Source organism: Micromonospora sp. RP3T (assembly GCF_003027925.1).
In the GTDB taxonomy this organism is placed as follows: Bacteria; Actinomycetota; Actinomycetes; order Mycobacteriales; family Micromonosporaceae; genus Micromonospora.
This window is the reverse complement of record NZ_PYPS01000009.1, coordinates 1-57314: the sequence shown is the minus strand read 5'-3', so window position 1 is coordinate 57314 and position 57314 is coordinate 1. Positions and strand designations below refer to the sequence as shown.

General features: G+C 73.2%; 54 protein-coding genes (1 of these 54 running past the window's edge). 30 read left to right on the top strand and 24 right to left on the bottom strand.

Translation table 11 applies throughout. The features are described 5' to 3' along the window. Together C8054_RS09850 and C8054_RS09845 are read left to right on the top strand one after the other, a co-directional pair. Positions 1–95 carry the 3' end of an ATP-binding protein gene (locus C8054_RS09850; RefSeq protein ID WP_107156453.1) on the top strand. It extends 355 nt beyond the left edge of the window, so only the last 95 of its 450 coding nucleotides appear in the window; its start codon lies off the left edge, out of view; it ends in the stop codon at positions 93–95. Positions 96–143: 48 nt separating this feature from the next. Continuing rightward, entirely contained in the window at positions 144–1028 is an 885-nt protein-coding gene (locus C8054_RS09845; RefSeq protein ID WP_107156452.1) for a DUF5926 family protein, read from the top strand. Positions 1029–1101: 73 nt separating this feature from the next. On the opposite strand, the gene C8054_RS09840 is transcribed toward C8054_RS09845, so the two are convergent. Continuing rightward, positions 1102–2316, bottom strand: a complete 1215-nt coding sequence (locus C8054_RS09840; protein ID WP_107156451.1) for an arginine deiminase — start codon at positions 2314–2316, stop codon at positions 1102–1104. A gap of 162 nt (positions 2317–2478) precedes the next feature. Between C8054_RS09840 and C8054_RS09835 the strand changes: the two genes are divergently transcribed. From C8054_RS09835 to pheA, 4 genes are all read left to right on the top strand, one after another. Further along, positions 2479–3213: a hypothetical protein gene (locus C8054_RS09835; RefSeq protein WP_107156450.1), complete on the top strand. Its 735-nt coding sequence runs from the start codon at positions 2479–2481 to the stop codon at positions 3211–3213. A gap of 231 nt (positions 3214–3444) precedes the next feature. Next, positions 3445–3900: a hypothetical protein gene (locus tag C8054_RS09830; protein WP_107156449.1), complete on the top strand. Its 456-nt coding sequence runs from the start codon at positions 3445–3447 to the stop codon at positions 3898–3900. Positions 3901–3930: 30 nt separating this feature from the next. Next, a complete protein-coding gene (locus C8054_RS09825; protein ID WP_107156448.1) occupies positions 3931–4452 on the top strand; it encodes a hypothetical protein in 522 nt (173 codons plus the stop codon). Between the two features lie 10 nt (positions 4453–4462). Then, positions 4463–5419 carry a prephenate dehydratase gene (pheA, locus tag C8054_RS09820; protein WP_107156447.1) on the top strand — a complete coding sequence of 319 codons (957 nt, stop codon included), beginning with the start codon at positions 4463–4465 and terminating at the stop codon, positions 5417–5419. A gap of 44 nt (positions 5420–5463) precedes the next feature. Here pheA and C8054_RS09815 read toward each other — a convergent pair whose 3' ends face one another. The 3 genes from C8054_RS09815 to C8054_RS09805 all read right to left on the bottom strand — a co-directional run bounded on the left by C8054_RS09815 (position 5464) and on the right by C8054_RS09805 (position 7139). Then, complete coding sequence (locus tag C8054_RS09815; RefSeq protein ID WP_107156446.1) at positions 5464–6186, bottom strand: AIM24 family protein; 723 nt, start codon at positions 6184–6186, stop codon at positions 5464–5466. 95 nt (positions 6187–6281) lie between these two features. Further along, a complete protein-coding gene (locus tag C8054_RS09810) occupies positions 6282–6626 on the bottom strand; it encodes a metallopeptidase family protein (RefSeq protein ID WP_199199675.1) in 345 nt (114 codons plus the stop codon). An 84-nt stretch (positions 6627–6710) separates the two neighbouring features. Then, positions 6711–7139 carry an OsmC family protein gene (locus C8054_RS09805; RefSeq protein WP_107156445.1) on the bottom strand — a complete coding sequence of 143 codons (429 nt, stop codon included), beginning with the start codon at positions 7137–7139 and terminating at the stop codon, positions 6711–6713. 126 nt (positions 7140–7265) lie between these two features. On the opposite strand from C8054_RS09805, the gene C8054_RS09800 reads away from it, so the two are divergent. The 3 genes from C8054_RS09800 (at position 7266) to C8054_RS09790 (ending at position 9859) form a co-directional block, all read left to right on the top strand. Further along, positions 7266–8000 carry a hypothetical protein gene (locus tag C8054_RS09800; RefSeq protein WP_107156444.1) on the top strand — a complete coding sequence of 245 codons (735 nt, stop codon included), beginning with the start codon at positions 7266–7268 and terminating at the stop codon, positions 7998–8000. Between the two features lie 225 nt (positions 8001–8225). Next, positions 8226–9047 (top strand): HAD family hydrolase, encoded by an 822-nt coding sequence (locus tag C8054_RS09795; RefSeq protein WP_107156443.1) that lies wholly within the window; start codon positions 8226–8228, stop codon positions 9045–9047. After that, entirely contained in the window at positions 9047–9859 is an 813-nt protein-coding gene (locus C8054_RS09790) for an HAD family hydrolase (protein ID WP_107156442.1), read from the top strand. Before C8054_RS09795 ends, C8054_RS09790 begins: the two co-directional genes overlap by 1 nt. Positions 9860–9896: 37 nt before the next feature. Here C8054_RS09790 and C8054_RS09785 read toward each other — a convergent pair whose 3' ends face one another. Further along, positions 9897–10487: a bacterial proteasome activator family protein gene (locus C8054_RS09785; RefSeq protein WP_107156441.1), complete on the bottom strand. Its 591-nt coding sequence runs from the start codon at positions 10485–10487 to the stop codon at positions 9897–9899. A gap of 56 nt (positions 10488–10543) precedes the next feature. Between C8054_RS09785 and C8054_RS09780 the strand changes: the two genes are divergently transcribed. Both C8054_RS09780 and C8054_RS09775 read left to right on the top strand, forming a co-directional pair. Continuing rightward, positions 10544–11371, top strand: coding sequence for a S9 family peptidase (locus C8054_RS09780; protein ID WP_107156440.1), 828 nt, complete (start codon positions 10544–10546; stop codon positions 11369–11371). Between the two features lie 48 nt (positions 11372–11419). Beyond that, complete coding sequence (locus tag C8054_RS09775; protein WP_107156439.1) at positions 11420–12640, top strand: ABC transporter substrate-binding protein; 1221 nt, start codon at positions 11420–11422, stop codon at positions 12638–12640. Positions 12641–12712: 72 nt separating this feature from the next. On the opposite strand, the gene ddaH is transcribed toward C8054_RS09775, so the two are convergent. Continuing rightward, entirely contained in the window at positions 12713–13546 is an 834-nt protein-coding gene (gene ddaH, locus C8054_RS09770; protein WP_199199664.1) for a dimethylargininase, read from the bottom strand. Positions 13547–13605: 59 nt separating this feature from the next. Here ddaH and C8054_RS09765 point away from each other — a divergent pair, with 59 nt between their 5' ends. Then, positions 13606–14064: an Lrp/AsnC family transcriptional regulator gene (locus tag C8054_RS09765; RefSeq protein WP_107156437.1), complete on the top strand. Its 459-nt coding sequence runs from the start codon at positions 13606–13608 to the stop codon at positions 14062–14064. A 22-nt stretch (positions 14065–14086) separates the two neighbouring features. On the opposite strand, the gene C8054_RS09760 is transcribed toward C8054_RS09765, so the two are convergent. The 3 genes from C8054_RS09760 to C8054_RS09750 all read right to left on the bottom strand — a co-directional run bounded on the left by C8054_RS09760 (position 14087) and on the right by C8054_RS09750 (position 16117). Beyond that, complete coding sequence (locus tag C8054_RS09760) at positions 14087–15184, bottom strand: hypothetical protein (RefSeq protein ID WP_107156436.1); 1098 nt, start codon at positions 15182–15184, stop codon at positions 14087–14089. A gap of 79 nt (positions 15185–15263) precedes the next feature. After that, positions 15264–15521, bottom strand: coding sequence for a DUF6457 domain-containing protein (locus C8054_RS09755; RefSeq protein WP_107156556.1), 258 nt, complete (start codon positions 15519–15521; stop codon positions 15264–15266). After that, complete coding sequence (locus C8054_RS09750; protein WP_107156435.1) at positions 15518–16117, bottom strand: molybdenum cofactor guanylyltransferase; 600 nt, start codon at positions 16115–16117, stop codon at positions 15518–15520. Before C8054_RS09750 ends, C8054_RS09755 begins: the two co-directional genes overlap by 4 nt. A 100-nt stretch (positions 16118–16217) precedes the next feature. On the opposite strand from C8054_RS09750, the gene fdhD reads away from it, so the two are divergent. Further along, positions 16218–17072, top strand: a complete 855-nt coding sequence (gene fdhD / locus C8054_RS09745) for a formate dehydrogenase accessory sulfurtransferase FdhD (RefSeq protein ID WP_107156434.1) — start codon at positions 16218–16220, stop codon at positions 17070–17072. 121 nt (positions 17073–17193) lie between these two features. Here fdhD and C8054_RS09740 read toward each other — a convergent pair whose 3' ends face one another. Continuing rightward, positions 17194–18300 (bottom strand): DUF4192 domain-containing protein, encoded by a 1107-nt coding sequence (locus C8054_RS09740; RefSeq protein ID WP_107156433.1) that lies wholly within the window; start codon positions 18298–18300, stop codon positions 17194–17196. Between the two features lie 161 nt (positions 18301–18461). Between C8054_RS09740 and C8054_RS09735 the strand changes: the two genes are divergently transcribed. From C8054_RS09735 to C8054_RS09715, 5 genes are all read left to right on the top strand, one after another. Next, positions 18462–19376 (top strand): fructosamine kinase family protein, encoded by a 915-nt coding sequence (locus C8054_RS09735; protein ID WP_107156432.1) that lies wholly within the window; start codon positions 18462–18464, stop codon positions 19374–19376. Then, on the top strand, positions 19373–20389 hold the full coding sequence (gene moaA, locus C8054_RS09730; protein ID WP_107156431.1) for a GTP 3',8-cyclase MoaA: 1017 nt from the start codon (positions 19373–19375) through the stop codon (positions 20387–20389). Before C8054_RS09735 ends, moaA begins: the two co-directional genes overlap by 4 nt. A gap of 2 nt (positions 20390–20391) precedes the next feature. Next, positions 20392–20637, top strand: a complete 246-nt coding sequence (locus C8054_RS09725; protein WP_107156430.1) for a MoaD/ThiS family protein — start codon at positions 20392–20394, stop codon at positions 20635–20637. An 11-nt stretch (positions 20638–20648) separates the two neighbouring features. Beyond that, positions 20649–22010, top strand: coding sequence for a metallophosphoesterase (locus C8054_RS09720; protein ID WP_107156429.1), 1362 nt, complete (start codon positions 20649–20651; stop codon positions 22008–22010). Positions 22011–22104: 94 nt separating this feature from the next. Then, on the top strand, positions 22105–25287 hold the full coding sequence (locus C8054_RS09715; protein WP_107156428.1) for a UvrD-helicase domain-containing protein: 3183 nt from the start codon (positions 22105–22107) through the stop codon (positions 25285–25287). A 136-nt stretch (positions 25288–25423) separates the two neighbouring features. Here C8054_RS09715 and C8054_RS09710 read toward each other — a convergent pair whose 3' ends face one another. Then, positions 25424–26143, bottom strand: coding sequence for an A24 family peptidase (locus tag C8054_RS09710; protein ID WP_233219560.1), 720 nt, complete (start codon positions 26141–26143; stop codon positions 25424–25426). An 11-nt stretch (positions 26144–26154) separates the two neighbouring features. Further along, a complete protein-coding gene (locus C8054_RS09705; protein WP_107156427.1) occupies positions 26155–27198 on the bottom strand; it encodes an EamA family transporter in 1044 nt (347 codons plus the stop codon). Positions 27199–27282: 84 nt separating this feature from the next. On the opposite strand from C8054_RS09705, the gene C8054_RS09700 reads away from it, so the two are divergent. After that, positions 27283–28200, top strand: coding sequence for a flagellar basal body protein FliL (locus tag C8054_RS09700; RefSeq protein ID WP_107156426.1), 918 nt, complete (start codon positions 27283–27285; stop codon positions 28198–28200). A 130-nt stretch (positions 28201–28330) separates the two neighbouring features. Next, the gene (locus tag C8054_RS09695; protein WP_107156425.1) at positions 28331–29566 is read left to right on the top strand and encodes an ATP-binding protein; all 1236 of its coding nucleotides are present in this window, start codon (positions 28331–28333) and stop codon (positions 29564–29566) included. Positions 29567–29581: 15 nt separating this feature from the next. On the opposite strand, the gene C8054_RS09690 is transcribed toward C8054_RS09695, so the two are convergent. Then, on the bottom strand, positions 29582–30127 hold the full coding sequence (locus tag C8054_RS09690) for a GNAT family N-acetyltransferase (RefSeq protein ID WP_107156424.1): 546 nt from the start codon (positions 30125–30127) through the stop codon (positions 29582–29584). A 125-nt stretch (positions 30128–30252) separates the two neighbouring features. On the opposite strand from C8054_RS09690, the gene C8054_RS09685 reads away from it, so the two are divergent. Together C8054_RS09685 and C8054_RS09680 are read left to right on the top strand one after the other, a co-directional pair. Beyond that, a complete protein-coding gene (locus tag C8054_RS09685; protein WP_107156423.1) occupies positions 30253–30798 on the top strand; it encodes a DoxX family protein in 546 nt (181 codons plus the stop codon). A 203-nt stretch (positions 30799–31001) separates the two neighbouring features. Beyond that, positions 31002–32438: a glycosyltransferase 87 family protein gene (locus tag C8054_RS09680; RefSeq protein ID WP_107156422.1), complete on the top strand. Its 1437-nt coding sequence runs from the start codon at positions 31002–31004 to the stop codon at positions 32436–32438. 9 nt (positions 32439–32447) lie between these two features. Here C8054_RS09680 and C8054_RS09675 read toward each other — a convergent pair whose 3' ends face one another. From C8054_RS09675 to moaC, 4 genes are read right to left on the bottom strand one after another with little or no spacing between them, the layout of a single operon-like run. After that, positions 32448–32879 carry a molybdenum cofactor biosynthesis protein MoaE gene (locus tag C8054_RS09675; protein ID WP_107156421.1) on the bottom strand — a complete coding sequence of 144 codons (432 nt, stop codon included), beginning with the start codon at positions 32877–32879 and terminating at the stop codon, positions 32448–32450. 56 nt (positions 32880–32935) lie between these two features. Continuing rightward, entirely contained in the window at positions 32936–34192 is a 1257-nt protein-coding gene (locus C8054_RS09670; RefSeq protein ID WP_107156420.1) for a molybdopterin molybdotransferase MoeA, read from the bottom strand. 37 nt (positions 34193–34229) lie between these two features. Then, positions 34230–34700 carry a molybdenum cofactor biosynthesis protein B gene (locus tag C8054_RS09665; RefSeq protein WP_107156419.1) on the bottom strand — a complete coding sequence of 157 codons (471 nt, stop codon included), beginning with the start codon at positions 34698–34700 and terminating at the stop codon, positions 34230–34232. Next, entirely contained in the window at positions 34697–35188 is a 492-nt protein-coding gene (moaC, locus tag C8054_RS09660) for a cyclic pyranopterin monophosphate synthase MoaC (protein WP_107156418.1), read from the bottom strand. Before moaC ends, C8054_RS09665 begins: the two co-directional genes overlap by 4 nt. An 877-nt stretch (positions 35189–36065) precedes the next feature. Here moaC and C8054_RS09655 point away from each other — a divergent pair. The 5 genes from C8054_RS09655 (at position 36066) to C8054_RS33195 (ending at position 41759) form a co-directional block, all read left to right on the top strand. Next, a complete protein-coding gene (locus tag C8054_RS09655; RefSeq protein ID WP_107156554.1) occupies positions 36066–38531 on the top strand; it encodes a bifunctional diguanylate cyclase/phosphodiesterase in 2466 nt (821 codons plus the stop codon). A gap of 53 nt (positions 38532–38584) precedes the next feature. Further along, positions 38585–39940, top strand: coding sequence for a glycosyltransferase 87 family protein (locus tag C8054_RS09650; protein WP_107156417.1), 1356 nt, complete (start codon positions 38585–38587; stop codon positions 39938–39940). Then, positions 39937–40569 (top strand): phosphoribosyltransferase, encoded by a 633-nt coding sequence (locus tag C8054_RS09645; RefSeq protein ID WP_107156416.1) that lies wholly within the window; start codon positions 39937–39939, stop codon positions 40567–40569. The genes C8054_RS09650 and C8054_RS09645 overlap by 4 nt, the downstream gene beginning before the upstream one ends. Positions 40570–40592: 23 nt before the next feature. Then, complete coding sequence (locus C8054_RS09640) at positions 40593–40982, top strand: zf-TFIIB domain-containing protein (protein ID WP_107156415.1); 390 nt, start codon at positions 40593–40595, stop codon at positions 40980–40982. A 93-nt stretch (positions 40983–41075) separates the two neighbouring features. After that, a complete protein-coding gene (locus C8054_RS33195; RefSeq protein ID WP_107156414.1) occupies positions 41076–41759 on the top strand; it encodes a maleylpyruvate isomerase N-terminal domain-containing protein in 684 nt (227 codons plus the stop codon). 6 nt (positions 41760–41765) lie between these two features. Here the strand turns inward: C8054_RS33195 and C8054_RS09630 are convergent, their stop codons facing one another. Continuing rightward, positions 41766–45764 (bottom strand): replicative DNA helicase, encoded by a 3999-nt coding sequence (locus C8054_RS09630; RefSeq protein ID WP_306766808.1) that lies wholly within the window; start codon positions 45762–45764, stop codon positions 41766–41768. A gap of 492 nt (positions 45765–46256) precedes the next feature. Here C8054_RS09630 and C8054_RS09625 point away from each other — a divergent pair, with 492 nt between their 5' ends. After that, on the top strand, positions 46257–47765 hold the full coding sequence (locus tag C8054_RS09625; protein WP_107156412.1) for a hypothetical protein: 1509 nt from the start codon (positions 46257–46259) through the stop codon (positions 47763–47765). Between the two features lie 100 nt (positions 47766–47865). Here the strand turns inward: C8054_RS09625 and rplI are convergent, their stop codons facing one another. The 4 genes from rplI to rpsF form a co-directional block, all read right to left on the bottom strand. Next, the gene (rplI, locus tag C8054_RS09620; protein ID WP_107156411.1) at positions 47866–48312 is read right to left on the bottom strand and encodes a 50S ribosomal protein L9; all 447 of its coding nucleotides are present in this window, start codon (positions 48310–48312) and stop codon (positions 47866–47868) included. A 14-nt stretch (positions 48313–48326) separates the two neighbouring features. Next, positions 48327–48566 carry a 30S ribosomal protein S18 gene (gene rpsR, locus C8054_RS09615; protein WP_007073789.1) on the bottom strand — a complete coding sequence of 80 codons (240 nt, stop codon included), beginning with the start codon at positions 48564–48566 and terminating at the stop codon, positions 48327–48329. A gap of 41 nt (positions 48567–48607) precedes the next feature. Continuing rightward, positions 48608–49144: a single-stranded DNA-binding protein gene (locus tag C8054_RS09610; protein WP_175441301.1), complete on the bottom strand. Its 537-nt coding sequence runs from the start codon at positions 49142–49144 to the stop codon at positions 48608–48610. Between the two features lie 80 nt (positions 49145–49224). Beyond that, on the bottom strand, positions 49225–49515 hold the full coding sequence (gene rpsF / locus C8054_RS09605; RefSeq protein ID WP_088643630.1) for a 30S ribosomal protein S6: 291 nt from the start codon (positions 49513–49515) through the stop codon (positions 49225–49227). Positions 49516–50157: 642 nt separating this feature from the next. On the opposite strand from rpsF, the gene C8054_RS09600 reads away from it, so the two are divergent. Continuing rightward, complete coding sequence (locus C8054_RS09600; protein WP_107156410.1) at positions 50158–50940, top strand: deoxyribonuclease IV; 783 nt, start codon at positions 50158–50160, stop codon at positions 50938–50940. Beyond that, positions 50937–53117, top strand: coding sequence for a hypothetical protein (locus C8054_RS09595; protein ID WP_107156409.1), 2181 nt, complete (start codon positions 50937–50939; stop codon positions 53115–53117). The genes C8054_RS09600 and C8054_RS09595 overlap by 4 nt, the downstream gene beginning before the upstream one ends. A gap of 16 nt (positions 53118–53133) precedes the next feature. On the opposite strand, the gene C8054_RS09590 is transcribed toward C8054_RS09595, so the two are convergent. Together C8054_RS09590 and C8054_RS09585 are read right to left on the bottom strand one after the other, a co-directional pair. After that, complete coding sequence (locus tag C8054_RS09590; RefSeq protein WP_107156408.1) at positions 53134–54699, bottom strand: glycosyltransferase family 87 protein; 1566 nt, start codon at positions 54697–54699, stop codon at positions 53134–53136. Positions 54700–54821: 122 nt separating this feature from the next. Next, a partial coding sequence (locus C8054_RS09585) for a transglycosylase domain-containing protein (protein WP_107156407.1) occupies positions 54822–57314 on the bottom strand: 2493 nt, incomplete at its 5' end.

The window sequence follows — 57314 nt, the reverse complement described above, 5'->3', positions numbered from 1 at the left end:
GCTGGGGTGTCGAGCGGGACGGCCTGGGCCAGAGCGTGTGGGCGGAGTTCGACCCGACCGGGTCGCACCGGACGGACCTGGTCGCCGCCGGCTGAGCGGGTCCGACCCACGGGCGTTCGTTCCGGCATCTAGGCTGTCTGGCCGTGAGCAAGCGTCGAAAGAGCCAACGGGCCACCGAAGCCACCCCGAAGCGGGAGAAGGTGCGCGACATCTTCGTACCCCGACCGTTCGAGGGCCTGGTCGACGAGCCGGAGTGGATCGCCCTGCGGGAGCTGGTGCCGGCCGCGTCCGCGCCGCTGCGGTTGACCCCCGAGCTGGTCGAGGAGTACGGCGACCGGCCGGTCGTCCTGGCCACCGTGCTGCCGATGGCCGCCCCGGCGGTAGCCAAGGCGGACGGCCGGGTCCTGATCGGCCTCCAGCGGCACCAGCAGTCCGGCGACGTCTCCCGGGACCTGGCCGACGCGCTGCTCTGCGCGCTGCGGACCGAGCCGGGCGGCCAGGTGAGCGTGCCGCCGCTGCCCGGGCCCGGCCCCCGCCTCCAGGACATCCTGGTGGACGGGCCGCTGGAGATCAGCATGCACGACGGGTTCGAGTTCTGGCTCGACCCGGGCGCCACCGACGACCCGACCGTGCAGGCGTCCTTGGAGCGGGCCAACGCGGCGGTCTACCCGACCGTCAAGCTGGACGCGGCCCGGGCGGCGTACTGGTGCCAGGTGCCGGAGAAGGCCCACGTGCGCTGGGTGCTGCCGGACGACGAGGACGCGGCGCTGGACGCCCTGTCCCGGCTGGGCGCGACCGGCACGCTGACGCTCGGCGACGACACGAAGTTCGCCGGCATGTTCCGGGCGCACGGCCGCCTGGCACCGGTCTGGGACCTGCCGGAGGACACCCCGGCCGCCGCGTGGGAGGGCCCGGTCGCCGAGTTCGCCAAGCGCTACGCCGAGGCGCTGGCCGAGCGGGAGCCGCTGGACGCCGCTGGACGCCGGGCCCGGCAGGGCCTGCTCGGTCGCCAGCTCACCCTCCGCTGACCGCCCCCGGTGCAAGGAGGGGCCCCTGCTTAACACGCACGTGTGAGAAGGGGCCCCTTCTCTACCGCAGGCGTTAAGCGGGGGCCCCGCCTTTCTCGCGGACCAGGGGGCAGGACATGCAGCGGGGGCCGCCTCGGCCGGAGCCCAGTTCGGAGCCGGCGATGGCGATCACCTCGATGCCGGCGCGCTCCAGTTGCGCGTTGGTCTCCACGTTGCGTTCGTAGCCCACGCACAGGCGTGGCGCGAGCGCGAGCGTGTTGTTGCCGTCGTCCCACTGCTCCCGTTCGGCGGTCACCGGGTCGAGGCCGGTGTCGATCACCCGGAGCTGGTCGAGGTCCATCGCGTCGGCGGCGGCCCGCAGGAACGGCGCCGGGCCGTCGACCCGTGGCTCGCCGTCCGCGCCGGCGACGACGGTGTACGCGGACAGCTCACTGGCGATGTTCGGGTACATCAGCACGGCGTCCACGTCGACCATGGTGCAGACCGTGTCCAGGTGCATGGTGGCGCGTTCCTGGGCGATCGGCACCACCAGGATGGTGTGCGCCAGCCCGGCGGCGAAGACCTGCCGGGCCAGCCGCTCCGCGCCGGCCGGGGTGGTGCGCTCGCCCACGCCGACGGCGAGCACGCCCGGGGCGAGCAGCAGCACGTCGCCGCCCTCCAGGTGCTCCAGCCCGGGGTGGTAGACCAACTCGGTGCCGACGAAGCGCGGGTGGTGGCGGTAGATCGCGTCGGTGATCGTGGTCTCCCGTCGCCGGGCCGGCATGGCCAGGCTGGTCACGCCCACCCGGTCGCCGATCCAGAAGGACGAGTCGCGGGTGAAGAGCAGGTTGGGCAGCGGGTCGATGACGAAGTCGTGCCGGTCCATCAGCGTCCAGACCAGACCGCCGGGTCGTTCCGCGCCGATCCGCAGTTCCTCGTGGGCGAGCCCGGCCATGAACACGTCGGCGAGCGCCGCCGGGTCGAGGTAGGCCAGGTGGTCGGCGACCCGGGCGCGCAGCGTGTCGCCGAGTCGGGGGGACCGCAGCACCTGCTCGGTCAGCTCGGCCCGGGCGTCCGCCACGGCGAGCGTCTCGGTCAACAGGTCAGCCAGGTAGAGCACCTCCACGCCGCGCGAGCGCAGCGCCGCCGCGAACGCGTCGTGCTCCTCCTGCGCCCGTCCCACCCATGGGATAGCGTCGAAGAGGAGGGAGTCGTTGTTGCGTGGGGTGAGGCGGGCGAGTTCCGGCCCCGGGCGGTGCAGCAGTACCGTGCCGAGTCGAGCCACTTCGCTGTCCACGTAGTGCGTCACCCCCGCAGCCTAGGGCAGGCTTCCGCACCATCCGGAAAAGAAGTGTGAATGAATATGGCATTCATCCGCACTCACTCCGGCGGTCCAACTTGCCGAACCCCCGGGTGTGCAACGTAGGGTAGTGGAGACATAACTTCGAGAGACCTTTTGCCGGAGGTCGCGATGACTGTCTTTCCCGCTCGCCGGGCCGTGCCGAGCCGGGCTTTGCCGCCTCCCGCGGCACATCCCCGGGTCGATACCGCCTCGGCGCTCGAGCCGGCTCGACCGACTCCTCTGGAGTGGGCCCGCCGCCGCCGTGCCGAGCGGGGTGCCCGCCGGCTGGAGGCCGCCGGCGCCCGCGCCCTGGGGCAGCTCGACCACCTCGGGCCCGCCTGGCACGTCATCGAGTGGCCCCGGACGGACCCGGCCGACGCGCTGTTCGACCAGGGCGATTCCGACCGGGCCGGGTTCCTCGCGATCGGGCCGAGCGGCCTCTTCGCGGTAACCGTCGCCGACCACGGCCGGGCCCGGGTGCTGGTCGCCGGCGACGTCGTGCAGATCAACGGCAAGCGTCCGCCCTATGTGGCCGAAGCCCGCCGGGATGCCAAGCGGGCCAGCAAGGCGCTCTCCGACGCGGTCGGGCTGCCGATCCCGGTGACGCCGGTGCTGACGTTCGTCGGTTCCGGCGTGATCAGCGTCTACGGCCTCCCGAAGGACTGCCTCATGGCCACCCACCGGGAGCTGGACCGGCTGCTCGTGGCCGCCGGCAACCGGATCAGCCCGGCCACCGCCGAGAAATTGTCGCGGGTCGCTCAGGCGCCCTCGACGTGGCTGAACGGCACGTACCGTCCATCCGCCGACTACCGGTGGTATGACGAGGGCCGAACGGCCGCTGACAAGCGGGCCGCCCGCCGGTAACGTCTCCGGCGACGCCACGCGGTCCGCGGCACCGCCCCGACCGGTTCGTCGGTCCGCGTCGTCGCCGGCCGCCCACCCCCCGGGGCTCCCGCCGCACCGACGCATGTCCCCGGCATCCGAGCCACCCCGGCCCCACGGGCGGCACCGGCGGCCGGAGAGCGCAGCGCGGCCGGAAGGTCGCCGTGCCGACCGGCTAGCGTGGACGGACCGTCGGTGTACATAGGAGGCGCGGTGGCCCACGTCGAGCTCTCACTCTCGGAAGTGTTCACGTCCCCGGCGGAGGCATGCACCGAGCAGGAGTCCGACAACTTCGCGCAGTGGTGCGGGACGGTCTCCCGGGCCGCCGAGCCATGTCTGTTGATCGATGTCGACACGACCGTGGTGGCGATCTCCTCCTCCGGCTGCGACCTGCTCTGCCTGGGCGCCCCGGCGGACGTGGTCGGCCGGCCGCTGCTCGAAGGCGGCCTGCGCCTGGTCGACTTCACCGCCAGCCCGAGTGAGCTGACCGAGCAGGAGACCGACAAGATCCCGCCGCTGCTCGCGCTGCTCTCCGGCCGGCTCGCCCGTGGCCTGCTCCGGGTCCAGGGGCCCGGCTCCGACGCCGGGACGACAGTGGACGCCATCTCCACGCCGGTGCTCACCGGCGCCGCGGTGGCCGGCTCGCTCACGTTCTTCTCCGTGCTCTGACCGCTCGCCCGAGGTCGAGGACCATCCCCCGTGCCCGCTACCCCGTCCGCCCGTCGGCATGCCCCGGTGACGTTGCTCGCGCTGCTCGCGCTGACCGCCTGCGGCACGCCGCCCGAACTGCGTGACCCGCCGCCCAGCCCGACCGGCGCTCCCCGCGCTTCGGCGTCGGCCACGCCCACGCCGAGCGCGACCCCGATCGTGCCGGCCGTCCCGTCCCTGCCGGCACGCACTCCACCGGCCCCCGATCCGGTCGCCGTGCCCTGCCGGGGCACGCCGTCCGGCGAGCGGATCGTGGCGATGCTACGCGGCTCCGCCGGGGTGCTGCCCCGAAACGTCCGGATCACCGTACGGACCGGGCCGCTGTGCGCGGAGGGCTGGCAGTACACCGTGCTGGCGGTCCCCGGGCACGAGGAACTCCAGGTGGTCACGCGCGGCCGGTCCGGCACACCCAGGCTGGTGACCGCCGGGACGGACGTGTGCGGCGTCGAGGTACGCGCCACCGCGCCCACGGGCATCCGCACCCTGGCCTGCGACAGTCCCCCGGGTGCGTAGGCTGGTCGCCATGCCCGGAACACCGCCGACCCGCTTCGTCTACCTCGGTCCCGAGGGCACCTTCGCCGAACAGGCGCTGCGCACCGTGCCCGCCGCCGAACGGGGGAGCCGCACGCCGGCCCGTAGCGTGGGCGAGGCGTTGGACGCCGTACGGGCCGGGGAGGCGGATGCCGCCCTGGTGCCGCTGGAGAACTCCATCGGCGGCGCGGTCGGGGTGACACTGGACGAGTTGGCCGAGGGCGACCCGTTGGTGATCACCCGGGAGGTGGTGCTGCCGGTCGAGTTCGTGCTCGCCGGCCGGCCCGGGGTGACGCCGGCCGGGGTGCGCAGCGTGGCGGCCCATCCGCAGGCGTCCACCCAGTGCCGGGGCTGGCTCCGGGACCATCTGCCCGACGCCACCGTGGTCGACGTGCTCTCCAACGGCGCCGCCGCGGCCGGCGCGGCGACCGGCGAGTACGACGCCGCGATCTGCGCCCCGATCGGCGCCGCCCGGCACCGGCTCACCGTGCTCGCCGACAAGATCGCCGACCATCCCGACGCGGTGACCCGGTTCGCGCTGCTGTCCCGCCCCGGGACGCCCCCGCCACCGACCGGTGACGACCTCACCTCACTGGCGGTCTACATCGCGCACGACCGGGTGGGCGCGCTGCTGTCAGTGCTCATGGAGCTGGCCGTCCGCGGCGTGAACCTGACCCGCATCGAGTCCCGCCCGACCGGTGAGGCGCTGGGACGCTACGTGTTCTTCCTGGACTGCACCGGGCACGTCGCTGACGTCCGCCTCGGCGAGGCGTTGCAGGGGCTGCACCGGGTCTGCGCCGGCGTGCGCTTCCTCGGGTCGTACCCCCGGCACCGCTGGAGCACGGCGGCGGGCGACCGGCCGACGCCCGCGCCGGCCGGTCTCTCCGACGCCGACTACGCCGACGCGGCGGCCTGGCTGGCCCGGCTGCGCGCCGGCGAGCTGAGCTGACCGGGCCGGGTGCGCCCCCCAGGGTCGCACCCGGCCCGGAGACTTCACTGCAACAGGCCGCCGAGCAGGCCACCCTGCTGCTGCTGGGCGCCGCTGCCGGCCACCGGCGGCTCCTCCGACGGCTGGACCACGACGAAGCCGTGACCGGCGAAGCTCATCGTGAACGCCTCGCCGGTGCTGCGGCCGAGCAGCGTGCCCAGGCCGAGCTGCTCGGCCCGGTGGTAGCCGGTCTGGAGGCTGGCCGACCAGCAGACCGCCGCCTGCGGGTCGACGTACGTCGGCGCGTCGACGTTCAGCACCACCGGGGTGCCCTTGGTGGTGATGGCGATCCGGCCGTGCCCGGTGAAGACGCAGTTGAACAGGCCGGCCGAGGAGGCCATGCCCATGCCGCTGACCATCTTGATGTCGTACTGGAGGCTGGAGTCGAACGCCAGCACGCTGGAGCCGTTGATGGAGAGCGCGTCGCCCGGCTCCAGGTCGATGATGTGCACGTCCTTGGCGGCCTCGGCGAGGAAGACGTCGCCGCGTCCGGAGAGCTTCATCAGTGGGACGCCCTCGCCGGTGAGCCGCTGCTTGATGAACTTGCCGATGCCGCCGGAGCCGAGCGCCTGGAACTGCACCTGGCCCTGGTACGCGACCATCGACCCGACCCGGGCCATCGCCTCGCCGTTCAGCTCGATCTTGAGCATCTTGGAGTTCTGCAGCCGCATGCCCGGCTGCTGGGACTCCTTCTCCAGGTTCTCCGCGGAGAACAGCTCGCTGCGCATCGGGTTTCCTCCTGCATCGGGATGTGCCTGATCCGCAGGTTAGGGGACGGGCGCAACCGCGGGGATCGGCCGAGCGGGGGTCGGGCGGGACCCGGTCAGCCCCAGCCGAGGGCGTGCAGGCGCTCGTCGTCGATGCCGAAGTGGTGGGCGATCTCGTGCACCACTGTCACCGCGACCTCGTCGACGACGTCGTCGTCGGTGTCGCAGATCGCCAGGATCGGGTTCCGGTAGATCAGGATGCGGTCCGGCAGCACGCCGGAGTAGTCCCAGCCGCGCGCGGTGAGCGCGTGCCCCTCGTAGAGCCCGAGCAGGTTCTCACCGGGCGGCGGGTCGTCCTCCACCAGGATGACCACGTTGCTCATCAGCCCGAGCAGTTCCTCGGGCACCTCGTCGAGCGCCTCACCGACCAGTTCCTCGAACCGGTCCCGGCTCATTTCCACGGCCACGCGGCCGGTCACTCCCTCACGGTCGGCACGCGGCACGGCGAGGACGCCCGCGAGGGCGCCCCCACCGCGTCGGACGGGTCAGGCCAGGCGGGCGGTCAGGGTGATCTCGGCGCCCGGGGAGAGCAGCCGGGAGATCGGGCAACCCTCCTTGGCGGCCTCGGCCAGCTTGGTGAAGCCGGCCTCGTCGAGGCCCGGAGCCTGGCCGACGGTCTCCAGGTCGATGCGGGTCACGGTCATGCCGGCGTCGGTCTTGTCGAAGTGCACCTTGGCGGTGGTCTCCACCGACGTGTCGGTGACGCCCGCGTCGGCGAGCTGCTTGGAGAGCGCCATCGAGAAGCAGCTCGCGTGCGCGGCGCCGATCAGCTCCTCGGGGTTCGTGCCCTCACCCTCCTCGAACCGGGACTTGAAGGAGTAGTTGCCGGACAGGCCGCCCTTGCCGGTGCGGACGGTGCCGGACCCCTCGGCGAGGTTGCCCTGCCAGCGAGCGGAAGCGGTACGGATAGGCATGGCACCGACGCTAACCGAAAGCGGGCCGTCCCGCACCGCCTGTCCTGCTCACCTCGCGGTCCGGGTGACCGGGGGCCGGCTGTGCCATGATTCGACGCAGACCCGCGTACCGGAGAAGGGTGGCCGATGTCGCAGGATCCCCCGGTTCCCAGGCAGGACAACCGCGCCGACGGCACCACGGTGGTGGAGTGGGGCGACGTCGACACCGGGGCGGTTCCGTCCGGCCGGTTCGGTCGGGCGCTGGCCGGTCTGGGCCGGGACCATCGCCTGCCGCCGGTGCTCGCCGGGCTCGGCGCGGTCGCCGCGCTCGCCTCGCTGATCGGCGAGTGGCTGGTGATCACGGTGCCCGACGAACGGGAGGACGGGAACACGACGTTCCGGCTGCCCAGTGGCGTCGCCGAGATCGGCGGCTTCGGGGCGGCGTACCTCGTGGGGCTGCTCGGGCTGGCGGTCGCGGTGGCGCTGGCGCTGCGCGGCGCCCCGACGGTGCGGCAGCACGCCCGGATCGCCGGGCTGGGCCTGGCGGCGACGCTGCTCGGCGTGCTGGTCGCGACCGCTTCCTCGCTCCAGCCGCTCGCCCGGCGCATCCTCTTCTTCCCGGTGGAACGGGACATCCAGGTGGAGCACGGGCGCGGCCTGGTCACCGCGTTCCTCGCGGTGGCGTTGCTGGCGGTCGCGCTGCATCTGGCCGGGCGGGCCACCGACCGGGCGGGCGTCGAGGCGGCGTCGGACGACGAGACGCCGGACGACCGGCCGTTCCGGCGACGTCGCCGGGCCCGGGACGACGAGGCGCCGCCGGCGCCCGCCGACCTCACGGTGGAGCCGACCGTGCCGTTCGCCGGCCCCGAACGCTCCCGCTGAGCGGGCCCAGCCGGTCCGCCGGTCTCGGCGCCGCCACCGGCCCGCCGGCCGGCCGATCCGTCGGTGCGGCGGCCACCGGATCGCCCCCGTGGATTCGCGGTGGATTCGCCGGAACGCCATGGTCGCCCCCTGTCGCGCGAGATACGGTTGCTGCCCGCCGTTCGACGGTCCCGGCACGAGAACCGGGCCGGCCGGCGTGACGGCGGCGGGGCCGAAGGAGGAGCCATGACCCGCCCGGGCCTGCCCAAGTTGATCGCCACCGACCTCGACGGCACGCTCGTCCGCAGCGACGACACCGTCTCCGCGTACACCCACGGGGTGCTGGACCGGGTGCGGGCCGCCGGGATCCCGGTGGTCGGCGCCACCGGACGTGGGCCCCGGCTGGCCGAGCTGAGCCGCAACGACATCCGCGCCGCCGACTTCCTGGTGATGGCCGGCGGCGGGTGGGTGGTCGACCAGAGCGACCCGGCCGGCCCGCTGGTGCTGCGCGACGAGCGCCTCCGGGGCGAGGTGCTCGCCCGGCTGATCGCCGACCTGGAGGCCGCGGTCGGCCCGCTCACCGTGATGGTGGAGGCGTCCGGCGAGGACGACACGCCGCTGTGGGGCGACTACCACCCGAGCTGGCCCTACCCGGACCGGTTCGAGGCGCGCAGCCGGGCGGAGTGCCTCTCCTGCGACGTGGTCAAGGCGTTCGCGCGGACCGAGGACCACCACGTCGACGAACTGCTGGCGGTGGCCCGCCGGATCGTGCCGGCGGAGGTCGCCTCGCTCACCCAGGCCGGGCTCGGCTTCGTCGAGATCTGCCCGCCCGGGGTGGACAAGGCCTCCGGGCTGAGCGTGGTCGCCGAGCGGCTCGGAGTGGACCCGGCGGACGTGCTGGTCTTCGGCGACCAGCCCAACGACCTGCCGATGTTCGGCTGGGCCGGCTGGGCCCGGGTGGCGGTGGCGAACGCCCACCCGGAGGTGCGCGCCGCCGCGGACGAGGTGACCCTGCGCAACGACGACGACGGCGTCGCGGTCTACCTGGACCGACTACTCTCCCGGTGATGGGAGAGCCACCTCGCCTCGTCGCGAGCGACATCGACGGCACGCTGCTCACCGACGACCGGACGCTCAGCCCGCGTACCGCGCGGGTGCTGGCCCGGATCGCCGCCGCGGGCACGCCTGTCGTGCTGGTCACCGGCCGTCCGATCCGCTGGCTCAAACTCGTGTACGACCAGCTCGCCGCGCCGCTGCCGGCCATCTGCGCCAACGGCGCGGTGGTGTACGACCCGGCCGCCGACGAGGTGCTGCGCGCCGACCCGCTCGCCCCGGAGCTGCTCGCCGAGGTGGCCCGGCGGTTGCGCGCCGAGGTGCCCGGGGTGAGCTTCGCGGTGGAGATCGTGGACAGCCGGCAGATGCGGCACGAGTCGCACTACCCGCTGCGCTGGGACGCCGACGCGGACGCGATCCGCGCCGTCGAGTCGCCGGAGGAGCTGCTCGCCGCGCCGGCGGTGAAGCTGCTGGTCCGGGCCGGGGAGCAGGACCCGGACGTGTTCGTCCGGGTGGTCGCCGGTGCGCTCGAAGGGCTGGCCGAGGCGACGCACTCGTCGTACAGCGGCCTGATCGAGGTCTCCGCCGCCGGGGTGACCAAGGCGGCCGGCCTGGCCTGGTACGCGGCCCGGCTGGGCATCGACGAGCGGGACGTGCTGGCGTTCGGCGACATGCCGAACGACGTGCCGATGCTGGCCTGGGCCGGTCGGGCGGTGGCGGTGGCGAACGCCCACCCGGCGGTCCGGGAGATCGCGGACGAGGTGACCGGCGCGAACACCGAGGACGGCGTGGCCGCGTACCTGGAGAAGGTCTTCGGGGTGGACTGACCGGCCGGGGCGCGTCAGGCGCCCCGGCCGGTGTCGGTCAGAGGTACTGGCCGGGCGCGTGGCCCTCGGCGCCGCCGGGTATGCCGGGCATGCCCGGGACCATCCCGCCGGGGCCGCTGGGCAGCGCCTGCCGGCCGGAGCGCATCTGCTCCAGCTGGACGCGGGCGGCCATCTGCTGGGCGACCAGCGCGGCCTGGATGCCGTGGAACAGGCCCTCCAGCCAGCCGACGAGCTGGGCGTGGGCGATGCGCAGCTCGCCCTCGCTGGGCGCCTGCTGCTCGGTGAACGGCAGCGAGATCCGCTCCAGCTCCTCACGGAGTTCGGGGGCGAGGCCCTCCTTCAGCTCGACGATCGAGCGTTCGTGGATCTCGCGCATCCGGTGCCGGCTGGCGTCGTCGAGCGGGGCGGCCTTCACCTCCTCCAGCAGCTGTTTGATCATGCTGCCGATCCGCATCACCTTGGCCGGCTGCTCGACCAGGCGGGTCGGGTCCTCGCCCTTGCCCTCCTCGGTCTGCACCGTGCCGACCGGTCGACCGTCCGGGCCGACCACCACCACGGTGCCGGGGATGCCGTCGTTGGCCTGTTCGTCGTCGTGTCCACCGGAGTGTGCTTCGGTCATGGCACCCATCTTTACCCACCCCGGCCACGCGCACGCGCCCGGACCGGGCAGGCTACCGTCCCGGCATGACCGGCGACCCGCGTGAGGTGCTGACCCGGCCGGCCCCGCCGCCGGATGCCACCGTCGCCTACGGCGACCATCCGGACCAGTGCGCCGACCTGCGCGGCCCGGCCGGTGAGGGGCCCGCCCGGCCACTGGTGGTCGTGGTGCACGGCGGCTTCTGGCGGGCCGAGTACGACCGGACCCACACCGGCCCGATGGCGGCGGCGCTGGCCGCGCTCGGTCATCCGGTGGCCCAGCTCGAATACCGCCGGACCGGTCGGCCGGACAGCGGCTGGCCGGATCCGCTCACCGACGTGCTCGCCGGCGTCGCCGCGCTGCCGGGGCTGGCCGCCGCCGCGTGGCCCGGCCGGGTGGCACCGGTGCCGCCGATCCTGGTCGGCCACTCCGCCGGTGGGCATCTGGCGTTGTACGTGGCGGCCCACGCCCCGGACACGACCGGCGGGGTGCTCGCGTTGGCCCCGGTCGCGGACCTCGCCGAGGCGTACCGGCTGGATCTGGACTCCGGGGCGGTGGCGGCGCTGATCGGCGGCGGCCCGGCCGACGTGCCGGAGCGGTACGCCACCACGGATCCATCGGCATTGGTGCCGATTCAGCCACGCACAGTAGTCATACACGGGGTTCTCGACCGGCAGGTTCCGGTGTCGATGAGCCGCTCGTGGGTGGCCGCCGACCGGGCCGCCGGCGGCTCCGCCACGCTCATTGAGCTGTCAGAATGCGAGCATTTCGGGCTTATCGCCCCCGATTCGGCGGCGTGGCCGCGGGTGGTGACGGCGTTGCGGTCCCTGCTCGGTGATCCACCCGGCATTGACGCAGCGTCGTCGACCAGGTAGAACGCCGGAGGGGTGTGCACGATGGCCGCCCCCGCGGGAAGGAAGTCGGTGGCACAGATGAACCGCAGGCGGGCCCTGCAACTGCTGGCCGCACTGGGCACCACCGGGCTCGCCGCGGGCTGCGGCCCCGGCGACGACGGCACGGACCAGGCCGCCCCGGGCAGCCCGGTCAAGATCGGGCTGATCGTGCCCGGCAGCGGCCCGAACAAGGTCATCGGGGACGAGATCGCCAACGGCTTCCAACTCTTCCTCGCCACGCACGGGCAGCAGCTCGGCGGGCACCCGGTCACCGTGGTGCCGGCCGAGGAGGGCGACAGCGTCGCGACCGGCAAGGCCGCCGTCGACCGGCTGCTCAAGGAGGGCGTGCTGGCGCTCACCGGCGTGGTCAACCCGGCCGTCATGACCGGCATCCGGGACACCGTGGAGGACGCCCGGGTGCCGCTGATCGGCTCCAACGCCTCCCCGGCCACGCTCCAGGGCGTCGTCTTCATCTGGCGCACCTCGTACGTGCTGGACGAGCCGGGCGTGGCACTCGGCGAGTACCTGCGGCAGAACCTGGACCCGTCGAGCCGGATCGCCATCTTCGGCACCCAGGGCGCCGGCAGCCGGGACGTCGTCAACGGGCTGCGCCGCGGCTACGAGCAGGGCCGCCGGCTCACCGAGGACCCGATCTACACGCCCGACTACGCCAACCCCAGCAAGGGCGCGTACGCCGGGCCGATCCGCAAGGCGCTGGGGCGCCGGCCGGACGCGGTCTTCTGCCACTACACCGGCGCGCAGGCGGTGCAGTTCGTCAAGCAGCTCTACGACGAGGGCTACCGGGGGCCGATCTACGCGCCCGGGTTCCTCACCGAGGGCACCGTCCTCGACCAGCTCGACGACGGCGAGAAGGGCCGGGACCGGGCGCTGATCGAGAAGTACGGCATCGAGACCGCGCTGAACTACTCGGCCGACCTGAACAACACCGCGAACCGGGTGTTCGCCTCGGCGTACCGCAAGACGTTCAACACGTCCCCGACCACGTACGCGATGGCCTCGTACGACGCCGCGCTGGTGCTGGACAAGGCGATCCGGCTGACCGGCGGGAACGTGTCCCCGCAGCAGGTCAACCTCGCCCTCGGCACGATCGGCCAGGTCGACAGCCCGCGCGGTCCCTGGCAGTTCAACCAGCCGCGTACCCCGCAGCAGAAGTGGTACCTGCGCAAGGTGCAGCTCGACGGCCGGATGCTCTCCAACGTGGTGATCAACGAACTGGCCACGCTCGGCTGACGCGACGACGAGGGCGGCCTCCCCGGGAGGAGACCGCCCTCGCGCGTGTCCGGCTCGGTACCGCGGCTCGGCTCAGTGCCGCAGCTCGGCGATGCAGCACTTCACGCTGCCGCCGCCCTTCTTCAGCTCGGCCAGTTCCACCGGCACGGGGTGGTAGCCGGCCGCCTTCAGCTTGCCGGCCAGCCGGGTGGCGTCGCTGTTCAACACCACGTTGAGCCCGTCGCTGACCAGGTTCAGGCCGAACGCCAATGCGTCCTCGTCGTCCGCGACGACCGCGTCCGGGAACAGCTGGGTCAGCACCTTCTGGCTGGCGGCGGAGAACGCGCCCGGGTAGTAGACGACGTTCCCGTCGTCGATCGAGGCGAGCGCCACGTCGAGGTGGTAGAAGCGCGGGTCGACCAGGCGCAGCGAGATCACCGGCCGACCGAGCGCCTCCTGCGCCTCGGCGTGCGCGGCCAGCTCGGTACGGAAGCCGTGGCCGGCCAGGACCAGGCCGCCGTGCGCGTCCGGCAGGTACGCGAAGTCGCCCTCGCCCTCGTTGGTCTCGCTCGGCGCGATGAAGTGCCAGCCCTGCGCCTCGTAGAACGCCCGGTGGGCGGCGGCCTCGGCGGCCCGCTGCTCGTGCTTGAACCGGGCGCCGTAGACGGTGCCGTCCACCACGAACGCCCCGTTCGCGGCGAAGACCATGTCCGGCAGGCCGACGCCGGGGGTGAGCAGGTGCACGTCGTGGCCGAGCCCGACCAGCGTCTCGCGCAGCCGGTCCCACTGCTTGACCGCCAGGTCGGCGTCGACCGGCGTGGCCGGGTCCATCCACGGGTTGATCGCGTACTCGACCGCGAAGTGCTCCGGCGAGCACATGAGATATGTCCGCTTTCGCGAGACTCGCTGCTGGTTCACGGTCACCAAGAGTAGGTAGGCTGGAACTTTGGTAACAGCCACAACCATTGCTTCCCGGAGGCGGAACGTTGCAGATAGACGCGGTTGACCAACGAATCATTGCGTTGCTCGTGGCGGACGCCCGCGCCTCGTACGCCGACATCGGCGCCCGGGTGTCACTCTCCGCCCCCGCGGTCAAGCGACGGGTCGACCGGCTGCGCGCGACCGGCGTGATCCGCGGCTTCACCGCGGTCGTCGACCCGGCCGCCGTGGGATGGACCACCGAGGCGTTCGTCGAGCTGTTCTGCGCCGGCCGGACCACACCCGCGCAGATCGGCGTCGCCGCCCGCCGGCACCCCGAGGTGGTCGGCGCCTACACCGTCTCCGGCGAGGCGGACGCGCTGGTGCACCTGCGCGCCGCCGACATCGCCCACCTGGAGGAGGCACTGGAACGGCTGCGCGCCGAGTCGTTCGTCACCTCGTCCCGCAGCACCATCGTGCTGTCCCGCCTCGTCGAGTCCCCCGGCGTCGGCCCCTCCACGAGTTGACGCCGGTGCCGCTCCGGACCGGTCAGAGGTACATGCCGGTGCGGTGCTCCTGCGGTCGGGCCGGCTTGTCACCCTCACCGAAGAAGCGCTTGCCGCCGAACTCGCCGTGCAGCCGGTCGTCCAACTCGTCGGCGAGACCGGTCATCACCTGCACGGCCAGCATCAGGTGAGTGGCCTGGAAGTTGCGGCCGAAGACCGGGATGGACGCCCAGACCGTGTCGTCGGCGCAGTAGAGCCGGCCGATCGGCATCCGGTTGGTCAGCTCGGAGAGCTTCACGTAGAGGCGCTCGGTCGGCTCGACCTCGGTCAGCACCGGGGAGAAGACGTCGACCAGCGGCGGATTGTCGCGGACCCGCACGAAGACCATCGCCGAGCCGGCCCGGATGTTGATGTCACCGTCGGAGTCGACCTGCACCTGGTCGGAGTTCGACTTCAGCATCGTCGAGACGACCGTACGGACCCGCTCCTCCAGGGCCAGCACGTCGTTCTCACCCGACTGGGCGGCCGCCGCGGCGGCCAGCGCCTCCTCCAGGTCGGCCTCCACGTCCCGGTCCGGGCCGAACTCGCTACGGGCGGTGCCGAGCGGCTCCACCGGCAGCGGCTCACCCTCGGCGTCGTGCACCAGGTAGACCAGGAACGCGGGATGCGGAGCGCCGTAGACGTCCCGCAGCGTCCGGGAGAGCACCGCGGACAACCGGGTCGCCTCGTCGACGCCGCAGTCCAGGCCGAACTGCTCGCCGGAACCCGCCACCACGCCGGGCGGCGACCAGCCCAGCGCCACCATGTCGGCCACCGCCGCCCGGTCCAGCCGGTAGCCCGCCGGCAGCGTGGCGTTGCCGACCGCCCGGGCCGACAGCGCGCCGTCCTCGCCGGCGTCCGCGCTGACCGAGTAGACGGCATCGCCGGTTCCCGAGGCGGTCGGGTCGAGCGTGACCTCCAGGTGACCACCGGCCGGCAACCCGCGCAGCCGCTCGGCCAGCGCCCGGGCGAACTCCCGCCAGGCCTCGGTCACCTTGGCCCGCAGATCAGCCGTGGTCGGCTCGTCGAGCAGGATCGAATCGTGCTGCTCCGGCGTACCGCCGGAAGGCTTGTCGACCGGCGAGGGGTGGTCTGCCGTCATGATCGCCTCCGTCCGTTCCCGCCACCCTACCCACGGGCGGCGGGGGCCGAATCACAGCCGACCGGGATCGGACAAGTCGCTACTCCACCGGCGTCGTCCCGTCCAGCTCCACCGGCCACGACCCGGCCAGCGCGCTGAGCCGGGCCGCCACCGCGGCCGGATCCGCGCCGCGCCCCACCGCCACCCCCAGGAGGTACGCGCTGACCGGCGCGCCCGGCCGCACCACCTGATGCGCCACGTCCCGGGCCACGTCGAGCACGGCCGACACCGGCACCTCGGTCGGATCCAGCTCCAACTCGGCGCAGGCCGCGGTGACCCAGTCGTCCAACACGGTCATGTCGTCCACTCCTCGGCCCGGCGTACGTCCTCGTCAGTGTCGCAGTCGAACCAGGGCGGCGGCCCGCCACCGAACCAGGCCACCTCCCGAACCGTGGCACCGGCCAGCAGGCCCCGCACCGCCGCGCCGTCGACCGTGCCGCCCCGCTCCGCCGCCAGCCGGTCCACCGCCGCGCGCAGCGCCGGCAGCCGCCAGACGCCGCAGAGCTGCTGCCGGCGACCGTCGCCGTCCACGTAACAGGCCAGCTCGGCGGTCGACCCGTCGAGCGCGCGCCGCAACTCCGCCACCGCGGCGGCGGTGAGCAGCGGCAGGTCGGCGGCGAGCAGGGCGACAGTGGTCGTACCGGGTCGCAGCAGGGCCAGCCCGGCTGCGGTCGCCGCCACCGGACCACCACCGGCGGGCTCCTCGCGGGTCACCCGCGCCCCCATGGGCGCCGGGCCGGACGGACCGACCACGATCCGCTCGTCCGCGTCGGCCACCGCGGCCAGCACCCGGTGCAGCATCGGCCGGCCACCGACCGGACGGGCTGGCTTGTCCACCCCACCCATCCGGCGGGCCGCACCGCCGGCGAGCAGTACCGCCGCGTACCCGGTCACCGCCTCACCCTACCCACTGCCCACGCCGGAACACCGGGCCAGACGGGCGCTCCGGGGTGCTGAGGTGCGGGTGGGGCGGGGTGCGGGAGAGGATGGCGGCATGGGACGGGCGACAGACCGGCGCGGCGTGCTGCGGATCGACCTCGGAGCGGCGGACGACCGCCGGGACCGGGTCCGCCGGCAGGACACGCTGGCCGTGGAGGAGCCGCTGGAGATCCGGGTCGGACCGGCCGGCCCGGGCCGTCGCCGGCCGCTCGCGGTGACCATGCGCACGCCCGGCGACGACCTGGACCTGGCCATCGGCTTCCTGCTGACCGAAGGGCTGATCCGGTCGGCGGAGGATGTGCACACCGCGCAGCTCTGCTCCGGAGCGGAGACCCCCAACACGTACAACGTGGTCGACGTGGTGCTCTCCCCCGGCGTGCCGGAACCGGCCACCGACCCGGCGCGCAACTTCTACACCACCAGCTCCTGCGGCGTGTGCGGCAAGGCGAGCATCGAGTCGGTCCGCACCCGCTCCCGGTTCGCCGTGCGGGAGGACCCGTTGGAGGTCACCGCCGCACTGTTGGCTGGGCTGCCCGACCGGCTGCGTGCCGCGCAGCGCGCCTTCGACCGCACCGGCGGCCTGCACGCGGCCGGGCTCTTCACCCCGGACGGCGAACTGCTGGCCCTCCGCGAGGACGTGGGCCGGCACAACGCGGTGGACAAGGTGATCGGCTGGGCCACCCGGTCGGACCGGCTGCCGCTGGCCGGTCACGTCCTGCTGGTCTCCGGCCGGGCCAGCTTCGAGCTCACCCAGAAGGCGTGGATGGCCGGCGTGCCGCTGCTCGCGGCGGTCTCCGCGCCCAGCACGCTCGCCGCCGAACTGGCCGAGGAGGCCGGGATGACGCTTGTCGGATTCCTCCGCGGCCCGACCATGAACGTCTACACCGGGGCGCAACGCGTGCCTCGCTGAGGCGGGCGACACGGCGACCCGGCCCGCGTCGGCGCGGACGGCGCCGCTGCCTCCGACCCAACGGCGCGGACGGCACCACCCCCTCCAGCTCAGCGGCGCGGACGGCACCACCCCCTCCGGTTCAGCGGCGTGGACGACGCCGGCGGCGGCGGCGGAGGACCGCCGGGCCGGCGACACCCGGCCAGCCGTCCAGCTCGGACGGGGCCACGCCACGACGGAGCGCGTCGTCGAGGAGCACCGCGAGGGAGTAGGCGGGATCCGCCGCGAGCACCCGCTCCAGGGCGACGGCGGCCAGCGCGCCGTGCCCGGACCGCCAGGCGGCGAACGCGAGCAGCGTTCCCGGGGCCGCGGTCAGTTCGGGTTCGGCCCGTCGGAGCACGTCGGTCCACAGGCTGATGTCGGTGTCCCGGCCGTCGGTGCGGGACCAGGCGTGGTCGCGCACCACGAGGTGGGTGAGGAGCACGGTCAGCCAGGCCACCTCGTCGTCGGTGAGTCGCTCACCGTGCCGCTGCCGGCGAAACGCGGCCCGTACCGCCGCCGTGCCGGCCGCCCGCACGGCCCGCGTCCCGGCGGGCCGGGGATCACCGGACTCCGCGTCGCCGGGCGAAGGGGCACCGGACTCCGCACCGCCCGGCGAGTGGTCGTCGGGTGGCTCCCCGGTGAGCGCGGCCAGCCGGCGGCGGGCCCGCACGGTGGCCCGGCGCATCGCGAGCCGGACCGGACCGCCGAACGGCGACACCTGCGCGGCCAGGGCGGCGCGGTCGGGCAGGGCGACCTGACCGGCGAAGACGGCCGCCGCGCTGATCCGGCTCGCGGCCGGGTCGTACGGCGTGCCCTCCACCGGGCAGCAGGTGGGCTCGTCGCAGAGGTACGACCACCAGCGACCGTCCGTCACCCGGAGCGCGTCGAGGACGATCAGCCCCGCGTCGTCCAGCGCCGCGCCCACCGCGTCCACCACGCCGGTGACGCGGGCGGCCGGACCGAAGCCGATGACCGTCGCGGCGTCGGCGTCCTGCCGGGCCACCACCTGCGCCAGATGCCGGGCCGGCGGACCGGGGTCGACACCCGGCTCGGGAAGGTCGCCGCGGGCCGCGAACACCACCCGCCGGCCCCGCACCGCGACCACCACCACGCTGTCCTCGGGGTGGAAGCCGAGCAGGTAGGGCACGGCGACGACGAGGTCGGCCGGCGAGCGGACGGAGAGGCGGGGACGCTCGGTGGAGTTCATGCCGGGAGCGTGCGGGGGGCGCCGCCGCCGCGACAGGCCCTGTTGACGACACGCGGCTCGTCCACAACCACCGAACGTATCGGCCCAGGTGGGCCGCGTCCGCCACCAGTCTCGGTACGACAGGGCCGACGCCTGTCCCAGGTACCGGCTACCTTGCGCTCATGGACCTGGCGTACCTGCGGGCACACCCGGAGCACCTGCCGACCTTCCTGACCCACCAGCGGATCCGGGAGACGCCGGTCTCCGGCGGTGACATCTGCGCCGCCTCGCGACTCACGCTCGACGACGGTCACTCCGTCTTCGCGAAGACCTGGCCGGATCGGGCGACGCGACCGGTGCCGGAGGGCTTCTTCGCCACCGAGGCGGCCGGTCTGCGGTGGCTGCGCGAGGCCGACGCGGTTCCGGTGCCGGAGGTGCTGGTCGCGCTGCCGGGGCTGCTGGCGCTGGACTGGGTGGAGCCGGGCGAGCCCGGCCCGGAGGCGGCAGAGGCGTTCGGCCACGGGCTGGCCGGGCTGCACCGGGCCGGCGCGCCCGCGTTCGGCGCGGAGTGGACCGGGTTCATCGGCGCGCTGCCGCAGGACAACACGCCCGACCGGGGGCCGTGGCCGGAGTGGTTCGCCCGGTGCCGGCTGCTGCCGTACCTTCGAATGTCGGTCGACGGGGGCGCGCTCACCGGCGCCGCGACGGCGCTTGTCGAGCAGGTCGTCGCGCGGGTCGGCGAGTGGGGCGGCGACGAGCCGCCGGCCCGGGTGCACGGCGACCTCTGGCCCGGCAACCTGCTCTGGGGCGCCGACGACCGGGTCTGGCTGGTCGACCCGGCCGCGCACGGCGGCCACCGCGAGACCGACCTGGCGCAGCTCGCGCTCTTCGGTGGTCCGCCGCAGTTAGAGCGCATCCTGTCCGCCTACCAGGAGTCCTGGCCGTTGGCCGACGGCTGGCGGGAGCGGGTGCCGCTGCACCAGTTGCACCTGCTGCTGGTGCACACCGCGTTGTTCGGGGCGGCGTACGCGGAGGCGGTGGTCTCGGCCGCCCGTGCCGCGCTCGGCGGCGTCCGACGCGCTACGGTCGACGAATGACCGCCCCCCGGACGACGGCAGACGGGGTCCTCACCGACCGGTACGGCCGGGTCGCCCGGGACCTGCGGGTCTCGCTGACCGACAAGTGCAACCTGCGCTGCACCTACTGCATGCCGGCCGAGGGCCTGCCCTGGCTGGCCGGCCCGCAACTGCTCACCGACGAGGAGATCGTCCGGCTGGTCGGGGTCGCGGTGCGCCGGCTCGGCGTCACCGAGGTGCGCTTCACCGGCGGTGAGCCGCTCATCCGACCCGGGCTGCCCGGCATCGTGGCGGCCGTGGCCGCGCTGTCGCCCCGACCGCGCATCTCGCTGACCACCAACGGCATCGGTCTGGCCCGACTCGCGCCGGCGCTGCGCGCGGCGGGGCTGGACCGGGTCAACGTCTCGCTCGACACGCTCGACCCGGCCCGGTTCGCCGCGTTGACCCGGCGCGACCGGCACGCCGACGTGCTCGCCGGGTTGGCCGGCGCGGCGGAGGCCGGGCTGACCCCCGTCAAGATCAACGCGGTACTGATGCGCGGCGTCAACGACGACGAGGCCCCGGCACTGCTCCGGTTCGCCGTGGCGCACGGCTACGAGCTGCGGTTCATCGAGCAGATGCCACTGGATGCCCAGCACGGCTGGGACCGGTCGACCATGGTCACCGCCGACGAGATCCTGGCCGCCCTGCGCGCCGAGTCCGCGTTGCGACCCGACCCGACCGAGCGGGGCGCCGCGCCGGCCGAGACCTGGCTGGTGGACGACGGTCCGGCCAAGGTCGGGGTGATCGCCAGCGTGACCCGGCCGTTCTGTGGCGACTGCGACCGCACCCGGCTCACCGCCGACGGTCAGGTGCGCAACTGCCTCTTCGCCACCGACGAGTCGGATCTGCGGGCCGCGCTGCGGGCCGGCGCCGACGACGAGGAGTTGGCCCGGCGCTGGCGGGCCGCGATGTGGGGCAAGCGGGCCGGGCACGGGATCGACGATCCGACCTTCCTCCAGCCGGCCCGGCCGATGTCCGCGATCGGAGGTTGACGGTGGAGTTGACCGTCCGTTATTTCGCCGGCGCACGAGCCGCCGCCGGCCGGGCCGAGGAGACCGCATCCGCCGGCCGGTCGCTGGACGAACTCCTCGACGACCTCTCCGCTCGCCACGGTGACCGACTGGCCGTGGTGCTCAAGGCGGCGAGTTTCCTGGTCGACGGCGTCGCCTGCCATGATCGTCAGGCACCGTTGCCGGCCGGGGTCACGGTGGACGTGCTGCCACCCTTCGCGGGCGGCTGAGGGAGGCCGACGTGCTGGCGATGGCGACATTCGTGGGTTTCGTCGTGCTCGTGATCGGGCTGATCCACTACTACCTGTGGCGGCGACTGGTTCGGGACACCACCCGTCCGGGGCGGGCCCGCCGGGTCGGGGCGGCGGCGGCGGTCCTGCTCGCGCTGCTCGTGCCGGCGACCATGGCCGGCACCCAGAACGGCTTCTACTGGCTGGCCTGGCCGGGCTACGTGTGGCTGGCCCTGATGTTCTACCTGCTGGTGCTGCTCCTGGTGCTGGAGGTGCCGACCGCGGTGACACGGCTCGTCCTGCGCCGCCGGGCCCGTTCGGTCACGTCCCCGGGGCCGGCCGCCGAGCCGGCGCTGGTCGGCGCCGGCACCTCCGCCGCGGCACCCACCGAGGCCGGCGACCCGCCGCTGACCAGCGACGCCGGCGACCCAGCACCGTCCGCCGAGGCCGGTGACACCCCGCCCGGCCATCCCGGTGACGCTGCGCCGGGAGCGCCCGGCCGACCGGCCGCCGGCGGCGCACCCGCGAGCCACGACCCGTCCCGTCGGCTGCTGCTCGCGCGCGGCGCGGCGATCTTCGCCGGGCTCACCGCCGCCGGCGTCACCGGGTACGGCGTCCGCACCGCGATGGGGCCACCCCGGCTGGACCGGGTACGCATCCCGTTGGCGAAGCTGCCGCGGAGCATGGACGGGCTGCGGATCGCCACCGTCTCCGACATCCATCTCGGGCCGCTGCGTGGCCGGGCGCACACCGAGCGCATCGTCGCCATGATCAACCGACTGGACGCCGACCTGGTGGCCGTGGTCGGCGATCTGGTCGACGGCTCGGTGGCCGAGCTGGGCCGGGCCGCCGAGCCGCTGCGTGACCTGCGCTCCCGTTACGGCAGCTTCTTCGTGACCGGCAACCACGAGTACTACTCCGGCGTGGAGGAGTGGGTCCGCGAGGTGGACCGGCTCGGCCTGCGGGTGCTGCAGAACGAACGGCAGGAGATCCGGGCCCGGGGTGGCGTGCTGGACCTGGCCGGCGTCAACGACGTGACCGCCGACGGCACCGGGCTGGCCGCGCCCGCCGACTACGCGGCCGCGCTCGGCGACCGTGACCCGAGCCGCCCGGTGGTGCTGCTGGCGCACCAGCCGGTGGCCGCGCACGAGGCGGCGAAGTTCGGCGTCGACCTCCAGCTCTCCGGGCACACCCACGGCGGTCAGATGGTGCCGTTCAACCTGGCGGTGAAGCTCCAGCAGCCGGTGGTCTCCGGTCTGGGCGAGGTGGACGGCACCAAGGTCTACGTCACCAACGGGGCCGGCTTCTGGGGGCCGCCGGTGCGGGTCGGCGCCCCGCCGCAGGTGACGCTCGTCGAGCTGCGTGCCCCCTAGCGGGTCGGGGGCCCGCCGTCCAGCACCGCATTGCTCAGGTCACGCGTACGCGTGGCGGCGGGCGGGTAGGCAAGCGGACGTGACAGGATGCGGCGTGCCTCCGTTCAGTGCCGCACCCCCCGGTGGCCTCCCGCCCTACGTCGCGGATCTGCACATCCACTCGAAGTACTCCCGCGCGTGCAGCCGTGACCTGACCCTGCCCAACCTCGGTTGGTGGGCCCGGCGCAAGGGCATCGGGGTGCTCGGCACCGGCGACTTCACCCATCCCGCCTGGTACGACCACCTGCGCGAGACGCTGCACCCGGCCGAGCCCGGCCTCTACCGGCTGTCGCCGGAGGCGGAGCGGGACATCGCCCGGCGGCTGCCGCCCCGGCTGGCCAGCGAGGCGGAGGCGGACCCGGTCCGGTTCATGCTGAGCGTGGAGATCTCCACGATCTACAAGCGGGACGACCGGACCCGGAAGGTGCACCACCTGATCTACCTGCCGGACCTGGACGCGGTGGGCCGGTTCAACACCGCGCTCGGCCGGATCGGCAACCTCGGCTCGGACGGCCGGCCGATCCTCGGGCTGGACTCCCGCGACCTGCTGGAGATCACGCTGGAGGCCAGCGGAGACGGCTTCCTGGTGCCGGCCCACATCTGGACGCCCTGGTTCTCCGCGCTCGGCTCGAAGTCCGGCTTCGACGCGATCGCCGACTGCTACGCCGACCTGGCCGAGCACATCTTCGCGGTGGAGACCGGGCTGTCGTCCGACCCGGAGATGAACTGGCGGGTCGGCAGCCTGGACCGCTACCAGTTGGTGTCCAACTCGGACGCCCACTCGCCGCCGGCGCTGGCCCGGGAGGCCACCGTCCTGACCGCCGACCGCGACTACTTCGCGATCCGGGAGGCGCTGCGCACCGGGGACGGGCTGGCCGGCACCGTCGAGTTCTTCCCGGAGGAGGGCAAGTACCACGCCGACGGGCACCGACTCTGCGGCGTGAACTGGTCGCCGGAGCGGACCCGCGAGGCGGGCGGACGCTGCCCGGAGTGCGGCAAGCCGCTGACCGTGGGTGTGCTCAGCCGCGTCGAGGCGTTGGCCGACCGGCCGGCGGGGCACCGGCCGGCGCACGCCCGCGAGGTGGCCCACCTGGTGCCGTTGGCCGAGATCCTGGGCGAGATCAACAAGGTGGGTGCCCGGTCGAAGAAGGTCGAGGGCAAGCTCAACGAGCTGGTCGCGGCGCTCGGCCCGGAGTTGGAGATCCTCACCCGTACCCCGGTGGAGGAGATCGGCCGGGTCGGCGGCGAACTGCTCGCGGAGGGCATCGACCGGCTGCGTCGCGGCGAGGTGCGCAGGGTGCCGGGCTACGACGGCGAGTACGGCGTGATCACGCTCTTCGACCCGGCGGAACTGGGCGCTCCGGGCGGCGGAGCCGGGCAGGAGACACTCTTCGACGTACCCGTGCCCGCGCAGCGGCGGCCCACGGAGCCGGCGCCGAAGCCGAAGGCCAAGCGCCCGGCGGCGGCCCGGCCGGAGCCGAAGCGCAAACCGCCCGCGCCTCCGCTGGCGCCGCCGCCCTCCCCGCACGAGCCGTTCGAGCCGATGCTCGCCGGCATGGAGGAGGTCGGCACCGGCCTGCTGGACCGGCTGGACGCGATGCAGCGGGTGGCCGCCTCCGCGCCGGGTGGCCCGCTGCTGATCGTGGCCGGTCCGGGCACCGGCAAGACGCGCACGCTGACCCACCGGATCGCCTACCTCTGCGCGGAGCTGAACGTCTTCCCGGACCAGTGCCTGGCGATCACGTTCACCCGCCGGGCGGCCGAGGAGCTGCGGCACCGCCTCGACGCGCTGCTCGGGCCGGTCGCCGAGGACGTCACGGTGGGCACGTTCCACGCGCTCGGGCTGACCGTCCTGCGGGAGAATGCGGCGGCGGCCGGCCTGCCGGCGGATTTCCGGATCGCCGACGACGCGGACCGGACGGCGGCCCGGGCGGAGGCCGGCGAGGACGACGAGCGGTACGTCGCGCTGCTGCGCAAGCGGGACCTGGTCGACCTGGACGAGCTGCTCACGTTGCCGGTGGCGGTGCTGAAGGGGGACCGGAAGCTGGTCCGGGAGTACCGCGAACGGTGGAAGTGGATCTTCGTCGACGAGTACCAGGACGTCGACGCGGTGCAGTACGAGCTGTTGCGGCTGCTCAGCCCGCCGGACGGCAACCTGTGCGCGATCGGCGACCCGGACCAGGCGATCTACTCGTTCCGGGGTGCCGACGTCGGCTACTTCCTGCGCTTCTCGCAGGACTTCACCGACGCCCGGCTGGTGCGGCTGAACCGCAACTACCGGTCCTCCGCCCCGATCCTGGCCGCCGCCGTGCAGGCCATCGCGCCGTCGTCGCTGGTCCGGGGCCGTCGGCTCGACCCGGCCCGGCTCGACCCGGAGGCGCCGCTGGTCGGCCGGTACGCCGCGACCTCGGTGGCCGACGAGGCCGACTTCGTGGCCCGCACCGTCGACGAGCTGGTCGGCGGCCTGTCCCACCGGTCGCTCGACTCGGGGCGGATCGACGGGCGGACGACCACGCTCTCCTTCTCCGACATCGCCGTGCTGTACCGCACCGACTCGCAGGCGGCACCGATCGTGGACGCGTTGACCCGGGCGAACATCCCGGTGCAGAAGCGCTCACACAACCGGCTGCGGGACCGTCCGGGCGTGGCGGCGATCGCCCGCGAGCTGCGGCACGCCGGCCTGGACGGCTCCCTGACCGCCCGGGTACGCGAGGCCGGCCGGCTGGTGGCCGAGCGATTCGCCGTGCCCACGCTCGACGGTTCCGGCGCGGTACGCCCCGACGACGTCCGCAGCGCCGTGGACCTGCTCACGCCACTGGCCCGCCGCTGCGGCGAGGACCTCGGGCTCTTCCTCAGCCAGCTCGCCACCGGCGCGGAGGTGGACGCGCTCGACCCGCGCGCCGAGGCGGTCACGCTGCTCACGCTGCACGCGGCCAAGGGCCTGGAGTTCCCGGTGGTGTTCCTGGTCGGCGCCGAGGACCGGCTACTGCCGTTGCGTTGGCCGGGCACCGAGCCGGACGACGACGCGGTCGCCGAGGAACGCCGGCTCTTCTTCGTCGGCCTGACCCGGGCGCAGGACCGGCTCTACGTGAGTCACGCCGCCCGGCGTACCCGGCACGGGTCGGAACGGGACGCCCGCCCGACCCCGTTCCTCGACGCGATCGACCCGGCCCTGTTCGACCGCCTGGGCGCCGCCGAGCCCCGCCGCCCCAAGGACCACCAACTCCGCCTGATGTGAAAGGAGGGGCCCCTTGTTAACGCTTCCGGTAGAGATGGGGCCCCTTTTCACACGCACCTGTTAACAGGGGGACCCGCCTAACGCCAGCGGGTGGGCAGGCAAGCGGGCAGGCAAGCGGACAGGTGGGTGGGCGGCCTCAGGTCAGCACGGCGGCGAGCCAGGCACCGGCCAGGATCGCCGGGCCGAACGGCAGGGGTGTGTCCCGGCGGATCCGGCCGGCGGCGAGCAGGACGAGGACGGTCACGCCGGCGAGCAGGTGCGGCAGGAGCAGCCCGAGCCGGAGCACCGGCCAGCCGAGCCAGCCCAGAGGGAACCCGAGCGCGGCGGCCAGCTTCACGTCGCCGAAGCCGAGCCGGGCGCCGGGCAGCAGGGCGAGCAGCAGATAGCCGCCCAGGGAGAGACCGACCCCGACCAGGGCGGTCGTCACGCGCCCCGGCTCGCCGGCCACCAGGGCGGTCGCCGGCAGGCCGAGCCCACCGCCGAGCGCCACCGCGCCGACCAGCGGGTCGGGCAGCCGCAACGCGCTCAGGTCGGTCACCGCGAGCACCAGCCCGACGGCGGCGACCAGCAGCAGCGCCGGCAACGCGGGCTCGTCCCCGCGCGCGACGGCCAGGGCGCCGTACACCACCGCCCCGACCACGGCCACGGTCCACCGCCCTGGCCCGACGGTCGGACCGCCGCACCCCACCGCCCACCGCGCCCTCGGGGGGCCCGCCTCCGCCCGCCCGAGCCCGGTGAACCGGCGTGGCGTGGCGCGACCGACGGCGCGGCGGCCGATCGGCACCGCGGCCAGACCGGTCAACGCGCCGAGCACCGCCGTTCCCGTCACCGCTCCCGCCATCGTCACCGCCGACACGGGCCGGGACGCTACCGGCCGGCGCGTCCCCGGGCCGCCCCGTCGCCGGCAGCCGGCGGGGTCCGGGCCGTCCCGTCGCCGCCGGCAGCCGGCGGGGTGCGGTTCGGCCGTTCGGTGCTCACCACCACGGCGACGCCGGCCACGAGCACCGCGCCGCCGAGCAGCACCTGCGTGGTGACCGGCTCGGCGGCGAGCAGCGCGCCGAGCGCCACCGCGACCGCCGGGTTCACGTACGCGTACGTGGAGACCAGCGAGATCGGTGCGTGGGCGAGCAACCAGACGTACGCGGTGAAGGCGACCAGCGAGCCGGCCACCATCAGGTACGCCAGCGCCGCCCAGGACCGCCCGGTCACCTCGGCGGGATCGAAGTCGGCCAGCTCGCCGCGTACGGCCCCGATCAGCAGGAGCGCCAGCGCGCCGGCCACCATCTCGTAGACGGTCGCCACGAACGGGTCGGCCGGCATCCGGATCCGCCCGGACAGATAGGAACCGATCGACCAGCTCGCGGCGGCGGCAACCACGGTCAGCGCGCCCGCCAGCGGCACCCCGTCCACGCCGTCGCGGGGCAGGACGAGCAGGACGAGCCCGACGAAGCCCACGGCGACGCCGGCGAACGTCCACGGTCGGGGCCGGTCCCCGCCGACCGTACGCAGCACCACCACCAGCAGCGGCACGGTGGCGATCAGCAGGGCGGCGACCCCGGAGGGCACCGCGTCGGCGGGTGGGCCGGACTCGGCGAGCACCACCAGCCCGTTGCCGCCGGCCAGCAGCAGCACCCCGACCAGCGCGGCCGAGCCGAGGCGACGCGGTGGCACGCGCAGCGCCCCGGGCCCGCGCCGGAGCCGCAGCACGAGCGCGAGCACCACGGCGGCGGCGGCGAACCGCATCGCGGCGGAGGTGAGTGGCGGCAGGGATTCGACGGCGATCCGGATGCCCAGGTAGGTCGAGCCCCACAGCAGGTAGACCAGCGCCAATGCGGTCCAGACCAGGGCGGCGCGGACCGGCGGCGGCGGGGAGCCGGCGACGTCCGTCGTACTCGGGGGGCGTGAGCTCATCGTGGGACCACGCTACGGTGACCACGGCGTCGGCGTCCCGTGTTGGTGGCCGGCCTCTCAGCACCGGCTACACAGGAGGCGTTCATGTCGAACTTCGGACCACCGGGCGGCGGCGCACCCGAGCCGTGGCGGGGACGACGCCCGGACGACGGCTACGCCCCCGATCCGCACCACGACCCGGCGCCCGGCGGCCCGCAGTACGGCCCGCCCGCGCAGTACGGCCCGCCGCAGGAGCAGTACGGCCCGCCCCAGCAGTACGGGCCATCGCCCGAGCAGTACGGCCCACCCGCCCAGCAGTACGGGCCTCCGCCCGAGCAGTACGGCCCGCCCGCCGAGCAGTACGGCCCACCGCAGGAGCAGTACGGCCCGGGTGCCGCGCCCCGACCGGGTTATCCGGCCGGCCCCGGCTACCCCGGCCAGGTGCCCTATCCCGGGCAGCAGCCCTACGCCGGCGGGCAGCCGCCGTACGGCGCGGGGCAGCCGTACGGCGGCGGGCCACCGGCGTACGGCGCGGGACAACAGCCCTACGACGAGCCGACGCCACCGAAGCGGGGCAGGGGCCCGTTGCTGGTGGTGGTGATCGTGCTGGCGGTGCTGCTGCTGGGCGGCGGCGGGGCGTACTGGCTGCTCGGCCGGGACGGGGACGAGCCGACGGCCGGGACGACGGCGACCACCGCGCCGGCCCCGGCGCCGACCTCGGCGGCGCCGAGCGATCCGGCGGAGGCGACGCCCACCACGGCGGCCCCGGCCTCCTCGACCGACCCGCGGTTCGTGAAGGCGGGTCAGTGCGTCGCCAACCAGGGCGGGGGTGCCCAGCCGAAGCTGGTGATCGCCGACTGCGCCCCGAAGACGTACGAGGTGCTGCGCCGGATCGACGGCGCGACCAGCGGAAAGAAGGACGCCGAGGCCAAGTGCGGCAAGGTGGCCGGCTACACCGACTGGTACTTCTTCGACAGCGAGCTGGACACGCTCGACTTCGTGCTCTGCCTGAAGCGTCGATAGGCCGCTAGCCGACTCTAGGGCTGTCTGAGGTGGACGCTAGACAGACCTAGATTCGACTCGACGCCGACACGCGGTAGCCGCCTCTACGCGCGTCTAGCCTGGTCACTAGACGACCGGATACTGTGCGAGCGTGGATCCGGTCCGCAATCCGTACGCTCCCGGCGCCGGTCAGCGCCCGCCCGAACTCGCCGGGCGGGGGCGGGAGCTGGACGTCTTCGACGTGGTGCTGGAACGCATCGCCCGGGGTCGGCCGGAACGCAGCCTGATGCTCACCGGCCTGCGCGGGGTCGGCAAGACGGTGCTGCTCAACACGCTCCGGTCGGAGGCGATCAACCACCTCTGGGGCACCGGCAAGATCGAGGCCCGGCCGGACCAGTCGCTGCGTCGGCCGATCGCCGCCGCGCTGCACATGGCGGTCCGCGAGCTGGCCCCCCGACACCGCGCGCCGGACCGGATCGACGGCTTCCTCGGCGTGCTCAAGGCGTTCGCGCAGCGGTCCGCGCCGGCCGGGCGGGCCGGCGCGGCGCCGAAGCTGCGCGACAGGTGGCAACCGGGCATCGACGTGCCGGCCAGCAGCGGCCGGGCCGACTCGGGCGACATCGAGATCGACCTGGTCGAGCTGCTCAGCGACGCGGCAGCGGTCGCCACCGACGTGGGCACCGGCATCGCGATCTTCATCGACGAGATGCAGGACGTGGGCGCCGAGGACGTCTCCGCGCTCTGCGCCGCCTGCCACGAGCTGTCCCAGCTCGGCGCGCCGCTCATCGTGGTGGGCGCCGGGCTGCCGCACCTGCCGGCCGTGCTCAGCGCCGCCAAGTCGTACTCCGAACGGCTCTACCGCTACCAGCGGATCGACCGGCTGGACCGGATCGCCGCCGACCAGGCGCTCTGCGCGCCGGCCGAGCGGGAGGAGGTCGAGTACGAGCAGAAGGCGCTCGACCTGCTCTACGAGAAGTCCGGCGGCTACCCCTACTTCGTCCAGGCGTACGGGAAGGCGACCTGGGACCACGCGCCCCGCTCGCCGATCACCGCCGCCGACGTGCGGGTCGCCGCGCCCGAGGCGGAGGCGGAGCTGGCGGTCGGCTTCTTCGGCTCCCGGTTCGAGCGGGCCACCCCGGCCGAACGGGAGTACATGCGGGCCATGGCCACGCTGGCGCTGGTGGACGGCGAGGAGGGCGCCCGGGACGACATGGACGCGGCGGTGCCCACCGCGGAGATCGCCCGGTCACTCGGTCGCAAGCCGGCCAGCCTCTCCCCGGCCCGGGACGCGCTGATCAAGAAGGGGCTCATCTACTCCGGCGAGCGGGGCACTGTCGCGTTCACCGTTCCGCACTTCGGCCGCTACCTGCGCACCCAGCCGGCCTGAGCAGCCGACGAGCGGTCAGACCCGCGACCAGGGTGCCGGGAAGACCACCTCACCGGCCGGCGGTGGCGGCTCCTCGCCGGTGGACGGCGGCAGCACCAGCGCCTGCCACGGCTCCCCCAGCCCGGACCACGGGCTGGTCAACCCCAACCGGTCCGCCGGGCCGAACCCGAAGCGCCGGTAGTACGCCGGGTCACCCAGCACCACCACGAGCCGTTCCCCCAGCTCGGTGGCGGCGTCGAGCGCCGCCTGCACCACCGCCGTGCCGTGCCCGACGCGCTGCCGGTGCGGGGCCACCGCCACCGGGCCGAGCGCCAGCGCCGGCCAGCCGCCGCCGTCGGCGCGTACCCGCACGCGGGTGAGCAACGCGAAGCCCACCACCTCGCCGCCGTACTCGGCGACCATGGCCAGCTCCGGGATCCACGCGGCGCTGTGCCGCAACTCCTCGACCAGGCCGACCTCGGGCGGGGTGGTCACGTCGGGTCGGGCGAACGCGGCGGCGAGCACCCGGGCCACCGGCGCTTCGTCGGCCGGGTCCTCCGGGCGCAGTCGCAGCGTCGTCACCCGCGCGACCTTACCGAACGCAACCGGTCCATCCGCGACGGTCGCTGAAATCGATACCGGACGGACGTCGATACCTTTCGTGTGTTGCAGGGGTGACCGGCCCCCGGACGGGGTAAGACTGAACCATGAAGCCCGTGCGCTCCCTCGCCCGAGTCATGTTGAGCGGCATCTTCGTGGTCAGCGGCGCCCGCAACCTGCGCAACGCGGAACGGCTGGTGCCCGCCGCGACGCCGGTCACCGACCGGGTCGCCCCGCTGATCCAGAGCCTGCACCCGCGCATCCCGACCGACACCGAGACGCTGATCCGGGCCAACGCCGCCACCCAACTGGTCGGCGGTCTGATGCTGGCCACCGGCCGCTTCACCCGCCCGGCCGCGCTCGTCCTGGCCGGCACGCTGCTCCCGACGACCGCCGCCGGTCATCCCTTCTGGAACAACGACGACCCGACCGCGCGCAACAACAACCAGGTCCACTTCCTGAAGAACCTCGGGCTGCTCGGTGGGCTCCTGCTCGCCGCCGCGGACACCGAGGGCAAGCCGGGCCTGCGCTGGCGCGCCGGCCACCGGATCGACCACTCACGCCGGTCGGTCAAGCGCGCGGTCCGCACCGCCCGCCGGGAAGCGAAGATCGCCGTACGCTCCGCGGCGACCGCTCGCCGGATGCCCGGCTGACCTGCGTCCGCACGGCCTCCACCCCCGCAAGGCCACCAATCACCTGAACCGTCCGACACCCGTTAACGCGGTGGAAATGTCGCAAACACGTGTGGGATCGGACACGGTCGCGTAACGCGGGAGGCAACATCGTGAGGCACCGTTCTAGGCTCCGTTCTGGACCTGGACGGGCACGACGACCTTGGTACGGGGGTGGCCACGCCATGCCGACGACAGTCGGTAGACGGACCAACCGCCTCCCACCGGCGCCCCGCGTCGTCCTCGGGGTCGACCAGCGGCTCGTGGTGCGCATCGGCATCGTGGCCGCCGTGTCGTACGCGGCCTGGCTCGCGATCGGCGCCTTCGGCCGGCCGTACAACTTCTTCGACATGAAGATCTACCACGGCGCGGTGCTGTGGTGGGCCAACGGCAACGAGCTGTACGACTTCGTCGCCCCCTCGACGACCCTCGGCTTCACCTATCCACCCTTCGCCGGCCTGGTCATGCTGCCGATGTCCTGGCTGCCGGTGGACGCCGCCGGGTTCGTCAACGCGCTGGCCAGCATCGCTGCGCTCGCGGTCGTGCTGGCGGCGTTGCTGCGTCCCATCGTCGACCGGCTCGGCTGGTCGCTCTGGTTCACCGTCGGCATCGCCACCCCGCTCGCCGTGGCGATCGAGCCGTCCCGCGAGACGCTCGGCTACGGCCAGGTCAACCTGCTGCTCTTCGCGCTGATCATGGCGGATCTGGTGGGCCTGCGGTGGCGCGCCAAGCGGGGCACCCACCACGAGACCGCCGAGTCGCCGTTGGCCCGCTTCCTCTACAGCGGCGCCTGGGCCGGCGTCGGCATCGGGCTCGCCACCGCCGTCAAGCTCACCCCGGCGCTGTTCATCGGCTACCTGATGCTCACCCGGCAGTGGCGGGCCGCCTGGATCGCGGTCGGCACCACGATCGGGGTGACGCTCGCGACGTTCGGTGCGGTCGGCGAGGAGTCCCGCGCGTACTTCACCAGCGTGCTGTGGCAGACCGAGCGGGTCGGCGCGGCCGACATGACCGCCAACCAGTCCCTCGCCGGGCTGCTGGCCCGGCTCTACGACTCGATCGAGACGCCCGGGCTGCTCTGGCTCGCGTTCTCGGTGCTGGTGCTGGCGCTGGGGCTGTCCCGGGCGATCAGCGCCCGCACCGACGGCGACGAGCTGACCGCGTTCACGCTGGTCGGGCTCACCGCCAACGTGATCAGCCCGATCTCCTGGTCGCACCACCTGGTCTGGGTCATCCCGGCGATCGTGGTGCTGGCCGACGCCGCGGTACGCCGCCGCGAGGCCAGCCGCGGGCTGCCGCTACGGCACAGTGGGCCGACCCCGGCGACCGGCGTGCCCGCGCTGCGCCCGCCGATCTGGTACCCGACGCTGACCGGGTTCCGGCACGCGGCCGGCGCGCTCGGGCTCTATCTTCTCTTCCTGATCTCACCGATCTGGCCGTACGAGCACCAGCTCCCCGAGGTCTCCCACTACCAGGACGGCCTGTTCGGCGCGCTGATGGAGAACTCGCTGGCCATCGCGTTGATCGTGCTGGTCGCGGCGCTGCCCTGGCGTCCTGGTGCCGAGCCGGCGTTCTACCACGACCGGTTGGGCCGGACGGCCCCGCTCACCGCCCGGCGCTGACCGGCCGACTCAGGGGCAGTTCACCCACTCCTCGGTGCCGTCGTCGAAGACCTGCCGCTTCCAGATCGGCAGCCGCGCCTTCACCTCGTCGACGAGCCGGGCGCACGCCGCGAACGCCGCCGCGCGGTGCGCGGTGCTGACGGCGGCGACCAGCGCGACGTCACCGATCTCCAGCGGGCCGATCCGGTGCGAGACCGCCACCGCGTGGACGGCCGGGTCGGCGGCGATGTCGGCCGCCACCTCGCGCAGCACCGCCTCGGCGGTGGGGTGGCCCTCGTACTCCAGCCGGGTGACCGTCCGCCCGTGGTCGTGGTCACGGACCACGCCCTGGAAGGAGACCACCGCACCGGCCCGCCGGTCGGCGACCGCCGCCTCGTGCGCGGCCAGGTCGAGCGGCTGGTCGGTGACCGCGCCCAGCACCACCCGCGTCTCCATCGTCACGATGCCAGCATCCGATCGCGACTGTGGGGCTCGCAAACCCGGCTCGCTCCTCGCGCTCACGAGCGTTCTCCCGGGGTCAGGGGCAGCGGCACCAGGGGAACCCGGTCGCCGGCGGCGCCGCTGGTGCCGGGCCGGATCACCGCGAAGCCGTCCGCGCCGGCCAGCCCGCGCAGCATCGCCGAGCCGACGTGCCGCACCGGGTGCGCGGTGCCGGCGACCCGGTCCCAGCGGGCCAGCGCCAGATGGGTGTGGTCCCCGCGCCCGGGCACCGGCTCGGCGAGGGTGACCTGCGGCAGCACCGGCATCGGCCGGCCGGTGAGACCGGCGAGCAGGGGAGCGACCAGCGAGACCAGCGCCACCACCGCGGACTGCGGATTGCCCGGCAGGCCGGCCACGAAGCGCACCCGGCCGTCGCCGTCGACCAGCCGGGCGAGCAGCATCGGGAAGCCGGGACGCACCGCCACGGTGTTGACCACGTAGTCGGCGCCGAGCGCCTCCAGCGTCGGGTGCAGGTGGTCGACCGGGCCGTGCATGGTGCCACCGGTGGTGCAGACCAGATCGGCGTTGGCGAGCGCACCGCGCAGGGCCGCGACGTGCGCGGGCAGCGTGTCGGCGACCGGCCCGACGACGTCGCCGCCCCGCACCTGGCAGCCGTAACGGCGCAGCCAGGCCGGCACCGAGGGGCCGAGCGCGTCTCGCACCCGGCCGGCGCCGGGTGGGCCGGAGGTGAGCAGCTCGTCGCCGAAGACCAGCAGCGCGGCCCGGGGCGCGCGGCGGACCCGCAACGTGTCGTGCCCGCAGGAGGCGGCCAGACCGATCACCGCCGGGTCCACCGGCGTGCCGGCGGGCAGCAGCTCCTCCCCACGGTGCGCCTCCTCGCCCGGCTCGCGCCACTCCGGCTGTGGTCGGGGCGTGCCGGTCACCCGACCGTCCACCGTGCGGGTCGAATCCTCGATCCGAAGGATCGCGGTGGTGCCCGCCGGCACCATCGCGCCGGTGGCGATCTCCACGGTGGTGCCGTCGGCGTCCAGCGGCGACGCGGTGTGCCCGGCCAGCAGCCGGCCCACCACCCGCCACGGCCCCGGGCCGCGTACCGCCCAGCCGTCCACGCTGGAAGTGGGGAACGCCGGCAGGTCGGTGCGGGTGGCCAGCGGCTCGGCCAGGGTGTGCCCGTCGGTGTCGGCCAGCGGCCGGTTGACCGCGGGGAGCGCGGCGGAGAGCGCGACCGCGTACACCCGGGACCGGGCCTCCTCCCACCCGGCCGGCGGAGGCGTGCCCACCTGGACGGCGGCGGCTTCGGTTTCCGTGCTCATCCGGCGAGCCTAGCGCCGGTGTGCGCGGCCCGCGGGCTCAGTGGTCGCCGCCGCGCAGCTGGTCGACCGCGTGCCGCAGGATCGGCCCGAGCACGGCCAGGCCGTCCCGCGCGCCGCCACGCGAGCCCGGCAGGTTCACCACCAGCGTCCGGCCGGTGACGCCGGCCCGTCCCCGGGACAGCGCAGCCGTGGGCACCGCGTCGCGGCTGTGCGCGCGGATCGCCTCGGCGATGCCGGGGATCTCGTAGTCGAGGAGCGCGCCGGTCACCTCGGGCGTGCGGTCGGTCGGGGTGATGCCGGTGCCGCCGCTGGTCAGCACCACGTCGACGCCCTCCTCGCGGGCGGCACGCAGCGCGGCGCCGACCGGCTCGCCGTCGGGCACCACCACCGGCGCGTCGACCGTGCAGCCCAACTCCCGCAGGCCGGCGACGAGCAGGGGGCCGCTGGTGTCGGCGTAGACCCCGGCGGCGGCCCGGTTGGAGGCCACGATCACCCGGGCCCGGATCACGACCGGTCCTCCGGCCGGACCCACTCGCCGGTCTTCCCGCCCTCTTTCCGGAGCACCCGGACGGCGTCCACCGACGCGGCCGGGTCGACCGCCTTCACCATGTCGACCAGGGCGAGCCCGGCGACCGCCACCGCGGTGAGCGCCTCCATCTCCACGCCGGTGCGGTCGGCCGTCCGCGCGGTGGCGGTGATCTCCACGGTGTCGGCGGTGAGGCGCAGGTCGACGGTGACGCCGTGCAGGGCGATCGGGTGGCAGAGCGGGATCAGGTCGGGGGTCCGCTTGGCCCCCATGATCCCGGCGAGCCGGCCGACCGCGAGCGCGTCGCCCTTGGGCAGGTCGTCGCGACGGAGCAGCTCCACCACCTCGGCGGTGGTGCGGAGCCGGCCGGCGGCCACCGCGAGCCGGCCGGAGACCGGCTTGGCGGAGACGTCGACCATCCGGGCGGCGCCAGCCGGATCGACGTGGGTGAGCTGCGCGGGTTCGGTCACCGCCCGACCCTATCCGCCGGGTACGACGCCCACGCGCCTGAGCCGTCGCGGCACGGGGCGGTTCGTCCGGCCACCACTCGTCCACCGAACTCGTCCACGGTTACCGGTCGGGCGACCCGAACGGCGAGTAACGCGAACACCAACTGCTGCTTTGGCGTTCCCCGCGGGAGATCGGCCTTTCCCCGCCGGACCGTGAGACCCCGACTACGCGGATTTCCGCGCTGCTGTTCCAGCCCCGGTTGTGCCGTCCAAGTCGAAACGCCAGCTTAATCCGGTTATCACAAATCGTTGTCCCGGCGGTCGCCGCAGCGCAAGCCGCCCATACGCGCGGTCCGACCCGACTGGTCAAGCCGGCCGAGTCCGGTTGTAATGTTCCTCGGCCCAGACGACGCTACAGATGTCGCTCACGTCGCACCATTCTGGATGGCACTGAGCGACCACGTGAGTACAAGAGGCAGAAGGTCGGCTCCGCTCCGCACATAACTTGTGGACAGAACGTCATTTAAGCGACGAGAGTTGCTTATATTGCGCATACCGACATTAATTCTTCCTTACCGCCCCTTCTTCCCTCTAGCCTTCCTTCCAGTCAACAAGGCGCGGATACACGCACAGGCGATGTCTGCGGCGGGTCGTGCCAATGCGCCACAACCGATTGCGGGTGACGACTCCGATCGGCGGCGATTCCGGCCCGACGGGATATTGGAGGAGGGACGAACAATGCGTAGCACCGAATGGGGATGAGAGTTTCCCGCACCGGAACGAAGCGGTAGGCTGCCGCTCATCGCGTACCGACGGTGAGCGGCGGGTGACTCGGGTGAGCCGGACGACGGAGAGCCGCACGGGTGTCGACCCCGGCCTGCGCGGCCTCGTCTACACCCTGGTGGCGGGCGCATCGCTCGTCGCGCTCATCGCGGTCTCCGCCACACGCAGGCAACACCCCGAATCGGTACGCGACTTCGTCACCGTGGCAACGCTCGTGGTGACCGTCGCGCTGGCCACCGTCATCAAGACGCGGCTACGCATCAGGTCGACCACCTTCTACTTCGCCTGGGTGGAAACCGCAATCGTCATCGGTCTGGCCGTCGCGCCGGCCTCCTGGGTCGTCCTGGCCACCGGCGTCGGGGTGGCCGCCGGATCGGTGACCCGACTGGCACCCATCAAGGTGGCCTTCGCCATCGCGAAGCACACCCTCGTGGCCGGAGGCGCCACCGTCGCCACACTGCTGCTCGGCGGCGCCTGGCCGCCTCGGGAGCCACTCCGCATCGTCGTACTGCTGGGAATCGTCTATCTGGTCGCCGCGATTCTCGACGACGTACTCGCGATTCCGGTCATCGCGCTCGCATCCCGCACCCCGATCCTGCGCCAGTTCCGCAACAACCTCGACCTACGGATCGCCGGCTTCGGCGTGCGATTCGTCGTAGCCGCCTCCACCGTGCTGATCCTCCGGGTCGACCCCCGGCTGTTGCTCGCCGTGCCGCCCCTGGTGCTCAGCCTGCACCTGGCCTACTCCGCCAGGATCCGCGCCCGCACCGAGCAACAGGCCTGGCAGCGACTCGCCCGCACCACCGACGCGCTCAACGTGGTCGACCTCGACCAGGTCCTCACCACCGCCGTCACCGAGGCCGCCGAACTCTTCTCCGCCGACGAGGTCGAGATCGAGCTACGCGAGGGCGGGCGCACGGTCCGCGGCGGCGCGGCCGGCATCGCGTACGACGGGACCGCGCCACGCCCCAGCGCCACGGACGGCCGGATCATGCCGGTCACGCTCGAAGGACACGACCGGGCCGAGAACATCGGCGAGCTTCGGCTCCGCTTCGTCGGGCCGGTCGAGCTCTCCGAGCGGGAGCAGTACACCCTGCGTACCTTCGCCTCGGCGCTGTGCACCGCGGTCCGCAACGCCCAGGCGTACGCCGAACTGGCCCGCGTCGCCGCCGACCACGCCTACGCCGCCACCCACGACGCCCTCACCGGCCTGTCCAACCGCCGGCACCTGCTGGACGAGGGCACCGCCCAGCTCACCACCCGGCACGCCGACGGCGTCACCGCCCTGGTGCTGATCGACCTCAACCACTTCAAGGAGGTCAACGACACGCTCGGGCACGGCGCCGGCGACCGGGTGCTGATCCAGGTCGCCGAACGGCTCCGCGACGCGGCACGCGCCGACGACCTGGTCGCCCGGCTCGGCGGCGACGAGTTCGCCGTGCTGCTGCGCGGCCTGCCCGCCCCGGCGGTCGCCGCGCACCGCGCCGAAGCCCTGCTCACCACGCTGCACGACCCGATCGACCTCGACGGCATGCGGATCAGCGTGGAAGCCAGCGGCGGCATCGCCGTCGCCCCCGCCACCGGCGGGATGCCCGAGCTGCTGCGCCGCGCCGACGTGGCGATGTACCAGGCCAAGCGCGCCGGCCAGCGGGTCGCCACGTACGCGGCGACGCGCGACACCGCCGACCTCAGCCGGCTCACCCTCGGCGGCGAACTGCCCCGGGCCGTCGCCGACCACGAGTTCACCGTCAACTTCCAACCCATCGTCGACCTGGGCAGCGGCCAGGTCACCGGCGCGGAGGCGCTGGCCCGCTGGCACCACCCCACCCACGGCCTGATCGACCCGCTGCGCTTCCTGGAGGCGGTGGAACGCTCCGGGCTGCTGCCCGCGTTCGCCGAGGCCATCCTCGACCAGGCGCTGATCGCGGCCGGCTCGTGGCACGACGCCGGCTTCGACCTGCCCGTCTCGGTGAACGTGTCACCACGCAGCCTCCTCGACGCCCGCTTCCCCGGCGCCGTGCTGGCCCGGCTACGCGCCCACGACCTCCCACCCGACCGGCTCGTCCTGGAGCTCACCGAGACGCTCACCCTCAGCCAGCTCGACGTGGTCGACCGGGTGCTCAGCCGGCTCCGCGACTCCGGCATCCGGCTGGCCCTCGACGACTTCGGCACCGGCTACTCGTCGCTCTCCCTGCTCTCCCGCATCCCGGTCCACGAACTCAAGATCGACCGCAGCTTCGTCACCGCCATGGAAACCGCGCCCGAGGCCGCCGCCGTGATCCGCTCCACCCTCGACCTGGGCCGCAGCCTCGACCTCACAGTGGTCGCCGAGGGCGTGGAGAGCGAACCGCAACGCCGCACGCTCTGGGAGCTGGGCTGCACGGCCGGCCAGGGCCACCTGTTCGCCCGGCCGCTGCCGGCCGGCGCGCTGCTCGCCGCCCTCCAACGCGGCGCCGGCGGCCGGCCCGGCGCACTCGCCGCACCGCTGCACGACACCGGCGCCGTCATCCGGCTGCCCGGCCGCCGCGCCGCCGGCATCCGTACCCGCCCGACCCCCGCCACCGACGTCCGACACCCCTGACCAACCGGCCCGACCCGGCCGGAGCGCATCCCCGGTCTGCCAGACTGGCCCGCGTGACCGCCCACGCCGACCCGGCCACCGCCACCTCCCGCCGCTGGTCGGCACTCGACACCGCCGCCGGCGGTCTCGCCCTCGACCTGGGTCTCTACGCCGCCGCCACGATCTTCGCCGCGGTCACCGCCGCCACCTCCACCCTGCCGCCGCACCGCGCGTGGGGCACCGTCGCCACCATCGGGTACGCGGTCGCCGCGCTCGCCGCGACCACCCAGCTCCTCGCCCGCCGCCGACACCCCGACACCCCCCTGGCCGGCCTGCCCGCCCGCTGGGCGGTCACCGGTCTCACCTGGGCCACCACCGCGCTGCTCCCGGTCGTCCTGCAGAGCATCCAACGGGCCGGCGGACGCACCGACCGGGCCCAGGAGGAGGTGCTCGTGGTGGAACACGCCGGCACCCGCCTCGCCGAGCACGGCACCCCCTACCTCGGCCCCGACGCCATCGCCGCCCTGCCCCCCGGCGAGCAGCTCCTCGGCTACACCCCCTACCAACCCGGAATGGCGCTGTTCGGGCTGCCCCGGGCCGCCGCCGACGCCTGGTGGACCGACGCCCGCGTCTGGTTCGCGATCGGCACCGCGCTCGCGCTCGCCGCCCTGGTCGCCACGCTGCGCACCAGCACCGGCCCCACCTCGCCCCGCCGCTCCGCCACGCTGCTGCGCGCCGTCCAGGCCGCCACCGTCCTGCCCGTCTCCGCGCTCACGCTCGCCACCGGCGGCGACGACCTTCCCGTACTCGCGCTCTGCCTGCTCGCCCTCGCGCTGGCCGCCGCCGGCCGGCCCGGCCGCGCCGGCCTCGCGGTCGGCGTCGCCGGCGCGCTGAAGCTCTTCGCCTGGCCGGTGGCCGTCGTGCTGGTCTGCTGGGCCGCCACCCGCCGGGCCGCGCCCCGCACCGCCCTGGGCGCCCTCGGCCTGCCCGTCCTCGCGCTGCTGCCGGTCCTGCTCGTCGACCGCGACGCCCTGGTCGAGAACGTGCTCCGGTTCCCGCTCGGCCACGGCCTGGTGACCAGCCCCGCCCAGTCCCCGTTCCCCGGCCACCTGATCGCCGAGGCGCTCCCCGCCGGCCGTGTGGTCGCCGCCGCGCTGCTCGCCGCGGTCGGCCTGGCGATCGCCGTCCGGCTGCTGCGCCACCCGCCGCGCACCGCCGCCGCCACGGCCCTCATCTGCGGGTACGGGCTGCTCGCCGCGATCCTGCTGATGCCCTCCACCCGCTTCGGTTACCTGCTCTACCCGGCCGCCCTGCTCGTCCTCGCCCCCGCGCTGGCACTCGCCGAGACGCCCGCCGGGCAGCCCGGCCGGCCGGCATTCCCGGCAACCGCCCGGCGCGATCCGGCCGGAAGGCGTACACCTGAGGCATGACCACCTACCGTGACCGGACCGAAGCGGGACAGGACCTCGCCGAGCGACTCACCGACCTCGCCGACCGGCCCGACGTCGTCGTCCTCGCCCTGGTCCGCGGCGGCGTCCCCGTCGCCCGGGTGATCGCCGACCGGCTCCACGCCCCCCTCGACGTGCTGGTCGTCCGCAAACTCGGCGTGCCCTGGGCACCCGAGGTCGCCTTCGGGGCGCTCGGCCCCGGCGGCGTGCAGGTCCTCAACGACATGGTCGCCGGCCGGATCAGCGAGAACGACCGGGCCCAGGTCCGCCGCCGCGAACAGGCCGAACTGGACCGCCGCGAGCAGCGCTACCGCGCCGGCCGGCCACCGCTGGACCTGACCGGCCGCACCGCCCTGATCGTCGACGACGGGCTCGCCACCGGCGCCACCGCCCGCGCCGCCGTCCAGGTCGCCCGCCAGCTCGGCGCCGCCCGGGTGGTCGTCGCCGTCCCGGTCGGCTCCCCGCCGGCGTACGAGATGCTCGCCGCCACGGCCGACACGGTGGTGAGCAGCCAACTCCCGCCCGACTTCGCCGCCGTCGGCGCCTACTACGACGACATCCACGAGGTCTCCGACGACGAGGTGACGCACGCGCTGACCGCCACCGCGTGAAAACACCCGGTACCGTCGGTGTCATGCAGCTCACCTGTCCCAAATGCCACGGAGAGATGCGCCAGTACGAGCGCAGCGGAGTAGTCATCGACCAGTGCGGCGAGTGCCGCGGAATCTTCCTCGACCGAGGCGAGCTCGAAAAGCTGTTCGAGGCCGAGGCCAACTGGAACCGGCAGCAGGGCGGCGCCCCGCAGGCCGCACCCGCCGGGGCCGGCTACCCACCGCCTCCGCCGCCCCCGCCCGCAGCCCCGCACCAGCCGGGCTACGGCGCCGTCCCCCCGCCCCCTCCGCCGCCGCCCGGCCACGGCTACCCGCAGCCCGCGTACGGCCACGGTCAGCAGCAGCACTACGGCTACCACGGTCACTACCGCCGCAAGAAGAAGCACGGCTTCCTCGGCGAACTGTTCGACTGAGGTGTAAGGAGGGGCCCCTTGTTAACGCCTGCGGTAGAGAAGGGGCCCCTTCTCACCATGCCGATCGTCGAGCATCGTGGCAGGCTGCACCCCATGAGCGCGATCCGGCCGCACGAGGCGCTGGCCCAGGCGTACGACGGCATCACCGCCGCCGTCGCCCCGCTCGACGACGCCGGCCTGCAACGACCCACCCGCTGCCGGGGCTGGCTCGTCGCCGACCTGCTCTTCCACGTGCTCTGCGACGCCCAACGCGCGCTCGTCGCGCTGGCCAGCCCGGTGCCCGGCCCGGCCGACGTGGACGACATCAGCTACTGGCGCGCGTTCGGCGCCGACGGCGACGACGGGGCCGGCGCGCGGCACGCCTGGTGGGCCCGCCGCTCGGCCGCCGCGTTCGACCGGCCCACCGGCGTGGTCCGGATCTGGTCCGACACCGCTCCCGCCGCCGCCCGCGCGGCCGCCGCCGCGGACGACACCGGGCACGTCACCACCCAGGGGCACGTGCTGCGCGTACCGGATCTGCTCGCCACCCTGACCACCGAGGCGGTCGTGCACCACCTCGACCTGGTGGTGGACCTGCCGGACGCGCCACCGCCGGCGGCCGGCCCGACCCGGGTGGCGGTGACCACGATGGACGGCCTGCTGTGCGACGACGCGGTACGCCCGGCCGCCTGGGACGACCACGAGTATCTGCTCAAGGCCACCGGGCGGGTGCCGTTGACCGACCGGGACCGGTTCGAGCTGGGCGAGGCGGCGGGCTGGTTCCCACTGCTCGGCTGAGAGCCGTCAGACGATGGCCATGTCCACGAAGCGAGACAGGTGCAACTGCGCGGCGACCGTCACCGTGTCAGTGGGGCCATTCCGGTGTTTGGCAACAATAAAGTCCGCTTCGCCCGCTCTGGGCGATTCCTTATCGTAATAGTCGTCACGATGCAGAAGGATCACGACGTCTGCATCCTGCTCGATCGAGTTGTGCGCGGCGATCCCGTTGGCGATGAAGTTGTGCGTACCGAGCACGGTTGCGTCGTAGACATCCTTCTCACCAACCGGCTCGATCGAGACGATCTCGTCCCAGAAAACATCATTAGTAGCATGCAGGTCGAGGTCGGCCGAGTCCAACACGGTGGCGATCTTGGCAAGACGAGACCTACTGGGGGCGCGCTTCCACATCGTGCTGCCGCAGAACTTGGTGCCGACAGCAGCCGCGAACTCCCGATGGCTCATCTTCCGCTCAGTTAGAACCTCGCGCACCCGCGTCCACACCTCTCTGGGGACGGTGTCCACGTTCGGGTTGCTCACCATGGCCTCAAGGCTCCCCAGCAACGCTGAACAGCCGCCCGCGCGCTCGCCGTGCGCACCGATCTCACGGAGGAAGCGGAGCTGGTCGTCGCGACCGGAGACGTCGAGCGTGTACTGCGGCCGGTGCCGGACAACCGGAACCTGCCTGAGTCGCGCCGAAATTCCGAAGCGGAGCAACAGCCGCGAGATATCCTCCAGCATTCGCTGCGAGGTGGAGGAGAAGTAGACGCGTCCACCTCGACCCGACTTGTTCACGGTCACCGACCCGTCGGTGGCCCACAGGTGTCGCAGGAAGAGCGTGATCTGCTCTTTCGGCAGACCGAACACCGGTGCGGGCACGAACTTCTCATGGGATCGGAGCCCGAACAACCCGAGCCCGTCCAACCACTCCGCGATCGGGTTCCGCCGCCCTCGGGCGAGCCGGAAGGGTGCCGGTAGGCGGAGGGTGGTCACTCGAGCAGCCGCGTAGTCATCGCGCACCGCCGTGATCCCGAAATGCCGGGCAGCCTCCGCCACTGCGCCCAGGTTGGCCTCGTCGCAACTGGCGTAGCGAATCGCCTGACGTCGGACGAACGAGCCGTCCCCGAGCAGGTGCGCCAGCATGACCACCTCGGACTCAGCCCACGGCTGAACGTCCAGCGGCGGTGGGATGTGCCGGGGAGACGCAATCCTCGCCCCCGGCGCGAGTTCGGCCAGCGGCATCCAGCCGCCGAACGTGAGGAACGGGTGATTCGCGGTGGCCTCGATCTGCTTCCCGGAAGCGAGGGTCATCCGGAACACCTCCCGCGTTCCACTGGGGAAGGCGTGGGTGAGCGTCCGGGCGGTGTAACGGAGGCTCTCATCCAAGGCCCACACCGGGATGTCCTTCGCCTTGGTGGCGAGCAGCTCGCCGAGCGTCACCTCCGAATTGTCGTCGGCCCTGATGAGTCTGGTATCCGCGGTAAGGCAGCCTGACTCCCGCAAATCGGACAACTGTGGTCGCTTGTCCGTACGCTGCTCCGGGCCACGGTTCAGCTGACTCACCGCGATCACCGGGCACTCGACCTCCTTGGCCAGCAGCTTCAGGCCACGGGACAGGTCCGCGACCTCCTGCTGCCGGCTCTCGGTGCGCTTCGGCGAGGTCATGAGCTGGAGATAGTCGACCACGATCAGTTTCAGGTCGTGCTTCTGCTTGAGCCGTCGCGCCTTCGCCCGGATCTCCATCAGGTTCATGCTCGGGGTGTCGTCGACGAAGAGTGGGGCCTCGCTGATCTCGCCCATGCAGCGGGCCAGCTTGGTCCAGTCGTCGTCGGAGAGCTGCCCGCTACGCAGCACGTGCAGCGGCACCCGCGCCTCGGCCGAGAGCAGTCGCATGACGATCTCGACCTTGCTCATCTCCAGCGAGAAGATGGCCGCAGCCTGGTTGGCGCGAATCGCAGCATTCCGGGCGAAGTCCATGCTGGCTGTGCTGTTGTGCGTCGGGATCATCGACCGACCCGCCAGGTACAGGTGGTCGGCGTTGTCCACGGTCACGCAGCGCACCGGAACGCTCGCCACCGGTCGGACGTCCACGATGAAGCGGGAGTGGGAACGCACGTCCGAGGACGTCCGCCGTCGGGCCAGGTGCGCGGCCCGCTTCCGTTCCAGGCGGAAGACCGGATCGGGGGTGGAGAAGTTCGCCGTGTAGGCGACTGATGAGTCCTCGGTGCGTCCGCGCACCCTCCGCTCGGTGATCGAGCATCGGTAGCCCAGGCTGACCACGAGTTCCCGAACACCCTCCATCAACCGCTTCGACGTGGAGGTGTACTGGAGGTTCCCGGTCGGCGCCACCGTACCGTCGGTGTCCATCAGCCCGGCGAGCAGCGCCCGGCGCTGGGCCTCCGAGGCTCGCAGATAGTCCTGAGGGATGTGCTTGTCGGAAGCCACCCCGATCCGGCGAATCAGCGCCAGGAACGAGCCGCCTCGCTCGTGACACTCGGCGCATCGGCGGACCGCCTGGTTCTCGCGCAGTGCTCGGGTGGAGCCTCCGCAGTCGACACAGGTGCGGTCCGTCGTCCGCCCCACGGTGGGCAGCAGGATGGTGAACAGCATTGGGCCGCTGGGTCGCACGAGGAAGCCGTCCCGGGCCACCAGGTCGACCATCTCGGCGTCCGCGGTGGTGAACCTGCTGGCTCCGGTATGACCGTCGCCGAGCCACACACCGAGGGTGTACGGAGGGACGACCAGTTCACGTTCCGGGAGCCGGAGCGGCGCGCAGTTCTCCACAGCGTGGTTGAGGCGCCGGTCGGCGGTGTCCGTGCGAAGCGTCGCGGCGATCTGTGCGGTGGTCACGACTCCGTCGTGCCGAACGGGGGCGCCTTCGTTGACGTGTCGCTCGGCCCCCTGGCGAAGGCCGGAGACGAGAGCGCCCGCCGGGTAGCCGGGAGCGGTCCAGTTGCGTGACTTGCCGGCCCGGGTCACCGGACGGGCGACCCGTCCGTTCGCGCCGACCTGGCGCGCCACCGTGTGCAGCACGTTGCGGAACTCTGGGCCGACCTGCTCGAGCGTGTCCGCCAGGGTGACCAGGCGGTGCGGCTCGGCGGACGCCGCCGCTTCGGCCGCCCGCACCCTCGACAGCGCCGCCTCGGGCCAGTAGTGACGGGGCCGCGCCTCGGGCTGCCGACGGCTGGCCCGGGTGGTCGTCTTCCAGAGGTGTTCGGCGTCCGCCACGATGACCGAGCCATCGGAGAACTCGACCTCGTAGCAGGGGCGGTCGTGCATCACGTCGAAGACGTTGGTGATAGTGGTCGGGTTGCCGTCGGCCGCGAGCAACTGGTCGCCGACGCGTACCGCACCCATTGTGGTCCAACCCTCCGGGGTGGGCAGGGGCGTGTCGAGCGCCAGCGCCTTGCCCAGACCCGGTCGACCCGCCACGATGATCAACTGCCCGGCGTGCAGGCCGTTGAGCAGGCGGTCGAGGTCGGTGAAGCCGGTCGGGACGCCGGTCATCACGCCACCCTGGGCACCGACCGCCTCGATCTCGTCCAGCGTGGGCTGGAGCATGTCGGCCAGGATCGCGAAGTCCTCGCTGACCCGCTTCTCGGTGATCTCGTAGACGGCCTGCTGGGCGAGGTCGACGATGTCGTCCACGTCCCGGCTGCCGCTCGGGCCGGTGCCGTAGCCGAGCTGCACGATCCGGGTGCCGGCCTCGACCAGCCGGCGGAGCACGGCCCGCTCGCCGACGATGCGGGCGTAGTAGGCGGCGTTGGCGGCGGTGGGCACGCTGGCGATCAGCGTGTGCAGGTAGGGCGCGCCGCCGATGCGGGCGAGGTCGCCGGAGTCGGCCAGCGCCGCGGCCACCGTGATCGGGTCGGCCGGTTCGCCCCGACCGTAGATGTCCAGGATCGCGTCGAAGATGGTGGCGTGCACCGGGCGGTAGAAGTCGTTGGTCTTGAGGATCTCCACGACGTCCGCGATGGCGTCCTTGGAGAGCAGCATGCCGCCGAGGACGCACTGTTCGGCGGCCACGTCCTGGGGTGGTGTCTTCTCGAAGGACGCGTCCCGCGGCGGCGGCTCGGACGCTTGCCCCCCGGCCCGTCCCGCGCGCGTCTCGTCGGTGACCGACACGGGTTCCCCCCTTGCTGCGTCGGATCGAGTCCAGCTCTATCGCCGGGGTGTGACAACTTCCGCCGACCCTCCGGTCGATCGGGGGCCATCGCCCGGCGGTCGCTGGCCACGATACGGAACCCGAGGTCAGCCACCAACAGGGCCGGTGGACGAGCCTCGGGACAACCTGTGGACGCAGGGGGCCAGCATGTGCGCAGGGTGTGCACAGGGGTGTGGAAAAGTGATGGCGTTTTCCGGGCGTATCGCTCCTGACCTGGGCTTCTGCCGTCCCCACCCTGTGGATGGAAGATTTCTGGTCGAGCCTTGGCGTCGTTCGTCCCGTACTATCGCTGCGAACGGCTGCACCTTGACAGCGGATTGCACTTTCGGGTTGAGAAGGGTCACGCTCCCGCCGTGAGACACCGGGACTGGGCAAGCGGGGAGGACAGCCCGCGCGAGCGCCGGCCGAGCGCCTCCTGGGACGCTTCCGCTGGTCCGCGACGCGTGGACCCGTACGCGCCGGAGCGCCAGCGCACGCCGAGCCGGCGCCGGGCGATCGAGCGCGGCCAGGACGAGCCGGTGGACGCCTACCTTCCGCGGTGGGCGGTGGAGTCGGGGATCAGTCGGGCGGACGGCGGTGGGCGGCATGCCGCGCCGGACGACGACGAGGCGGAGGCCCGGTCGCCCGCTTCCGACGGTGGTTGGCGGCCCGAGGCCGGTCGGCGTCGGGACGACGGCCGGCGCGGGCTGCGGGCCGTCGGGGCCGGGCCAGTGTCCGACCACACCGCCGAGTGGACCATGGACGCCCCGCAGGAACAGGGCTACGTCGGGAGCCGGCGGGCCGAGTCCGGGGAGGACGGGCCGGTCTCCGGGACGGCGCCCCGCAGCCGTCCGCGACGTGCGGCGACCCGACGGCCGGAGGTGATCTGGTCGGGGCTGCCGGAGGAGGCGGGCGCGGGCGGTGACACCGGCGGGTGGGAGGCCGAGCGGCCGGCCCGGCGGAGTCCGCGGGCGGCGACCGGTTCCTCCTGGCCGCCGCCGGCGGTGGATCCGTGGGAGCGGGGTCGGGCGGCCGAGCCGGCTCCGGCGGAGCAGCCGGCGGTCGACCCGTGGGACGCGTCGGGCGTGCACGCGTGGGGTCGGGCGGACGCCGGGAGCCGGTGGGAGCAGGCCGGGAGCCGGTGGGACCGCACCGAGCACACCGGTGAGTGGGACCGGTTCACCGACACCGGTCACCTCGACCGGGTGCGGGACGCCGGTCCGCGGTATCCGGCGGTTGACCCGTGGGACCGGACGGCACCGCCGGTCCGGGAGGGTTGGGCGTCGCCGGAGCAGGTCGAGGAGTTCTGGTCGGGGACCCGGTTGGCGGGTGACGATCCGCGGTGGATGGAGACGCCGATGTCGGCGCCGCAGTCGCCGGTGGTCGCGTACACCGCGCCGCGTCCCCGGGCCGCGCCCCGGCGTCGGGCGGTGGAGCCGGTCGGACCGGGCGGGTCCACGGCGCGGCGACGGATGGACCCGATCGGCGGCGGTTCGTGGAGCCGGCGGTTGGAGGACGACCTGCTGGACCCGGATCCGGGTGGGCCGTTGCGACCGCTCGTCTACACGGCCGCCTGCTATCTGGTGCCGGCGGTGCTGCTCTTCCTCGGTCTGGTCTTCCTGGACGGGCAGGCCCCGGCGGGGTGTGTCACCGACATCAGTGGTGGAGGTTGTGACTCGCCGCGGGCGCACGCGTTCGCGTCGTTGTCAGCGGCGGCGCCGAGGTTCGGGCTGGCGCTGGTGAGCAGCCTGGTGGTGGCGGTGCTGCTACGTCAGGTCGGTACGACGTGGCGGTCGGCGACGGTGGCGTTGGCGGCGGCCGTGGTGGGCGGTGGGCTGTCCACTGTGGTGATCAGCGCGGTGACCGGCCAGCCGATCGGCTGACACGCCGGCGGCGGGTCGCCGGGAGATGGCGGGTCGCCGGGAGACGTGGAAAGGGCCCGCACCGGAGAACCGGTGCGGGCCCTTTCGTGGTGCGGTGGGGTCAGCCCTTGACCACGTTCAGGTCGAACTTGGCGGTCACCTCGGGGTGCAGCCGGATGCTGACCGGGTAGGCGCCGAGCGACTTGATGTGGCCGGGCGTCTCCAGCCGGCGACGGTCCAGGCTCGGACCGCCGGCCGCCTTGACGGCGTCGACGATCTCGGCCGGGGTAACCGAACCGAAGAGCCGACCGCCGTCGCCGGCGCGGGCCTTCAGGTTGACCTTCAGGCCCTCGAGCTGGCCCTTGATCTCGTTGGCGTGGTCGAGGTCGCGGACCTCGCGGGCCGAGCGGGCCCGCTTGATGACCGTGACCTGCTTCTCGGCACCCTTGGTCCAGGCGATCGCGAAGCCCTGCGGCAGCAGGTAGTTACGGCCGAAGCCGTCCTTGACCTCGACGATGTCGCCCGGAGAGCCGAGGCCGGACACCTCCTGAGTGAGGATGATCTTCATGTCCGTGCCTCCCCTCAGCGGGCCGTGGCCGTGTAGGGCAGGAGCGCCATCTCACGGGCGTTCTTGACCGCACGGGCGATCTGCCGCTGCTGCTGCGAGGTCACGCCGGTCACCCGTCGAGCGCGGATCTTGCCGCGGTCGGAGATGAACTTGCGCAGCAGCGCGGTGTCCTTGTAATCGATATAGGTGATCCCGTCCTTGTCGAGCGGGTTCACCTTCTTCTTCGGCTTGCGCAGTGCCGCAGCCTTCGCCATTGCTCTTGCTCCTGGTTTGCGATCGCGGGCGCTCGGCGCCATCAGAACGGGGGCTCCTCGTCGAAGTTTCCGCCGCCCGAACCAGCGCGGGAGGGGGCCGGGGCAGCCGAGGCCCAGGGGTCGTCGAAGTTGCCTCCGCCGCCGCCCTGGCCACCACCGCCACCACCGCCGAAGCCGCCGCCTCCGCCACCGGAGCGGGACATCTTCTGCACCTTCGCCGTGGCGTAGCGCAGGGACGGGCCGATCTCGTCGACCTCCAGCTCGATGACGGTGCGCTTCTCACCCTCGCGGGTCTCGTACGACCGCTGACGCAGCCGGCCGGACACGATCACCCGGGCGCCGCGCTGCAGCGACTCGGCGACGTTCTCGGCGGCCTGGCGCCAGACCGTGCACGAGAGGAACAGCGGCTCGCCGTCCTTCCACTCGCCGGACGCCTTGTCCATGAACCGGGGTGTCGAAGCGACCCGGAACTTGGCCACCGCCGCACCGGAGGGGGTGAACCGCAACTCGGGGTCATCGGTCAGGTTGCCGATGACCGTGATGGTGGTGTCTCCTGCCATGACCATCTCCTCGCGCACTCATCGTTGTGTCGTACAGGCTCTCAGAGCCCTCCGACAGCGCGGATGAGCTTGATCCGGACGTGCCGGGTCCTAGATGCTCAGCGCATCTCCGGGCGAATGACCTTGGTGCGCAGCACCGACTCGTTGAGTCGGAGCTGACGGTCCAGCTCAGCCACGGCCTCCGGCGTCGCCTGGAGGTCGACGACGGCGTAGATGCCCTCGGCCTTCTTGTTGATCTCGTACGCGAGGCGCCGGCGGCCCCACACGTCGGTCTTCTCCACCGAGCCACCCGCGGTCCGGATCACGTTCAGGTACGTGTCGAGCGACGGGGCGACGGTGCGCTCCTCGAGGCTGGGATCGAGGATCACCATGACTTCATAGTGACGCAAGACGTGCTCACCTCCTGTGGGCTAGGCGGCCACGGTCCTTCCGTGGCAGGAGGTCGTGCGTCGTGGCCCGCCCGATGCCGGGGGAACCCGGCCGGACGCGGACAACCGCACCAGGATAGCCGGTCCGGACGATCATGCCGGGGCCGGTGGCCCCGGGCGGCTCCAGACTGCTCCGGACGCGGTGACAGGGGCCCACCTCCGGCGTCGGGCGCCGGAAAGGTGGACCCCTGTCCACGGGGCCGCGGGGCGTCCCGTCCGCATTCCTTGGGTGGGACCTGGGGAGGAACGACCACACCGATGAGGTTGGATCGGGAACGCCCCGCGGAGCTTTATCATGTTGTCATCTGGTCTGACCCTACAGCGGCTGTCGTCACCACTTGAGGTAAATGCTGGAATTAATCCATCTGACCGATTGCCGGGTGGATGACGAGTGGACCCGCCCCGTCGTGCCGGGCCGCACGGCGGGGCGACCCGTCGCCGGCGGCCGACGCTCGCCGTCCGTGCTGTGGACCACGTCGGGCGGAGCGTCGACCATCGATCCCACCTCGGACAACGACCGCCGGGCCGGGCGGTGACGGTCCGCCCGTCGGAACCCGCGCGCGTGCGCACCACGCGTCGCAGGCGCGACGTAGGCTGCCCTGCATGCGAATCGGAGCCCACGTCGACGCGACCGACCCACTGGCTGAGGCGGCCACCCGGGAGGCCGGGGCGGTGCAGTTCTTCCTCGCCGACCCGCAGGGCTGGAAGGCACCGAAGCCGCGGGAGGACGCCGAGCGCCTGCGCGCCGCCGACGTCGACCTCTACGTCCACGCGCCCTACGTGATCAACGTGGCCACGCTCAACAACCGGATCCGCATCCCGAGCCGCAAGCTGCTGCTGGCCCACGCCACCGCCGCGGCGGCCGTCGGGGCCCGCGGGCTGATCGTGCACGGCGGCCACGTCAACGCCGGGGGCGACCTCGCCGCCGGCTTCGACAACTGGCGCAAGACCTTCGCGTACGCGGCGGACTCCGGCGGCTTCCCGCTGCCGGTGCTGATCGAGAACACCGCCGGCGGCGACAACGCCTGCGCCCGGCACCTGGACGCGCTGGCCCGGCTCTGGGACGCGCTCGGCGACCACGAGGTCGGCTTCTGCCTCGACACCTGTCACGCCCACGCCGGCGGCGAGGAGCTGCTGGGTCTGGTCGACCGGGTCAAAGCGATCACCGGCCGGATCGACCTGGTCCACGCGAACAACTCGAAGGGCGCCTTCAACTCCGGCCAGGACCGCCACGACAACCTCACCGGCGGCACCATCGAGCCAGAGCTGCTGGTGGCGGTGATCCGGGCGGCCGGAGCACCGGTGATCGTCGAGACCCCGGGCGGCGTCGAGGGGCAGGCCGCCGACATCGCGTTCCTGCGCGCCCAGTTGGGCGCCACGGCATGACCACCGAGCAGTCCGGCGCGACCGGCCGTTCCGGCACCGACCCGCGACCGGCCCCGGAGGGCTCCCCGGCCGACGGGGCAGAGCCCGCACCGGGCCGAGCCACCGGCGAGGTGAAGGGCGGTACGAGCGCGGCAGCCGACACGAGCGGGTCCCGGGCCGACAGCGACGAATCCGCCGACGCGGCGGACGGCGACGGCAAGGACAGGGCCGGCGACGGCGACGGCGACGGCGACAAGAGCCGGCGCAGATCCGGCCGGAGCAGGCGCGCCGGCAGGCGCAAGACCGCCGGCGCAGGCAAGAACGGCCGCGACGCCACCGACCCGGACCAGAGCACCGTGACGAGCAACGCCACCGACACGAGCAAGGCCACCGACAAGGACCGGACCACCGGTACGGACGGTGCGGAGCCGGCGGATCCCTGGACCGCGTTCGGGCCGGCACCCGAGCCGGTGCTCGGCCGGGCCCGTCGGACGGTCCGCGCGGTGGGCCGGTTCCTGGTGCACGAGTGGACGCTCGCCGCCGTCGCCGCGCTGGCCCTGGCCGCGGCGATGACCTGGCCCACGCTGCGTTATCCGCGCTACACCCTGCCGCAGGACCACTGGGACCCGAGCCTTCAGGCGTGGCAGATGGCGTGGTCCGGCCACATCCTGCGCACCGACCCGGCGATGCTCTGGCACTCCAACACGTTCTTCCCGGAGAACTGGAGCTTCGCGTTCTCCGACACGCTGCTCGGGTACGCCCCGGCCGGCCTGATCGGCGTCGGCCCGGAGCACGCCGTGCTGCGCTACAACATCATGTTCGTGCTGGCCCACGCGCTCGCCGCGTTCGGGGCGTACGCGCTGGCCCGGCAGCTCGGCGCGGGCCGGATCGGCGGCGCGGTGGCCGGGGCGGGCTTCGCGTACGCGCCGTGGCTGCTGGCCCAGGCCGGCCACCTGCACATCATCTCCAACGGTGGCATCCCGTTGGCGCTGGCCATGCTCGCCCGCGGTCACGGCTGGTCGCTGCGGTACGGCTACCGTCCGCGCCGCCGGCACGCGGGCTGGGCGCTCGCCGGTTGGCTGGTGGCCGCCTGGCAGCTCAGTCTCGGCTTCGGTATCGGGCTGCCGTTCGCGTACCTGCTGGCCGGGGTGGTGCTGGTCTCGGCGGTGCTGTGGTTCGTCCGGCGCCGCCGGGTGAAACGCCCGTTCGGCCGCCGGCTGTTCCTGGCCGACCTGTTCGGCGGGCTGGTGTTCGCCGCGGTGGGCGGCCTGCTGGCGATTCCCTTCTTCAAGGTCGCCGAGTTGCATCCCAACGCGGCCCGCACGCTCGCCGAGATCCAGCTCTACTCGCCGCCGGCCAGTGGCCTGTTCACCGCGCCGGGTGAGTCCCGGGTCTGGGGCGAGCTGCACGAGGGGGCGCGGGCGGCGCTGCCCTGGCCTCCGGAGATGACGCTGCTGCCGGGTTTCGCGCTCTACGCGCTGGCCGCCGGCGGGTTGTTCTTCTCGGTCTGGCGGGTCCGCCACCGGCTCTTCCTGCTCGCCGGCGTGCTGGTGACGATGGCGCTGGCGATGGGCACCCGGTTCCTCGACGGCCGGTTCACCTACGTGCCGCTCTTCGACTACCTGCCGGGCTGGAACGGGCTGCGTACGCCGGGCCGGATGATGCTCTGGGCCACGCTGCTGCTCGGTCTGCTCGCGGCCGGCGCGGTCACCGCGTTCTGCGCCCGGGTGCGGGAGCTCGCCGCCGAGCGGGTGCCCCCGTGGCCGGGCCCGTGGTTGCGGCTGGCCACGCTGCTGCCGCTGGTGCTGGTGCTCGCCGAGGGGTTGAACGTCACCCCGCATCCGGTGGTGCCGCAGCAGCCGGCGGTGATGCGGACCGTCGACGGGCCGTTGCTGGTGCTGCCCAGCAGTCAGAACCTGGATCAGCCGGTGATGCTCTGGTCGACGGACCGGTTCCAGCAGATGGTCAACGGCGGCAGCGGCTTCACCCCGACGTCCCAGGCCCGGACCCGCGAGGCCACGGTCAGCTTCCCCGACTACGCCAGCGTCGACTACCTGCGGCAGATCGGCGTCCGGACCGTGGTGGTGCTCCGGGACCAGTTGGGCGGCACCCCCTGGGAGGGGATGCTCGACCGGCCGGTCGAAGGGCTGGGCGTGACCCGGGAGCAGGTCGGCGACGCGGTCGTCTACCGGCTGTGACGTCTGCCGCCCGGTCTCAGGCGGGCACGGGTTCGGCGGGGTGGTCGGTGGCGGCGGAGCGTGCGCGCCAGCGCTGGTGCCAGGGCGCGTCCGGGGCGCCGTCGAGCACTCCGCCGTCGGGGTCGTCGGCGTAGGTCTGGCGCACCGCGTCCTGATCGGGTCGCAGGATGTCCCGGACGATGAAGCCGCAGAGCACCGCCACGGTGATCAGGCGGAGGCTGGAGGCCAGCACGAACACGCCCTCCGGGAAGACCGGCCGGGAGGTGGCGGTGCCGAGCAGTTCGCCGTAGAACGCGACGAAGTAGCAGACCTCGGCGAACTGCCAGGCCAGGAACGCGCCCCACCGGGGCCGGGCGAGCACCGCGAGCGGCAGCAGCCAGAGCACGAACTGCTGCGACCAGACCTTGCTGAAGATCAGGAAGGCGGCGACCACCAGGAACGCGACGGACGCGAGGCGTGGCCGGCGCGGGGCGAGCAGCGCGAGCGCGGCCACGCCGAGGCAGGCCAGCCCGAACAGCAGGTACGACACCCAGTTCAGGGTGGGGATGTTCGCGTTGAGCCACTCGAACGGGCCGAGTTCGCCGGGCGCGGAGGGACTGATCCGGCCGTCCAGGTAGCGGCCGATGTACCAGAGCGTGCCCCAGTCGATGGGACGGGTGGTGTTCAGGTCGAAGAACCGGCCCCAGCTCTCCCGGTACGGGATCGCCACCGGCAGGTTGACCGCGACCAGCGTCAGCAACGCGGTGGCCGTGGCGACGAGCCCGGCCAGCAGCCGGCCGGCCCGCAGCGTGAGGATCAGGATCGGGCCGAGCAGGAACAGCGGCCACATCTTCGCCGCGCCGCCGAGCCCGAGCAGCACGCCCGCCAGCCCGGGCATCAGCATGCCGTAGCGGTCGGGTCGGGTGCGCGCCCAGGCCAGCAGCCCGAACGCGGCGAGACCGACGGCGAGCAGGTCCCAGTTGACGGTGGCGGTGAGCACCAGCGCCGGCGAGAGGGCGAACAGCGCCGCGTCCCAGGGTCGTCGGCGGCGCAGGCTGAGGATGACCGCGACGGTGGCGACCGCGAGCGCGCCGAGCACCAGCGCGTTGAGGTTGTAGAACCACTGCCCCTGGTTGATGGAGGGATTGTCCACGCCGAGGGCGTGCACCGGGAGGCCGAGCGCGCCCATGAAGTAGCCGGTCAGCACCGGGTACTCCACCGGGTGGTCGGCGTAGGGCACCTTGCCCTCGTTGAGGCCCTCGGCGTAGTAGAGCGCCAACACGTCGGTGTAGCACATCCGGGTGTACTGGACGTTGTTCTGCCAGGCGCCGTCCTGGCAGGGGGACTTCTGCACCCAGTGCAGCGCGAGCGTGAGGCAGATCAGGGCCAGCACGATCCGCGCCGCACTCCAGAACCGGCTGTCGCGGCCGGCCGGCCGGTCCAGGGTGGCGGCGTGGTCACCGAGCGGTCCGCCGATCAGGCCGGACGTGCCGCGGACGAACCAGTCCGAGCGGGACGGGTGGTCCTCGGTCGCTCCGGGCCGGGGCGTCTGCTCCCCGGACGTGCCGGGTTCATCGATGCCTGCGGTCGACTGGGTGCTCATGGAGAGGCATCCTGCCGTACGTCGGGGCCGTCCGTCCCGCCCCGCGCGCAGAAATTCCGGTACGCGAAACGCGGCGGCGGCCGGACCGCTCGGGTCCGGCCGCCGCCGTCGGGTGGTACGCGTCAGTTGGTCTGGCGGGTGGGTGGGGTACTGGGCAGCACGCCGCCGCCTCGGCCGCCCCCGCCGGGGAGGCCGCCGCCCGGGTTACCGCCGCCCTGGTCGCCGCCGCCGGGGTTCCCGCCGCCGCCCGGGTTGCCGCCACCCGGGTTGTTGCCGCCGGGGCAGAACAGGCCGAGCGGGTCACAGGCCGGCCCGCCGGGCTCGTTCGGGGCCGGCGGCGGGGGCGCGGGCATCTCGCCGTTGCCGACGTCGTCCTTGCCGACGTTCGCGGCCGGCGGGAAGTCTTCCTTGTCCTTGCCCTTGAGCGCGTCGTTCATGAAGCGCTGGAAGATCTCGCCAGGCATCTTGGCGCCGCTGATGTCCGCGCCGCCCTTGTACTTGATGGCCTTGCGGGCGCCCTTGTTGCCGACCCAGACGGCGGTGGCGAGCTGCGGCGTGTAGCCGATCATCCAGGCGTCGCCGTTGCGGGTGCTGCCGTCGCCGAGTTCCCAGGTGCCGGTCTTCTCCGCGGCCTTGCGGCCGTCGTCGAGGCGGCGGTTCACCTGGCCCGGGTACTGCTCCAACACGGAGGTGACGTCGGCGACGATGTCCTTGTCGATCCGCCGCTGCGGCTTGAGCTTCTCGCCACCGACCATGTCCCACTTGCCGGTGTTCGGGTTCTGCTTCTCGACCTTCCGGATGAAGTGCGCCTTGTTGTAGACGCCCTCGTTGGCGAAGGTGGCCACGCCGTTGGCGTGGTCGAGCACCGTGATCGGGTACTGGCCGTAGCCGATCACGTGGAAGAACGGATTCGGCGCGAGGTCCTTCGGGTCGGCCTTGGTCAGGTCGTGCGGCTTGGCCGGGTTGGTGTCGGTCTGCCACATGGTGGTGACGCCGGCCTGCTTGGCCATGTCGAGGACCTTGTCCGGGCCGATCTTCTCGGTGATGTAGTAGAACGGCACGTTCAGCGACTTGAGCGTGGACAGCTCCAGCGTGCAGGAGTCCCCACAGGAGACCTTGTCGGCGCCGGCGTTGCTGACCTTGAACTTCGTGTCCTTCGGCGTGAACGCCGAGCCCTTCCAGCGGGACTTGATGGAGATGCCCTCCTTCAGCGCCGCCGCCAGCGTGTAGATCTTGAAACTCGAACCCGGCGAGTGGCCACCGCTGACCACGCCGTTCTCGATGTTCTTGCCGGCGTAGTCGGTGCCGGTGCCGTTGTCACCGCCGTAGTAGGCGAGCACCCGACCGGTCTTCGGCTCGACGGACACCATGGCGGCCATCAGGTTCGGCGGCTGCCCGGCGAGCGCGGAGCCCTTCTTGGCCCGCTGGGCGGCGTCGAGCGCCGCCTCCTGCATCTTGGCGTTGATGGTCGTGGTGATCTTGTAACCACCACGGCTCAGCGCCTTCGAGCAGAGCGGCTTCGCGTCGGTCGCCTCGGCCTCGTTGTCGGTGCAGAGGTTCATCTCGCGCAGTTCCTGCGAGACGTAGTTGACGACGTTGCCGTACGGCGTGTCGATGCCGAAGCCGCCGGCACTGTTCTTCGTCGGCTTGAGAATGTTCTTCGGGTACTCGGTGGGGTGCTGCGGCATGTTCGGCGCGTCCAGCCACTTCTCGGTGATCATGCCGTTGACGACGTAGTTCCACCGGTCCAGCGCGGCCTGCGGGTTGATCGCCGGGTCGTAGCCCTGGTGCGTGGAGCTCGGCTCGGGCTGCTTGATCAGCGCGGCGAGCACCGCCGCCTCGGCCACGGTCAGCTTGTTGACGTCCTTGCCGAAGTACGTCCGTGCCGCCGACTGGATGCCGTACGCGCCCCGGCCGAAGTAGATGACGTTCAGGTAGTGCTGCATGATCGTCCGCTTGTCGTAGCGGTCGTTCAGCTTGGAGGCGAGGACCGCCTCCTTGACCTTGCGGCCGTACGTGTCCTGGTTCAGGTTGTCGAACGCGTTGCGGGCGTACTGCTGGGTGATCGTCGAGGCACCCTGCTTGTCGCCGCCGCTGATGTTGTTCCAGGCGGCCCGCGCGATGCCCTTGTAGTCCACGCCGGAGTGGCGGTAGAAGTTGCGGTCCTCCGCCGCCGCGACCGCGTGCTGGACGTGCTCCGGGATCTGGTCGATGGTGACCAACTGCCGGTTCTGGTCGCCGATCCGGGCGATGGGGGTCTTGCCGGTGGAGTCGTAGATGGTGGTCGACAGCGGCGGGATGGTGTCCTCCGGGAGCACCACCTTGGTGGAGTACCAGGTGAAGCTGACCACGCCGATGCCGGCGAGCATGATGAACACGGCGAAGCCGGCGATCAGCATGTTGAGCCGGCGCCGCTTCTTCGCCCGGCCCGGATCCCCACCGCGGCCGGCGCGACCGGGGCCGGTCGGACCACCCGGGCCACCCGGACCGCCGGGTCCGCCGCTGAAGCCGGGCACCCCGGCCCGGGCCACCGCGGCACGGCCGCCGACGGGTGCCGCGCCGACGCTCGCCCGCCCGGCGCCGCCCACGCTCGCCGCGCCGACCGAGGCACGCCC

Bases quoted from the DNA above. Each gene is read 5' to 3' on its own strand.
- C8054_RS09835 (WP_107156450.1), top strand. From the start codon at position 2,479: ATGACTGTCTTTCCCGCTCGCCGGGCCGTGCCGAGCCGGGCTTTGCCG.
- pheA (WP_107156447.1), top strand. From the start codon at position 4,463: ATGCCCGGAACACCGCCGACCCGCTTCGTCTACCTCGGTCCCGAGGGC.
- C8054_RS09815 (WP_107156446.1), bottom strand. From the start codon at position 6,186: ATGCGCAGCGAGCTGTTCTCCGCGGAGAACCTGGAGAAGGAGTCCCAG.
- C8054_RS09805 (WP_107156445.1), bottom strand. From the start codon at position 7,139: ATGCCTATCCGTACCGCTTCCGCTCGCTGGCAGGGCAACCTCGCCGAG.
- C8054_RS09800 (WP_107156444.1), top strand. From the start codon at position 7,266: ATGTCGCAGGATCCCCCGGTTCCCAGGCAGGACAACCGCGCCGACGGC.
- C8054_RS09795 (WP_107156443.1), top strand. From the start codon at position 8,226: ATGACCCGCCCGGGCCTGCCCAAGTTGATCGCCACCGACCTCGACGGC.
- C8054_RS09790 (WP_107156442.1), top strand. From the start codon at position 9,047: ATGGGAGAGCCACCTCGCCTCGTCGCGAGCGACATCGACGGCACGCTG.
- C8054_RS09785 (WP_107156441.1), bottom strand. From the start codon at position 10,487: ATGGGTGCCATGACCGAAGCACACTCCGGTGGACACGACGACGAACAG.
- C8054_RS09780 (WP_107156440.1), top strand. From the start codon at position 10,544: ATGACCGGCGACCCGCGTGAGGTGCTGACCCGGCCGGCCCCGCCGCCG.
- C8054_RS09760 (WP_107156436.1), bottom strand. From the start codon at position 15,184: ATGACGGCAGACCACCCCTCGCCGGTCGACAAGCCTTCCGGCGGTACG.
- C8054_RS09755 (WP_107156556.1), bottom strand. From the start codon at position 15,521: ATGACCGTGTTGGACGACTGGGTCACCGCGGCCTGCGCCGAGTTGGAG.
- fdhD (WP_107156434.1), top strand. From the start codon at position 16,218: ATGGGACGGGCGACAGACCGGCGCGGCGTGCTGCGGATCGACCTCGGA.
- C8054_RS09740 (WP_107156433.1), bottom strand. From the start codon at position 18,300: ATGAACTCCACCGAGCGTCCCCGCCTCTCCGTCCGCTCGCCGGCCGAC.
- C8054_RS09735 (WP_107156432.1), top strand. From the start codon at position 18,462: ATGGACCTGGCGTACCTGCGGGCACACCCGGAGCACCTGCCGACCTTC.
- moaA (WP_107156431.1), top strand. From the start codon at position 19,373: ATGACCGCCCCCCGGACGACGGCAGACGGGGTCCTCACCGACCGGTAC.
- C8054_RS09705 (WP_107156427.1), bottom strand. From the start codon at position 27,198: ATGAGCTCACGCCCCCCGAGTACGACGGACGTCGCCGGCTCCCCGCCG.
- C8054_RS09700 (WP_107156426.1), top strand. From the start codon at position 27,283: ATGTCGAACTTCGGACCACCGGGCGGCGGCGCACCCGAGCCGTGGCGG.
- C8054_RS09685 (WP_107156423.1), top strand. From the start codon at position 30,253: ATGAAGCCCGTGCGCTCCCTCGCCCGAGTCATGTTGAGCGGCATCTTC.
- C8054_RS09680 (WP_107156422.1), top strand. From the start codon at position 31,002: ATGCCGACGACAGTCGGTAGACGGACCAACCGCCTCCCACCGGCGCCC.
- C8054_RS09670 (WP_107156420.1), bottom strand. From the start codon at position 34,192: ATGAGCACGGAAACCGAAGCCGCCGCCGTCCAGGTGGGCACGCCTCCG.
- C8054_RS09645 (WP_107156416.1), top strand. From the start codon at position 39,937: ATGACCACCTACCGTGACCGGACCGAAGCGGGACAGGACCTCGCCGAG.
- C8054_RS09640 (WP_107156415.1), top strand. From the start codon at position 40,593: ATGCAGCTCACCTGTCCCAAATGCCACGGAGAGATGCGCCAGTACGAG.
- C8054_RS33195 (WP_107156414.1), top strand. From the start codon at position 41,076: ATGAGCGCGATCCGGCCGCACGAGGCGCTGGCCCAGGCGTACGACGGC.
- rplI (WP_107156411.1), bottom strand. From the start codon at position 48,312: ATGAAGATCATCCTCACTCAGGAGGTGTCCGGCCTCGGCTCTCCGGGC.
- rpsR (WP_007073789.1), bottom strand. From the start codon at position 48,566: ATGGCGAAGGCTGCGGCACTGCGCAAGCCGAAGAAGAAGGTGAACCCG.
- C8054_RS09600 (WP_107156410.1), top strand. From the start codon at position 50,158: ATGCGAATCGGAGCCCACGTCGACGCGACCGACCCACTGGCTGAGGCG.
- C8054_RS09595 (WP_107156409.1), top strand. From the start codon at position 50,937: ATGACCACCGAGCAGTCCGGCGCGACCGGCCGTTCCGGCACCGACCCG.
- C8054_RS09590 (WP_107156408.1), bottom strand. From the start codon at position 54,699: ATGAGCACCCAGTCGACCGCAGGCATCGATGAACCCGGCACGTCCGGG.